A 54,520-nucleotide genomic window follows, 5' to 3' on the forward strand; every position below is an offset into this window, starting at 1 on the left:
ACCAGTCGAACGACTCGGTCTGCAGAGCGAGAAGGTCAGGAACTTCGAGGGGCTCCTGGATACGCGCGAAAGAAACGCGACGGGGACCAGCGGGTACGGCGGAGGCGTTGCGCGAGGCTGCCAACAGATGTCCTTCCGAGGGCTCGCGGCGGACTGACTACACGCACGCCAGACAACCTCGCAACGTGAGCAAGCATCACGGGTCGTCAAAGGGCAGCGCAAAGGGGCAGTGTAGCCGAACGGCACACGCCTGTCCACTTCACTCTCGCTGCATGCTCCACGTTGGTCGCAGCATCGCCCGTTCAGGCGCAAACGTCAAGCCCGCAAGCCCGACTTTTAGCCGACTAGGGGCCCGGACGCTGGGTTTTCTCCCCTGCGTGATCGGACGCCTACCGCCAGGCCCAAGACGATACCCGCGATCGTGGGCGGTTAACGCTCCGTCACCCCGGGGGTCGAACCCATGCCGACGACCGGTGTAGCTGTGACTGGAGTACCCCTATCAAGGGGTGCACCAAACCCGATTTTTGGTAACAATTGAAGGAAGCGGCGCGCCCGGCGGCTCAGGCCGTTCCCAGCAGCGTGGACAGCCCCGCCACCAGCCAGCGCCCGTCTTGCCGGACCATGACGAACCGGGCGCGGTTCTGGGTGACCTGTTGCTGGGGCCTGTCCTGGTTCGGCACTACTTTTACCGTAACCATGTTCACGAACAACAGGACCTCGACCTTGTCGGGCGTGGCGCGCTCGACGCCGGCGTCCACCACGGCCGCCGTACGGACGGTCTTCTCGGCCTTGGCCTTGGACACCAGCGACGTCGTGAGCTCCTTGTAGTGCCTGGTCAGCTCACCCGTCGTGTACGCCCCCGCCCTGGCCAGGTCGGCCTCGACCGAGCGGTAGTCGTAGGAGAACATGTCGGGGGCGACCTGCCTGGCCGTCGCCATGGCCTCGGCCGCGGCGCCGTCGGCCCCCTTGAGCTCGCGCAGGTCGAACCACATCGTGGGCACCAGCACGCCCGCGACGACCACGAGGACGCCGAGCAGGACGACCGTGACGGTTCTCACACCACCTGCACCACCTTCGACACCAGCCAGACGCCGCCGACCTTGGTCACGTCCATCGTCCAGCGGTAGAAGCGCTCCTGGGGCGGGCTCTTGGAGCCGTCCCAGCGGATCTCGGCGTCGGCCACCACCAGCACCTTCGCCGTGCCGCCGGACATCGACACCAGGCCGGTGGCGCGCAGCACGCCGTGCTGGACGACCTTGTTGGCGACCGTGGTGCTCTTGAGCTTGCCCGCGATGGCCTCGTAACCGGTCCTGGCCCCGGCCGTACAGGTGTCGAGGATGCGGCGCACGTCGGCGTCCACGGTCTTGTAGTCGAGCGAGACCAGGTTCTTGGCGTGGGTGCCGGCCGCGAGCAGCGCGGCCTGCCTGTCGTCGGCCGCGGCCTGCGCGTCACGGGCCTGGAACGAGATCCACACACCCGTGGCGACGAGCACCGCCAGCGCCACGCTGAGCGCGGCGACGAGGATGCGGGCCGGCCGCGCGGGAAGTCCCCCCACCTGTGCTCACCCCTTCCGGCCGGTCGCCGGATCATAACCCGCCAGCCACTTCCCGAGCCCCGGAATCGACGGAGGCGGTTGGGGAGCCGGTGCGTTGCGCGCGCCACGCACCCCGGTCGCGCTGCCGCGCGGTTCCTTGCAGAACGCCCCGGGATCGACCGGGCGCGGGCTGACGTCGTGGGGGTCGCGCCTGCGTACGCGCTCGTAGCCGCGGGTGCACGGCCTCGGCACGTTGAGGTCAAGGTCGAGGCCGAAGTGCACGCCGTCGCGGTCCACCACCGAGAACGCGCCCGCCACGGCGGCCGGGTAGCCGATCAGGAGCTGGCGCAGGGCGGTGACCCTGGAGCCGGCCGTCCGGCCGCCGATCACGAGGTGGGTCAGCAGCGGGCGCAGGTCGGGCGCGACGCCGTTCAGCAGGCGTTCGACGGACCCGGTCGCGCGGGGCGTACGGCCGCTGACGTGCGCGAGGTCGCCGCGCCCCTTCTTAAGCGAATCGGTCAGGCTCGCCAAATCTCCCGCGAATGCCCTCAGATGGCCCCCAGAAGCCCGCTGAGCGTCGAGCACGGTCTCACCGTCGCGCAACACCGCGACGGTCTCGGGAAGCACGCTCTCGGCCTGTCCGAGCAGCCGCTCGCCCGCGTCGGCCAGCCGCCGCAGGTACGGACCGTTGCCCCCGAGCCCCTTCCCCAGCTCGGTCACCACCGTCTCCAGGTCACGCGGGTCGACCGAGGACAGCAGCCGGTCGGTGTCACCGAGGAGCTGGGCCGTCGCGACCGGCAGCCGGGTCTGCCCGCGCCCGATCACGTCCCCCTCCCGCAGGTACGGCCGCGCGCCCCCGGCGGGCCGCAGGTCGAGGTACTGCTCCCCCACCCCCGACCGGTTGGCCACCACGGCCAGCAGCCCGCCGGCCTGGACCGGGGTGCCCGCCCCGAGCCTGAGCACCGCCCGCGCGCCGTCGCCCGCCACGGCCAGCGACTCCACCCGCCCGATCGGCACCCCCCGGTAGGTCACCTCGGAGCCGTCGAACAGCCCGCCCGCGTCGGCCAGCTCGACCGTGACCCGGTAGGCGGGGTCGAACAGGTCGGCGCCCACACGCGCGTACCTGACCAGCGTGTACGCCACCGCCACCACCCCGATCAGCACGAACGCCAGCAGCCGGGCGGTCATCGCGCACCGCCCAGCAGGTTGCGCAGCGCGGTGGAGGGCGAGGCGTCGACGGTCAGGTCGGTGTTGCCGTAGTCGCCGCGCAACATCGTCGAGGCCGACCCGGGGAACGGGAACGTGATCGCCGTCGCCAGGCCGTCCGCGACGCTGTCGCGTGCCCGGTCGAGGTTGAGCAGGAGTTCGCGCAGGTGGCGGAGGTTGGCGAGAGTGTCGGCGTGGGAGCGTTCGACGACCCGGGTGGCGGTGCGGCCGAGCCGGTCGAGCGCGGCGAGCATGGCGGTCAGGTCCGTGCGCTGGTCCTTGAGCAGGGTGACGGCCGGGCCGATCTCGGTGGCGGTGGTCCTGATCGTGGCGCGCTGGGCGGCGAGGGTGCCGGTGAGGTCGTCCAGTTCGTCGATCAGCCGGACGATCTGCCTCTTCGAGCCGTCGAGCCCGGCGGCGAACGCGCCGAGCCTGCGCAGCAGGTCCTTCAGCCGGGCCGAGCGGCCGTCCAGCACGTCGCCGAGCTCGTGGTTGAGCGTGGCGACCTGGTCGAGGCCGCCGCCGTCCACCAGCAGCGAGGCGGCCGACAACACCTCCTCGACCTCGGCGGTCGTGCTGGTACGGGCCACCGGGATCGGCCCGCTCAACCGCCCGCGCCCGGCGGGCACCAGCCTGACGAACTTCTCCCCCAGCAGGCTCGTCTGCGAGATCGCCGCCGTCGTACGGTCGGGCAGGGCGACGTCGCCGCGCACCTGGCAGACCACGTCGGCCCGCCAGTCGCGGCCCAGCTCCACGCCGGTGACCTCGCCCACGGTGACGTCGTCGACCTTGCACGCCGAGCGCGGCACGAGGTCGAGCGCGTCGGCGAACTGGATGGTCACCGGATAGGGCCGATCGCCCAGGTCGGCGGCGACGGGCAGCGGCAGCGAGGCCACCCCCTCGAAGCCGCAGCCGGCCGCGGTCAGCAGCACGAGCACCAGGACGAGCGGAGGTCTCATCGGGCGGGTCCTTCGGGCAGGGGGTCCGGCGGCCGGATCTCGACGGGCAGCGGGACCAGGTTCTGGATGATCGTGTCGAACCAGCGGCCGTTGCCGGTCACATCGGCGAGCTGCCGGGCGAACGGCCCGAGCAGGGCCAGCGACCGGTCGAGGCTCTCCTCTTGACGCCGCAGCACGGCCACGAAGGAGCGCAGCCGTTCGAGGGTGGGCATCAGCGTGGTCCGGTTGTCGGCGACCAGACCGTCGATCTCCCCGGCCAGCACGACCGTGTTGACCAGCAGGCCGTGGACGACCGCGCGGCGGGCGGAGACCTCGCGCAGCAGCAGGTCGCCGTCGGTGATCAGGCCGTGCAGGTCGGCGTTCCTGCGGGCGAGCAGGCCGGTGACGGTACGGGCGTGGCCGACCAGGTCGTGGAGGCGGTCGTCGCGGGCGGCGACGGTACGCGAGAGCCTGCCGAGGCCGCGCAGGGACGCCCTGATCTCCGCCGAGGAGCCCTCCATCGTCTGCGACAACACGGTCATGGCCTGGGCCAGGGCCCGCTCGTCGACGCTGCCCGCGGCCTTGCCCAGGTCGGCGACGGCGGGGGCGACCTCGTAGGGGACGCTCGTGCGCGACAGCGGGATCTGCCCCTGGAGCCGGCCCGGGCCGTCGGGGACGAGCATCACGACGTGGGCGCCGAGCAGGGTCTTGATCCGGATGTCCGCCCTGGTCAGCGAGCCGAGCCGGACGTCGTCGGCCACCCGCAGGCCGACCCGTACGTGATCGCCTTCGAGGTCGACGCCGACGACCTCCCCGACCTTGACCCCGGCGATCACCACGTCGTCGTGCTCGCGCAGGCCCGCCGAGTCGGCGAACGCGGCCGAGTACGTGCCCCCGCGCGGCAGGCCCGCGACGCCCAGGGCCGCCACGACGAGCGCCAGGGCCACGATGACGCCGCCGATGCCCAGCGGCACGGGGTCGCGTCTCCTGAAGGGGGTCAGTGGCATCGCGGGCTCCCGTTGACGATCTTCGGGGTGCGTACGCCGCCGCTCCTGACCGTGAGGGAGCAGAGGTAGAAGTTGAACCAGGACCCGTAGGAGGTGACCCGGACGAGCTGCCCGAGGCGGCCGGGGGCGCGCTTGAGGGTGTCCTCGACCAGGGCGCTCCTGGCGTCGAGCGCCTTGAGCAGGCCGCCGGCGTGCCGGACGCTCGCGCGCAGGTCGGGTCTGGCCTTGCCGAGGAGGTCGCCGGTGACGGCGGTGAGGCGGTCGAGCGTGGCCAGGGAGTCGCCGATGGCCTCGCGGTCGTCGGCCAGGCCGCCGATCAGGGCGCGCAGGTCGCTCAGCAGGCGGTCGTAGTCGTGCTCGCGGCCGGCGATCTCGCCGAGCACCGCGGCGAGGTTCGTGATCACCCGGCCGATCACGGCGTCGCGGTCGGCGAGCGTGCCGGTGAGCGAGGCGATGTGGCCGAGCAGGGCCTCGACCGTGCCGCCCTCGCCCTGGAGCACCTGGACGATCTGCCAGCTCAGCCTGTTGACGTCTTGGGGGCGGATGGCGTTGAGCAGCGGCCTGAAGCCGTTGAACAGGGCCGTGACGTCGAGCGCCGGGCGGGTGGCGGTGATGCGGGCGCCGGGCGGGAGCAGGCCGGGGCCGCCGGGGCCGGTGGAGAGGGTCAGGTAGCGGTCGCCCATGAGGTTGCGCCAGCGGATCGCGGCCACGACCGCGCGGGGCAGGGCGGTGGTCCGCCGTACGGAGAGGGCGACCTCCGCCTGCGTGCCCGCCAGCGTCACGGTCTCGACGCGGCCCACCTGCACCCCGGCGATGCGGACCTCGTCGCCCTCGCGCAGCCCCGAGGCGTCGGTGAACAGGGCGTGGTAGACGACGGCGGCGGTGAACCGGGCGCCCGAGATCGTGATCGCGAGGGTGGCCACGCACAGGGTGGTGACGAGGGCGAAGGCGGCCAGCTTGAGCGCCGGCCCGAGCGTGGTCATCGCAGCATCAGCCTCGCCAGGTCCGTGGTGCCGTCGTCGAAGCGCACCCCCGGGAAGGGCACGGGCGGGTGGTCGGGCAGGCCGTAGCAGGCCGGGCCTCTGCGGTCGGCGTACCGCGGGGTGTCCTTGCCCGGTTCGTACGGACGCGCCGGCCGGACGATCTCCAGCACCGCCTTCGCGCTCCCGTGGCCGAAGGTGTCGTCGAGGATCGGACGCAGGCGTACGAGCCCGCGCAGAACGCACGGGATGACCGGCGCGTGGTACGCGGTGATGTCGAGGACGGGCCGGATGACGTGCTGGAGGCCGACGAGGCCGGGCTCGTTCGCGGTGAGCAGACGGTCGGCGACGGTGGCGGCCACGGTGACGGCGTCGGCGGCCGGGGCCGGTGGGACGGCGGTGAGGGTGCGGCTGATCGCGGCGGTGTTCGCGAGGGTGCGCAGGAGGTCGGGGGCGGCCTGGCCGTACTGGTCGGCGACGTCGACAAGCTTGGCGATGTCCCGCTTTATCGTCGGAAGGTAGGGCTGGAGGCGTTTGAGGTAGGCGTCGGTTCTGTCCAGGGTTCTGCCGAGGCGGGCCCCACGGCCGTCCAGGGCGGTGGCCAGGGCGTTCAGGGCGGCGTTCAGGCGTTCGGGATGGACGGCGCGCAGGTGGGTCAGCAGGCGGTCGAGGATCTGGGTGATCTCGACGGCCGTGGCCGACGACCTGAGCACGTCGCCGTCGCGCAGCGGGCCGCGTGGTGATCTGGGCGGGATCAGGGCGACGTACTTCTCGCCGAACAACGTCTTGGCCCGCAGCTCGACGGTGGAGGCGCGGTCCACGTCCTGGTCGAGGGCCAGGGTGACGCGGGCGCCGCGCTCGGCGGGCGCCAGGTCGGCCGCCTCGCCGACCACGACGCCGTTGACCTTGACGTCGGCCCGGCGGTCGAGCTGGAGCCCGGCGGCCGGCAGCAGCAGCGTGACGTGCCGGGCGGTGGAGAACGCCTTCGTGTAGACGGCCAGCGTCAGGGCCGTGAACGCGGCGATGATCGCCAGCAGCGCGGCGCCGTGTCTCATCCGGCCAGCCTCACCGTCGTCGTGGTGCCCCAGATGGCCAGGCCGAGCAGCACGTTCGCGAGGTTGACCGTGACCAGCACCGCGCGTACGGCCCGCCCGACCGCCACCCCGACCCCGGCGGGCCCGCCGGTGGCGTGGAAGCCGTAGTAGCAGTGGATGAGGATCACCAGGACGGCGAAGACCATCGCCTTGCCGAACGACCACAACACGTCGTAGGGCGACAGGAACAGGTCGAAGTAGTGGTCGTAGGTGCCCGTGGACTGGTCGTGGAGCACGGTGACGATCAGGCGGGTGGCGACGTAGGAGGCGAGCAGGCCGAGCACGTAGAGGGGCATGACTGCGGCGAAGCCGGCGATCAGCCGCGTACCGACCAGGAACGGCACCGACGGGACCGCCATGACCTCCAGCGCGTCGACCTCCTCGCTGATCCGCATCGCGCCGAGCTGCGCGGTGAACCCGGCGCCGACGGTGGCCGACAGGCCGATCGCGGCCACCAGCGGCGCGATCTCGCGGGTGTTGACGTAGCTGGACAGGAAGCCGGTGAAGGCCGAGCCGCCGATCTGGTCGAGCCCGGTGTAACCCTGCAGGCCGACCTCGGTGCCGGTGAAGAAGGTCATGAAGGCGACGATCGTCATCGTGCCGCCGATCACCGCCAGGCCGCCGCTGCCCAGCCCGACCTCGGCCAGCAGCCTGAACACCTCCCGGCGGTAGCGCGCGGCGGCCGGTACGGCCCTGATCGCACGGGCGTAGAACTCGCCCTGCCGGTTGAACGTCCTCATGACAACACCAGCTCGTTGTAGACCGCACTGATCAGGAAGTTCTCGGCGAACAGCACCATGGACGCGAACACCACGGTCTGGTTGACCGCCTCCCCCACGCCCTTGGGCCCGCCCGCCGCGCTCAGCCCCTTGTACGCGGCGATCAACCCCGTCGTCGCCCCGAACACCAACGCCTTGCCCTCCGACACCCACAAATCGGAGACCTCGGCCAGGGCGTTGAACGACTGCAGGTACGCCCCGGGCGACCCGCCCTGGGCGACCACGTTGAACAGGTAGCCGGCGATCAGGCCGACCGTGGTGACCAGACCGTTGAGCAGCGGCGCGACCAGCGCGCACGCGGCGACCCTGGGCACGACGAGCCGGTGGAGGGGGTCGATCGCGAGCACCTCCATGGCGTCGATCTCGTCCCTGATCCGGCGGGCGCCGAGGTCGGCGCAGATCGCGCTGCCCGCCGCGCCCGCGATCATCAGCGCCGTCACCACCGGGCCCGCCTCGCGCACGATGCCGAGCACGGCGGTGGCCCCGGTGAAGGACTGGGCGCCGAACTGGCGGATGAGGTTGCCGGTCTGCATGGCGAGCACGGCGCCGAAGGGGATGGCGACCAGGGCGGTCGGCAGCGCGCTGACGCTGACGATGAACCACGCCTGCCGGACCAGCTCGCGCACCTGGAAGGGCCGCCGCCCGGCCGCTCTCGCGGTGTCGAGCGACATGGCGACGAACCGCCCGATCTCCGCGATCACCATGAGAGCACGCTCAAATGCGGAGAGTGACGGCCGATGGCCGCAAAGAAGGACTTCCCGGTGGGGTTCATGATCTATTTGGCGCCGTTCAGGTGGGCGTCGATCAGCCGGGGATACTCCTCCAGCCAGTCGCGGCCGAGTTCGTCCACGAACGAGCCCTGCGGCGGGATCACCCCGTTGGCGGCCAGCCACCGGCCGGGGGGCTGCTGGGACCGGCGGATCGTGTTGCCGCTCGGCATGAGCTGCGGCGGGATCGGCGGCAGCCCGCCGGGGTCGTGGCCCATCTGCGCCTCGGCCTCCAGCTCGGAGACGTCCTTCTCCTCCGACATGCCGATCGGGCCGTGCCGCCGGGCGTTGAGGAACTGCCGCACCACCGGCTCGTCGCTGGACAACAACATCTCGCGCGGCCCGAACATGACCAGCTCGCGGCGGAAGAGCAGCCCGATGTTGTCGGGGACCGTGCGGGCGGTGTTGATGTCGTGGGTGACGATCAGGAACGTGGCCTCGATGTCGGCGTTGATGTCGACGATCGTCTGGTTGAGGAAGGCGGTGCGGACCGGGTCGAGGCCGGAGTCGGGCTCGTCGAACAGGATGATCTCGGGATCGAGCACCAGCGCCCTGGCCAGGCCGGCACGCTTGCGCATGCCGCCGGAGATCTCGCCGGGCAGCTTGCCCTCGGCGCCGACCAGGCCGACCAGGTCGATCTTCGCCATCACGATCCGGCGGATCTCGGCCTCGGTCTTCTTGGTGTGCTCGCGCAGCGGGAAGGCGATGTTGTCGTAGAGGTTGAGCGAGCCGAACAGGGCGCCGTCCTGGAACAGCACGCCGAACAGCCGGCGCAGCTCGTAGAGCTTGCGCTCGCCGCAGTGGGCCAGGTCGTGGCCGTCGATCCAGATGTGGCCGCGGTCGGGCCGCAGCAGGCCGACCAGCGTCTTGAGGAAGACCGACTTGCCGGTGCCCGAGGGGCCGAGCATCACCGAGATCTCACCCGCGGGCAGCGTGAGCGAGACATCCTCCCAGATGACCTGCCGACCGAACGACTTGGTCAACCCGTCGACCACGACCTCGACGCCCACTGGCCACCTTCCCGATCACCTTCCCGATCACAGGGAGTACTCAGGGGATAACGTGCCGCACACTTTACTTCCAGAACGCCCTCACGGTAGCGGCGATCCGGGGAATTGGAACCCGTTCCAATAACTTGTTACCCGCCGGTTATGAGACTTCAGGTCCAGTAAGGGCGCGCAGGCTCGGGCGCAGCACCCGGGCGATCTCCTCCGGCGGCACGTCGCGCAGCTCGAGCAGGCCGAGCAGCTGGTGGCCGACCGTCACGCCGAGCATGATCGCGGTCATCAGGGCCGCGCGCAGGCGGGCGTCGTCGCCGGGGATCGACGCGGCGAGCCCGTCGATCTGGCGGCCCAACGCCTCGCGGGCCGACGCGCCCGCCTCGGGGTGGGTGAGCATCGAACGCATCATCGCCAGCGAGCCCTGGGGCAGCTCGCCCATCTTCACGTTGAGCGTGTCGAGCAGGTGCTCGACCAGCTCCTCGGCGCCCACGGCGGCGTCGAGGGCGGGGGCAGCGCGTACGGCGTGCCGGAAGAGCTCCTGCTTGCTGCCGAAGTACTGCATGACGAGGGCGGGATCGACCTCGGCGGCCCTGGCGACGGCCCTGATGGTCGCGCGCTCGTAGCCCACTTCCGCGAACAGGGCCCTGGCCGCGTCGAGGATCCTCCCCTCGGTCCTGCGCCGCCGCTCGGCACGGGGAAGCACTCGCTCGCTCACGCACCGACTCTACCCGTGTTGACCGTTCGCCCCCATTCGCTCTACGCTCGTTGAGTCAACAACCGTTGAGTGAATGCGAGGCCGTCATCATGACCGTCGAGGAGATCGTGGGTGCCTTCCAGGGCGCGATGTTGCACAAATCGGCCGACGAACTGGCCGACCTGTACGCCGAGGACGGGCTGCACGAGTTCCCGTTCGGCGGGCTGCCGCCGTACGAGGGGCGGGAGGCGGTCCGCGCGGGGTACCGGGCGGCCTGGGGCGCCTCCCCCGCCGTGCCGCGGGAGGTGGAACGGATCGCGCTGCACCGTACGGACGATCCCGAGGTCGTGGTCGTGGAGCAGAACGCGCACGTCCAGGTGGGCGATCGGCCGATCACCGTCCCCGGCCTGCTGATGTTGCGGATCAGGGACGGCAGGATCGTCCACTGCAAGGACTTCATGGACTCCAGCGCCATCGCCAAGGTCCGCGAGGCCGCACTCAGCTCCGGGCTCAGCTCCGGGCTCAGCTCCGGGTGAGGTCGAAGACGGTGACGCCGCCGACCGTCGTGGCGGTGAAGGTCTCCCGCACCCACGCCGCGATCCGAGCGGCCTCGCCGCTGCCGCCGCCCCGGCCGCCGAAGCCGTCCATGCCGGTGCCGATGAAGTAGTGGATGCTCTTCGCGGCCACGTACTGCTTGAACTGCTCCAGCGTGGGCGCGGGGTCCGTGCCGTTGAAGCCGCCGACGGCCATCACCGGCAGGCCGGTGGCGAGCTGATAGCCGGCCGCGTTGTTCGAGCCGACGGTCGCCGCGGCCCACGTGGAGGAGCCGTTCCTGAGCAGGGTGGTCAGCTCGGCGGGCGGCGTTCGCGCGTCGAGCAGGCCGCCCGCCCCGCCGCGACCGCCGGGTGGCCGGAAGGCGACCCGGCCGCCGTCGCCGCCGGGTCGCCCGGCTCGGCCCGGCCCGCCGCCGGGCGGTCCGCCGAAACCGCCGCCGGTGGTGGGACCCGCCGTCGGGATCGCCCCGGTGTGCGGGGTCGCGGCGGTCTCCACCGCGTACGCCGCCGGCCCCGCCAGGCACGCCGCCACGGCGACCACCCCCACGAGGACCCGGCGCGTGAACAACATCCCCAGCACCGCGCCCAGCCCCGCGACCAGGACGACCGTCCCCAGCCACCCGTTCCAGTCCGCGGTACGCGACAACAACACGTACGCCCACACCACCGTCACCGCCGCGACCATGGCGAGCAGCCGATGCGCCCCACGCTCCCAGGCCACGGCCGCCCCCATCCCCACCAGCACGGCGACGGCAGGAGCCAGGGCGACGGTGTAGTAGGCGTGGAAGATCCCCTGCATCAGGCTGAACACCAGTCCGGTCACGACCAGCCAGCTCCCCCACACCCACACCGCGGCCCGCACCGGATCGGTCCGCGGCGCCCGCCGGGTGAGCCAGGTGACGGCGACGAGCAGCGCCAGCGCCGCAGGCAGCAGCCAGGAGATCTGCCCGCCCGCCTCGGTGTCGAACAGGCGCAACCATCCGACCTGCTGGTTCAGGTTCCCGAGACCGCCGTAGTCGTCCCCGTTCAGCCGCCCGATGCCGTTGTAGCCGAGCGCCAGCTCCAGCACGCTGTCGGTCTGCGAGCCACCGATGTAGGGCCGTTCGGACGCGGGCACCAACGCCACCGCCAGCAACCACCACCCGGCGGCCACCACCATCGCCGCCCCCGCCAGTGCGAGCTGCCACACCCGACGCCACAAAGCGCCCGGCGCGGTCACCAGGTAGACCAGCACGAACCCCGGAACCACCAGGAACGCCTGCATCATCTTGACCAGGAACGCGAACCCGATCACCGCCCCCGCCCCCACGAGCCAGCGCGTCGAACCGCGTTCCCGGGCCCGCGTCACGCAGTACCCGGCGACGGTCAGCGACAACACCAGCAGGGCGTCGGGGTTGTTGAAGCGGAACATCAGCACCGCGACCGGCGTGACCGCCATCGCCGCCCCGGCCAGCAGCGCCGCCCAGACGGGGAACAGCCGGCGGACGGTCGCGTACACCATGGCCACCGCGCCGACGCCCATGAGCGCCTGGGGCACGAGGACGGCCCAGGAGTTCAGGCCGAAGATCCGTACGCTGAGTTCCATGGGCCAGAGCGAGGCGGGGGTCTTGTCGACGGTGATCGCGTCGGCGGCGTCGGACGACCCGAAGAAGAACGCCTTCCAGCTCTGGCTCCCGGCCTGTACGGCCGCCGAATAGAAGGAGTTGGCCCACCCGGACGCCCCGAGCCCCCACACGTAGAGGACTCCGGCGCCGACGAGCAACACGGCCAACGCCGCACGGGATTTCGTTTCGCTCACCACACCCGCACGCTAGGCACGCCTTTTGGCCGGGTGATGAGACGCGGATGAGAATCCGGTGAGGCGTCCCCGGACATGCGAAAAGAGGCGGTCACACCCGGCACCAGGGTGTGTCCGCCTCTTTCGAAGAGCTGTGTGTGAAGTGGGAAGTTACTTCACGGTCACGGTGGCGCCGGCGCCCTCGAGGGCAGCCTTGGCCTTCTCCGCCTGCTCCTTGTTGACCTTGCCGTCGAAGACCGGCTTGGGAGCGCCGTCCACCAGGTCCTTGGCCTCCTTGAGGCCCAGGGACGTGAGGGCGCGGATCTCCTTGATGACCTGGATCTTCTTGTCGCCGGCGGCCTCGAGGATGACGTCGAACTCGTCCTGCTCCTCAACGGCGGCGGCCTCGCCACCGCCACCGGCGGCGGGGGCGGCGGCAACCGCGACGGGGGCGGCGGCCTTGACGTCGAAGACCTCTTCGAAGTTCTTCACGAACGCGGACAGCTCGAGGAGGGTCATCTCCTTGAACGCGTCGAGCAGCTCGTCGGTGCTGAGCTTCGCCATGATGCTTTTCCTTACGTTTAGGACTTGCAGAAAACTAGGAACGGGACCGCGGAAGTTGCGGCAACCCCCGTGTTACTCGCCCGCTTCTTCGCGCTTGGCACGAAGGGCGTCGGCCAGCTGAGCCATCTGCGTGGGCAGCGCGGCGAAAACCGCGGCGGCAGCGCTCTGCTTCGCCTTGAGAGCACCGGCGAGCTTCGCGAGGAGGACCTCGCGGGACTCGAGGTCGGCGAGCTTGGTGATCTCGGTGGCGTCGAGCGTCTTACCGTCGAGCACACCACCCTTGATCACCAGAAGGGGATTGGCCTTGGCGAAGTCACGCAGACCCTTGGCCGCCTCGACAACGTCGCCGTTGACGAAGGCGATCGCGGTCGGGCCCGTGAGCAGGTCGTCGGGGAACGACAGACCGGCTTCGTTGGCCGCAATCTTGGTCAGGGTGTTCTTCGCCACGGCGAACTTCGCATTCTCACCAAGAGCAACGCGCAGCTGCTTGAGCTGAGCGACGGTGAGACCGCGGTACTCGGTCAGAACGGCGGCGCTGCTGCCTTCGAACTCGCTCTTGAGCTCGGCAACGGCTGTCGCCTTATCCGCCCTCGCCATGGGCCTCCTTCCAGGTGTGCCGCCGGCGAAGGCCCCTGGAAATGAGAACAGCCCCGGGCGCAGGGGCGCACGGGGCTCACATATGGAACTGCACCATATGGGAAACTCGCATCACACCTGCGCGGGCCGTCCACAGAACGTGGATCCTTCGGTCGCCAGGACTGATGCACCTGACGACGACCGGCGGTCTTCGGCAACGACCAGCCTACGTGCTGGCCGCCGAGTTTCCAAATCGGTTCTCAGTTGACGGTCGACTTGGGCAGCTCCCCGACCTGGTCGGCGGGCGGGACCTCGACGTTCACGGGCTCGTTGAAGTTCTTGAAGAGCAGCGTGGCGTCCAGCGTCGCGCCCTCCTTGGAGCCGTTCAGGGTGAGCTTGCGGGGCAGGCTGTCGCCGGCCACCCAGACGTCGAACTTGACGTCCTTGAGCTCGGCCAGGTTCGTACGGGCCTGCTCCTGCTTGTCGGCGGGGAGCTGGGTGACGGCCGCGTCCACGGGGAACGTGCCGCTGTAGTGGGTGGTGTCCTCGCCGTTGACGCTCTCGGTGCCGGCCTGCTTCACGTCCTTCGACGCGGTGACCAGCTTGGTCACGCTGGCCAGGTCGAACTGCTGGATCTGGCCGAGGTACTGGTTGACCTGACCCTGGTTGCCCACCTCGGCGAGCGGGACCTTGATCCACGGCTTGGTGGCGCCAAGGAGCTCCTTGAGCGCCTCGACCTTCACGTACACGGTGTCGTCCTGAAGGATGGCGCGCACGCCACCCGGCAGGTTACGGCCGCCCATGTCCACGGTGTCGAGGGTCAGGTCCACGGCGAGCTGGGGCTTGCTCTGGTAGAGCATGCGTCCCTGCACCTTGCCGTTGCCCTCTTGGGGGTGCGTCACGTTCGCGACTGCGTCCACTGTGTAGCTGGTGACCTCTGCGGTCTTCTGCGCGGCCTGCGCGAGCACCTCTGAGGCGGCCAGGTTGACCTGGATGGGCTGCGCGTTCGTACCACACCCGGCGACCGCGGCCGCGACGAGAGCAGCTCCGGCCGCGGCGGTGGCGAGACTTTTCCTGCGCTTCAGCATGTTATGACCCTACGTTTGGCTTGTCCCATCGTGGCGACTTCCCCGCACAATTAGGGGAAAACCCAGGGTTCTCCCCCACAGGGCGTGCACGATTTCTCCACAACCCCTGCCCCCTGGCCGAGTGGTCAGGCGGGCCGGAAAAGCACGAAGGCCCCGTCTGAGAACAGACGGGACCTTCGAAAACCCGGGAACCGCTACGCGTCGAGCTCGGCGGTCAGGCCACGGGTGAGGTTGGGGTCGACGGGGACGCCGGGGCCCATGGTGGTGGAGAAGGTGACCTTCTTCAGGTAACGGCCCTTGGCCGCCGACGGCTTGAGACGCAGCACCTCGTCAAGCGCGGCGGCGTAGTTCTCGATGAGCTGACGCTCGGGGAACGACGTCTTGCCGATGATGAAGTGCAGGTTGGCCTGCCGGTCGGTGCGGAACTCGATCTTGCCGCCCTTGATCTCGGTCACGGCCTTGGCGACGTCGGGCGTCACGGTGCCGGTCTTGGGGTTGGGCATGAGGCCACGCGGGCCGAGCACGCGGCCCAGGCGGCCGACCTTGCCCATGAGGTCAGGGGTGGCGACCACGGCGTCGAACTCGTTGAGCCGGTTGCCCTTGGCGATCTCGTCGACCAGCTCGTCGGCGCCGACGATGTCGGCGCCCGCCTCGCGGGCTGCCTCGGCACGGTCACCGGTCGCGAAGACCAGGACCCGGGCGGTCTTACCGGTGCCGTGCGGGAGGTTGACCGTGCCGCGCACGATCTGGTCGGCCTTGCGAGGGTCGACGCCCAGCCGCAGCGCCACTTCCACGGTGGCGTCGAACTTGGTGGTCGACGTCTCCTTGGCCAGCTTGGCGGCGTCGGCGGGCGTGTAGAGCTTGTCGCGGTCGACCTTGCCGGCCGCGTCCTTGTGCGCCTTGCTGCGCTTCATGTCTGTCTCCTTGTGGTAAGCGGGCCGGGACCCGGCCCTCCCACGGATCTGGGAAAAGTCTTAGTCGGCGATCGTGATGCCCATCGACCGGGCGGTGCCGGCGATGATCTTCTCTGCAGCCTCGACGTCGTTGGCGTTGAGGTCGGGCATCTTGGTCTCGGCGATGCTGCGCAGCTGCTCGCGCGTCAGCCTGCCGACCTTGTCCTTGTGGGGGACGGCGCTGCCCTTGTCGAGACCCAGGGCCTTCTTGATCAGCTCGGGCGCCGGGGGCGTCTTCGTGATGAAGGTGAAGCTGCGGTCTTCGAAAATGGTGATCTCAACGGGGATGATGTTGCCCCGCTGGGACTCCGTCGCAGCGTTGTACTGCTTGACGAAGTCCATGATGTTGACGCCGTGGGGACCGAGGGCGGTACCGACCGGCGGAGCGGGCGTGGCCTGGCCAGCGGGGAGCTGGACCTTGACGAGCGCCGCGATCTTCTTCTTCGGAGGCATGAGTCCTTCTCCGGGTCCTGATCGTGATGCCGTCCGGACGCGGATGCGCCCGGACATGTCGGAAGGCCACCCTTCGCGAAAGGCGGCCGACCGAACGTCTAAGTGTAGGTGATCGTCTTAGATCTTCGAGACCTGGTTGAACGAGAGCTCGACCGGGGTCTCACGACCGAAGATCGACACGAGCACCTTGAGCTTCTGCGACTCGGGGCTGATCTCGCTGACCGAGGCGGGCAGGGTGGCGAAGGGACCGTCCATGACCGTGACGGACTCGCCGATCTCGAACTCGACCGTGGGACCGCTGGCCGCCTTGGTGGTGGCCTTCTTGGCCTCCTCGGTCGGCTCGGGCGCCAGCAGCTTGGCGACCTCGTCGAGGCTGAGCGGGCTCGGCTTGTTGGACAGGCCGACGAAACCGGTCACGCCGGGCGTGTTACGCACGGCGGCCCAGGACTCGTCGGTCAGCTCCATGCGCACCAGGACGTAGCCGGGCAGCACGCGCTCCTTGACCGGGACCTTCTTGCCGCTCTTGAACTCCTGGACGGTGTGCGTGGGCACCTCGACCTGGTAGATGTAGTCCTCCATGTTGAGCGACACGTTGCGGCTCTCGATGTTGGACTTCACGCGGTTCTCGTAGCCGGCGTAGGAGTGGATCACATACCACTCGCCAGGGAGCCCGCGCAGCGAGCTCTTGAACTCCTCGACCGGGTCGACGTCGGGCAGGATCTCGGCCTCCGCCTCGGCGGGAGCCTCCTCACCTTCTTCGACTTCGTCGGTCTCGTCGGCCTCCTGGAGAGCCGCCTCGACGCCTTCGTCGCGAGCCTCACCCAGCTCGTCGCCCAATTCGTCGGTGGTCTCTCCCAGCTCGTCGTCGCCCCGCTCGTCGCGGTGCTCCTCAGCCGGAACAGAAGACTCGGACACGTGACCTTTCCTCTTTCCTCGAATCGAATGGCGTCGCCGTCAGCCGACACCACACGGCGTCGAGCTTGGCGGGCTCACTCCCCGCCGAAGACGCGGAGGACGGCCCAGCCGAGAGCGGCGTCGAGCCCATACACGATCGCCACCATGATCAGAACGAATACCAGAACGACCGTGGTGTAGGTGATGAGATCCTTGCGTGTCGGCCAGATGACCTTGCGAAGCTCGTTGACGACCTGCCGATAGAAAAGGGCAGGTGAAGTGCGCGTCTTCTTCTCGCCACTGGGCTTGCCTGCGGTCTCGCCGCGCGTGTCGATCGCCACAGTCCTCACCTGAATCTGTCGTATCCAACGCAGTTCTGCGGCGCGCTTACACGCCATTTGCGCGGACCGCACTCGCAGGGCACGAGGGACTCGAACCCCCAACCGCCGGTTTTGGAGACCGGTGCGCTACCAATTGCGCCAGTGCCCTATGTCGTCAACCACACTACCCTGATTGACTCACTGCCTGGACCGAACCGCTCGCCGACATGCGGCGGAAGGACCAGGCGAAAGCATACGGGGGATTGCCCGGTACGTCGAACCCAAACCTGATCGCCCAGGTCACGCCCGCGTGGGAGCATGGTGAGCATGTCCACGCGACCCCGTATCTCCGCAAGAATCTCCGCGATTTCCGAGTCCGCCACGCTCGCGGTGGACGCCAAGGCGAAGGCGATGAAGGCGGCCGGTCGGCCCGTCATCGGCTTCGGCGCGGGTGAGCCCGACTTCCCGACGCCCGGCTACATCGTCGAGGCCGCGGTCGAGGCGGCGCGCGACCCGCGCAACCACAAGTACACGCCGGCGGGCGGGCTCCCCGAGCTCAAGCAGGCCATCGCCGCCAAGACGCGGCGCGACTCCGGCTACTCGGTCGAGCCGTCCCAGGTGCTCGTCACCAACGGCGGCAAGCAGGCCGTCTACGAGGCGTTCGCGACGCTGCTCGACCCGGGCGACGAGGTGCTGGTCGTCGCCCCCTACTGGACGACGTACCCCGAGGCGATCAAGCTGGCCGGGGGTGTGCAGGTCGACGTCGTGACCGACGAGTCCACGGGCTACCTGGCGAGCGTCGAGCAGCTTGAGGCGGCCCGCACCGAGCGTACGAAGGTGCTGCTGTTCGTCTCGCCGTCCAACCCGACGGGCGCGGTCTACTCGCGCGAGGAGACCGTGGCGATCGGCCGGTGGGCGGCCGAGCACGGCCTGTGGGTCGTCACCGACGAGATCTACGAGCACCTGGTCTACGGCGGCACCGAGTTCACCAGCATCGCCACGGCCGTGCCCGAGCTCGGCGACCGGGTCGTGATCCTCAACGGCGTGGCCAAGACCTACGCGATGACGGGCTGGCGGGTGGGCTGGCTGATCGGTCCGTCCGACGTGGTCAAGGCGGCGACCAACCTGCAGTCGCACGCCACCTCCAACGTGGCCAACGTGTCCCAGATCGCCGCGCTGGCCGCCGTTTCCGGCGACCTGTCGGCCGTGGCCGAGATGCGTACGGCCTTCGACCGGCGCCGCCAGACCATGGTCCGGATGCTCAACGAGATCCCGGGCGTGTTCTGCCCGGAGCCGAAGGGGGCGTTCTACGCGTATCCGTCGGTCAAGGAGCTGGTGGGCAAGGAGCTGCGCGGGCGGCGTCCGGGGTCGTCGGCCGAGCTGGCCGAGCTGATCCTGGAGGAGGCCGAGGTGGCGGTCGTGCCGGGCGAGGCGTTCGGCACGCCGGGCTACTTCCGGCTGTCCTACGCCCTCGGGGACGACGACCTGGTCGAGGGCGTCAGCCGCTTGGCCAAGCTGCTGTCCGAGGCCCACTGAACGGCGGGCGGCCTGCCCTCAGGAAGCGCCCTGTCTGATCGCGGCGGCCGTCTGGCGGAGCTGGGCGGTCAGGCCGGGCGTGGCGGCGAGGTAGACGGCCGTGCCGGGGCTCTCCAGCCACATGAAGTTGCGCAGGCCGCCGCGGGTCGTCCAGCGCAGCGCGGGTTTGCCGCGGTAGGCGGTCAGGGTCGACCTGGCCACCAGCGTGGCGAACTGCTCGGCCGTCCGCACCCCGCACACCACGCCCGCCCGCAGTTGCTCGCCGTCGTCGTCGTGCCAGGTCACGCCCTTCACCGTGAGCCGTCTGGCGAGCGAGCCCAGGCGGCCGAAGGTGCCCGAGCGGGCCAGGGGCGGCGGCGGGGCGGGGATCTTCAGCCTGGACGATCCGCAGGCCAGGGTGACCGGCGCCGCCGTCACCCGCTCGCTCGGCGGGGGCGGGGTGACCGCGGGCGCAGGGGTGTCGTCGCCGCACCCGCCCACGGCCGCCGCCAGCGCGAACGTGAGGAACACCGCTGCCGGGCGCCGCATCGTCCCCCCATGACTCGTGGGATCAACCAGAGAAAAGGCTCTTAGTCTCCTACAGGAGCGCGGGCCGAGGCGGCAATAGCCAGCAGTTCGCCGCCGAGCGAATCGCTCACCCGGACCCACGCGCCCGTTCCCGGGCGTTCCAGCCAGGCGATCACCTTGCCGCCGCGCGGATGCCGGCCGACGACCGCGGGCCTGCCGCGCACGGTGGTCTCGCGGGCGTCCAGCACGGTGATCCGCGCGCGGTAGGCGTCCCAGTCCGCGGCCACCGTACCGTGTTCGACCTCTACCTCGACGTATCGGCCGGGGGTGCCGTACCTGGCCCAGCCGCCCTCGACGCCGGTTTCCGGCGCGACCGCTCCCCCGCCGCTGCGTTCGAGGCCGCGCGGCAGGTAGGTGAGCCAGAAGTCGTCGGAGACGACCGCGAGCAGGGGCTCGGGTGGCGCGGCGGCCGCCGCGGCCGGGCGGCTCGTACCGGGCGTCACCTTCAGGGGCGGCGCCGGCACGTACGACGAACCAGCCGAAGGCGGGTGCGGACGCCCGAAACCCGACTGGAACAGGGTGTAAATGGCGAGAGCGGTCACCGCGAACGCCAGCCCGGCGAGCAGCGCGCGCCAGCCCTGCCCTCCGGCGTGTCCCTCAGGGATCATGGACGGTTGATCCCCCGATCGGCCCGATCTCTACCGTGTCTTCGCCGCCTCGGCCCGCCTTCCTCCGACACGCGACCCCGGACCTGCGGCGAGTGGCAAAATATGGAAATGCACCGGCCCCTGCACACGCTTCCCAAGGCCCATCTCCACCTGCACTTCACCGGCTCCATGCGACACTCGACACTGATCGAGCTGGCCAGGGAGCAGGGGCTGCACCTGCCCGACGCGCTGGAGCAGGACTGGCCGCCGCGATTGCGGGCCACCGACGAGCGCGGGTGGTTTCGGTTCCAGCGGCTCTACGACATCGCCAGGTCCGTGCTGAGCCGTCCCGAGCACGTCTACCGGTTGTTGCGCGAGACGGCCGAGGACGAGGCGGCGGCCGGTTCCCGGTGGCTGGAGATCCAGGTGGACCCGTCGGGGTTCGCCTCCCGGTTCGGAGGGCTCACGGCCACGCTGGAGCTGATGCTCGACGCGGCGCGGCAGGCCGCCGAGCACGCCGGGGTGGAGATGCCGGTGATCGTGGCGGCCAACAGGACCCGGCATCCGCTCGACGCGAACACCCTGGCCAGGCTCGCCACCCAGTACGCCGGCAAGGGCGTGGTGGGCTTCGGCCTGTCCAACGACGAGCGGCGCGGCGAGGCGCGCGACTTCGAGCGGGCCTTCCGCATCGCCAAGCGCGGCGGGCTGCTGGCCGTCCCCCACGGCGGCGAGCTGCTCGGGCCGCGCAGCGTGGCGCAGTGCATCGACGACCTGGGCGCCGACCGGGTCGGCCACGGCGTACGCGCGGCCGAGGACCCGTGGCTGATGCAGCGGCTGGCCGACCGGCAGATCTGCTGCGAGGTGTGCCCGACGTCCAACGTGGGCCTGGGCGTGGCCGAGCGGGCGGCCGACGTGCCGCTGCGGCGGCTGTTCGACGCCGGGGTGCCGATCGCGCTGGGCGCCGACGACCCGCTGCTGTCCGGCACGCGGCTGCTGCGCCAGTACGAGCTGGCCAGGGAGGTCTACGGCTTCTCCGACGCCGAGATCGCCGAGCTGGCCCGGCAGTCGATCCGCTCCTCCACGGCGTCCGATCCGGCGCGCAAGGAGCTGCTCAAGGGTGTGGACGACTGGCTGACCGGCTCAGCGGAGTGACTCGGCGATCTGGATGGCGCGTTCCTTGGTGCCGGCGCCTTCGAGGCGGTAGGTGATCGTGTCGCGCTGCCAGATGAGGGTGGGGGCCGCCTGACGCAGGGGGATCGGGCTGCCGTCCGTGCGCTGGATGTAGCCGAGCGGATGCGCGCCGGGGATCCACCAGCCCTGGGCCTGGTTCACCTGGACGTACTCGGGCCAGGGCGGGCCGAGCTTCTTGAAGAAGAAGGGGTCGACGCCGCCCTGGAACTGGTCGAGCCGGACGCCGCCGGGCCAGAACAGCGACACGACGCGGCCCTGGTCGGAGACGGTGGCGTGGTCGGGGGCGCCCAGCTCGGTCGGCGTGCCGACCTTGAACCTCACCAGAGCGGGCAGGTCGCCGGGGGCGACGGTGTGCTCGCCCGGGAGGTTCGCGGTGGTCCGTACCGGGGTGGGGGGCCGATCGCCGAGTTCCAGTTCGATCCCGGCGAAGCGGAGTACGCGGGCGACGGCGGCGCGGCCCTGGGGGGTGGCGGCGGTGACGGCGCCGACCGCGATCACGACGGCCGCCACGATCTTCCACCTGGCCCGCCGGGTACGCCGCACGTCCTTGCGCCGGCCGGGCGCCGGGAGGCGGGTGACACTCTCGCCCTCCGGGGGCGACGTCTCCAGGCGGGCGCGTACGGCGGCGGCGACGTCGGCCGGGGGCGGTGACGGCAGGTCGAGCAGGCCGCCGAGGGCGGTCAGTTCGGTCTCCAGGTCGTCGAAGGGGTCATGCGAGCTCACCGCCCACCTCCTCCCTCAGCCGGGCCAGCCCCCGGTGGGTGCTGGACTTGACGGTACCGACCGGCCAGCCGAGCACCTCGGCCGTCTCCGCTTCCGACAGTTGCAGGAAGTACCGGCAGACGACCGCCTGGCGTTCCCGTTCGGGCAGGCCGCGTACGGCCTCCAGCAGGCGGGCGCGCCGGTCGGTGGCCACGGCCGCGCCCTCCGGGTCGTCGGGGGGCCTGGTGTCGGGGGCGGCGGTGAGGCGTACGGCGAGGTCGGACCTGCGCCCGCGGGCCCGGGTCAGGTTGTGTGTCTCGTTGGCCACGATCCGCAACAACCACGGACGGAAAGGCGCGCCCCTGCGGAACCCGGACAGATGGCGGAAAGCCTTGACGAACGCCTCCTGCACCACGTCCTCGGCCTCGTCGCCCGCGCCGAGCATGGCGGCGGTGCGGTGGGCGAGCACGCTGTACCTGGCGACCAGGGCCTCATAGGCACCCAGATCGCCGCCGAGCGAGCGGGCGATCGCCTCGTCGTCGTCCATGGTGTGACAGATTCCATCGCATCCGGGCGGGCACGGGGAAGGGCGTTTCACGCATCAGGTCATCCTGAGGGGCATTAGACTCGTGCAATCCGTCTGCCCCTCAAAGGAACGGGACTATGTCTTCTGGGTATGACCGTGTAGTGCAACCGGCGGCCGGTGACGAGGCCCTGGAGAACCACCTGGGTGGGGACGAGGCCAAGAACTATCGGCAGTACGAGTTCGACATGGTCGCCCCGCACGTCGGCCGTTCGATGCTGGAGATCGGCTCCGGGCTGGGCCACTTCGCCGAGCAGTTCCTGCCGCGGCTCGACCGCCTGGTCGTCAGCGACTTCGACCCCTACTGCGTCGAGCAGCTCGGCAAGCGCTTCGAGGGCCGCGACGACATCGACGTCCTGCAGTTCGGCCTGCCGACCGACATCCCGCTGAAGGACAAGGTCGACACCGTCGTCATGATGAACGTGCTGGAGCACATCGAGGACGACGCCGAGGCGCTGCGCTCACTGGCCCGCGTCACGCTGCCCGGCGGCCGGATCATCATCTGGGTGCCCGGCTACATGCAGCTTTATGGAGACTTCGACCGCAAGGTCGGCCACGTCCAGCGCTACACGCCCAAGACCCTGCGCGCCACGGTGGCCAAGGCGGGGCTCGACGTCGACGTGCTCAAGCCGATCAACTTCCTGGGCGGCATCGCCTGGTGGGCGGCGGTCCGGCGGGGCGGCGTGGGCTACCCCGACCCGCGCCTGGTCAAGATCTACGACCGCACGGTGGTGCCCGCCACGCGGCTGATCGAGCGGTTCATCCGTCCGCCGTTCGGCCAGACGGTGTTCTGCGTCGCCCGCGTGCCGCAGAAGTGAGCCCGCAGAAATGAGCCCGGCCGCCACCCGGTGGGTTGGTGGCGGCCGGACGTTTTCTACTTGATCGAGCCGGCGGTCAGTCCGCCGACGACCTTCCGCTCGATCAGCGCGAACAGGACGATCACCGGGATGGTGGCGATCACCGAGCCCGCGAAGAGGTTCTGCCAGTCCACCTGGTACTGGCCGATGAACGAGTTCAGCGCGACGGTGAGCGGCTGGTTGGCCGGGGTCGTGGTCAGCGTCAGGGCGACCACGAACTCGTTCCACGCCGCGATGAAGGTGAAGATCAGTGCGGTGATCACGCCCGGCATGGCCAGCGGCAGCGTGATCCGGAACAGCGCGCCGAAGCGGCCGTTGCCGTCGATGAAGGCGGCCTCCTCCAGCTCACGCGGGATCGAGGCGAAGTACGCGTTCAGGATCCACACCGCGAAGGCCAGGTTGAACCCGCCGTTGACCAGGATCAGCGACCAGATCGAGTCCACCAGGCCGAACTGGAAGAACTCGCGGTAGATGCCGACGAGCATGGCCGTGGGCTGGAACATCTGGGTGATCAGCACCAGGATCAGGAACGCCGTGCGCCCCCGGAAGTTGTGCCGGGCCGAGTAGTACGCGGCGGGCAGGGCCACGAGCAGCACCAGGATCGTCGAGCCGCCCGCGACCTTGAGCGTCACCCACAGGTTCCCGGCCAGTCCGCTGGTCCAGAAGTTGCCGAGGTTCGACCACACCCACTCGTCGGGCCAGAACGACACCTCGCGCAGCGACTCCTGCGACCGCAGCGAGGTCAGCAGCATGACCAGGTAGGGGAACAGGAAGACGAACGCGACGATGTACGCGGCGCCCGCCACGATCACGGTCTTGAGCTTGGGCATCCGGCGCGGCGGGCGCCCCCGGTGGCCGGCGTGGTGGCGCGGCCCTGCCTTGGACATGGTCTGCACGGCCATCACGCCACCTCCTTGTTCCAGCGCGACACCTTGAGGAAGATCGCGGTCAGCACGATCACCATGCCGAAGTTGACGACGGACATGGCGGCCGACTCACCGATGTTCGAGCCCTTGAGGATGAACATGAGGATGGTCGAGGTGGCCGTCGAGTAGCCCGGCTGGCCGTGGGTCATCGCCCAGATGATCGGGAAGCTGTTGAAGACGTTCATCACGTTGATCAGGGCGGCGACGGTGAGCGCGGGGCGCAGCAGCGGCAGCGTGATCGACCAGTACGTCCGGAACTTGGTGGCGCCGTCCATCTTGGCCGCCTCGTACACGTCGGCGGGGATGGTCGCGAGCCCGGCCAGCAGCGCGTACGTGGTGAACGGCACCGAGACGAAGACCGCCACGAACACCAGCCACGGCATCGCGCTGGAGGCGTCCCCGAGCTGGTCGGCCGAGGCGCCGCCCATCGCGTCGATGAGCCCCAGCTTCAGCCTGATCTGGTTGATCACGCCGACCTCGGGGTCGAGCATCCACTTGAAGATGATCGCCGTCATCAGGACCGAGGCCGCCCAAGGCGCGATCAGCGCCCAGCGAGCGATCTTGCGGCCGGGGAAGCGCTGGTTGAACAGCTGGGCGAGGGCCAGCGAGATCAGCACGGTGAGCGCGACGACCGCGACCACCCAGATCACGCTGCGGACCATGATGTCGGCGAAGTCCTTCTCGCCGAACAGCTTCGTGTAGTTGTCTGGGAAGTTGTTGCCCTGGACCACTCCGAACCGGCTGATCTTGAGGAACGACGACCGGATCATCTCGATCACGGGCCAGAGCACGACCAGCGCGATCAGCACCACGGCCGGCCCGATCCAGGCCAGGGGTTCGAAGACGCGCAACCTTCTCATGAGGAACCTTCCATGACGGTGGAGCCGGCGCTGAGACGCGACCCGCGCGCCGGCTCCACAGACACCCGCTGGATCAGCTGGCTTCGGCGGTCTTCTGCAGCTCGCCGAGGACCTTGGCCGGGTCGTCCTTGACGGCGCCGCCGATGGTCTGCTTGATCGCCGGGTTCACCTCGGCCCACTTCGGGTCCTGGAACGGGTAGAAGCTGGCGTTGGGCAGCCCGTCGAGGAACGGCTTGAGCTTCTCGTCACCGGACAGCTTCTGGATGCCGCCGTTGGTGACGGGCAGCAGCTTGTAGGTGTCGGAGATCTTCTGCGCGGCGTTGCCGGTGTAGAAGAAGTCGAAGAACTTCTTGATCTCGGCGGCGTGGCCGTTCTTGTTGAACGCCATGATCCAGTCCATGACGCCGAGCGTGGTGTCGAGCGGGGCGGCCTTGCCGGGGATCGCCGCGACGCCGTAGTTCTTCAGGCCGGCCGCGTCGAAGATCGGGATGGACATGGGTCCGCCGTTGACCATGCCGACCTTGCCCGCGCCGAAGTCCTCCCAGACCGTCTTGCGGTCCTTGGTGCCCGGGTTGGGGGTGGTGAGACCGGCGTCGACCAGGCCCTTCATGTACGTGAAGGTCTCGACGTTCTGCGGGGAGTTGATCGCCCACTTGCCGGAGGCGTCCTTGTAGCCGCCGCCGTTGCCCAGCATCCACAGGAACGACTCGCCCTGCGCCTCTTCCTGGCCCAGCGGCAGGCCGAACGGCTGGCTCACGCCGGCCTTCTTCAGCTTCTCGGCGTCGGCCTTGAGCTCGTCCCAGGTCTTGGGCGGCTCGGCGATGCCGGCCTTGGCGAACAGGTCCTTGTTGTAGAAGAGCGCGCGGGCGGAGGAGACGAACGGGATGCCGTACGCGGTGCCGTCCACCTTGCCGAAGTCGGCGAACTTCTGCAGCATGTCGCCGGACACGTTCGGGGACAGGACCTCGTCGGTCTTGTAGAGCAGGCCGTCCTTGACGAAGCCGGAGTAGTCACCGGTCTGCAGGATGTCGGGCACCTGGCCGTTCTGGACCATGGTGGCGACCTGCTTGTCGATGTCGTTCCAGTTGATGACCTGGACGTCGACCTTGATGTTGGGGTTGGCCGCCTGGAACTCGTCCACGACGCCCTTCCAGAACGTCTCGCCCGAGTTCGGCTTGCCGGGGCCGGCGCCGTAGTCGGCGGCGACCATCTTGAGGGTGACCTGGCCCCCGCCCGAGGCCTGGGTGTTGTTCCCACCGCCACCCGAGCCGCCGTCGGAGCCACAGCTGGACAGGACCAGCATCGTGGCAAGGCCGAGAGCGGCGCCGCCCGCAAGCTTCATGTTCACTGGTGATACCGCCTTCTCGTCGGACGGGCCGCTGGTCCGTACCAGCCACCTGACCCCGTCCAAGGGATGAGGGGTGCGAGAGCCGGAGCTCAACGCGTTTGCGCCAGAGTAAGCCTGTGTTCAGCAGCCGGTCTATACCGGTGGGTATCGGTTTGAAAACACTCAGGGCAGAAAAAGCTCACAACCGGTCTAGACCGGGCGTCACAGGATCTTTCTCCGCACGTTCTCGTCGCCGTCCGGTGTTCCGATCCACGGACCCTCGATGGACGGGTCGAGGATGCCCTCCTCCAGGAAGTCGTAACGGCCGTCGAGCACGTACCGGGCCAGGCGGACGTCCTCTTCGTCGCTGTTGTCCCAGAGCTCGTCGAACAACGTCCGGATGCGGCGGCGGGCCTGGTGGCAGAAGGTGTCGGCCAGCTCGTACGGCCTGCGCCCGAGGTCGTCGGCGTCCTCCTCGGCCTTCAGGCAGACGGCCGTCATGGCGAACAACTCGGCCCCGATGTCGACGACGCGGCCGAGGAAGGACTGCTTGTGCTCCAGCCTCCCCTGCCAGCGGGACATGCCGTAGAAGGTGGACCTGGCCAGCTTCCTGCTGGTCCGCTCCACGAAGCGCAGGTGCTGGGCCAGCGGGCCGAGGGCGGTGTAGCCGCCGGGCAGGTTGCCCGTACCGGCCACCAGGGTCGGCAGCCACTTGGCGTAGAAGCGGCTCGCCCGTCCGAGCGCGTGGGCGCGTTCCTGGCGGGAGGCCTCGGGGTTGATCAGCTCGCCGGCCGCGGCCAGGTGCGCGTCCACGGCCTCGCGGGTGATCATCAGGTGCATGATCTCCGAGGAGCCCTCGAAGATGCGGTTGATCCGGGAGTCGCGCAACATCTGCTCGGCGGGCACGCCGCGCTCGCCGCGGGCGGCCAGCGACTCCGCGGTCTCGTAGCCGCGGCCGCCCCTCATCTGGACCAGTTCGTCGAGCACTTTGTAGGACAGCTCGGTGGCGTACAGCTTGGCGAGCGCGGCCTCGATCCTGATGTCGTTGCGCTGGTCGTCGGCCAGGCGGGCGGTGAGCTCGCTGACCGCCTCCAGCGCGTACGCCGAGGCCGCGATGAAGGCGATCTTCGTGGCCACGGCCTCGTGCCGGCCCACCTTGCGCCCCCACTGCTCACGCGCGTTGCCCCACTCGCGGGCGATCTTCACGGCCCACTTGGCGTTGCCCGCGCAGGTGGCCGGGAGGGACAGGCGGCCGGTGTTGAGCGTGGTGAGCGCGATCCGCAGCCCTTGCCCCTCCTTGCCGATCAGGTTCCTGGCGGGCACTCTGACCTGGGAGAACTCGGTGACGCCGTTCTCGATGCCGCGCAGGCCCATGAAGCTGTTGCGCCGCCTGACCGTGATGCCCGGACTGTCCCCCTCGACCACGAACGCGCTGATCTTCTTGCCGGTCCTGGCCATGACCACGAGCAGGTCGGCGACGACGCCGTTCGTCGTCCACAGCTTGACGCCGTCCAGCACGTAGTCGTCGCCGTCGCGTACGGCGGTCGTGGACAGCCGCGCGGGGTCGGACCCGACGTCGGGCTCGGTGAGCAGGAAGGCCGAGATCTCGCCGGCCGCGCACCGGGGCAGGAACTCCCGTTTCTGCTCCTCGGTGCCGAACTGCTTGAGCGGCTGCGGCACGCCGATCGACTGGTGGGCCGACAGCAGCGTGGCCAGCGCCGGGCAGTAGGAGCCGACCAGGGTGAGGGTGCGGCAGTAGTACAGGTAGGGCAGGCCGAGGCCGCCGTACTCCGCGCCGATCGTGATGCCGAACGCCCCGAGGCCCGCCAGCCCCTTGACCACCTCGTCGGGCACCTGCGCGGTGCGCTCGATCAGGGCGGGGTCGACGTGGGACTCCAGGTAGTGCCGGACCGCGCGGACGAACTCCTCGCCCCGCTCGACGGCCTCGGCCGGCAGTGTGGGCGCGGGATGGACCAGGTCCAGGCGGAGATCGCCGAGGAACAACTGCTTGGCGAAGCTCGGGCGCGTCCATTCCCGCTCCCTGGCCTGCTCGCCTACCTGTCTGCTCTCCGCGTACTTGGTCTGCTCGGCGTACTTGGTCTGCTCGCTCATGGCACCTCCCGACGGTGCGCCGTCAATGTGTTGTGAGTACTGCCCGCCTGACGGCCTTCAGCACCCTGAGCGCGACACCCGGCGGCAACGCGGGGCCATCGTCGCGTGATTGTTCCGTCATGGCCGGCCAGACAGCCCGTTCGTTCGGCTCTAACCTGGTCCTCCCGAACAGTCGACCGGCCAAGAGCAGGAGGTCCGTACCATGGACGAGCTTGACGCGGCGATCGTCCGCCTTCTCCAGACGGACGCGCGGCAGTCCAACCGGGAGCTGGCCCGCCGGCTCGGCATCGCCCCCTCGACCTGCCTGGAACGGGTCAGGGCGCTCACCCGGCGCGGCGTCATCCGCGGCTACCACGCCGACATCGACCCCGCCGCGCTCAACCGCGGCACGCAGGCGATGGTCTCGGTCCAGGTCCGCCCGCTCAGCCGGGCCGTGATCAACGCCTTCAAGCAGTCGGCCGCCGAGCTGCCCGAGGTGCTGAGCGTGTTCGTACTGGCCGGTGGTGACGACTTCCCGCTGCACGTTGCCGTCCAGGACCTCGACCACCTCCACTCCTTCCTGCTCGACCGGCTCAGCAAGCGCAAGGAGATCGTCGGCTTCCGCACCTCGGTGATCTTCCAGCAGGTGCACGACGCCGTGCCGGAACGCCTGCCGTCCCCGTCGGACACCTGACTTTCGTCAGGGGCGGTTCTGGACGGTCGGCAGATCCGGCGGTGGGGCCGGTCTCCGTAGGTTTGCCGTCATGAGCTTGAAGATCGCCCTTGCGGGCCTGGCCACGGCACTGACCCTCACCCCGGCCCCGGCCCTCGCCACGACCCCGACCGGACCGACCCCCGCATCTGTCGACGCCTACCTGCGCGCGGCGCTGGAGGCGACCGGCGTGCCCGGTCTGTCCGTCGTGGTGACCAAGGGCGACAAGGTCGTGCACGCCGCCGGGTACGGCCACGACTCCGAAGGACGCGCGATCACCGCGACCACGCCGATGCGGGTGGCCTCGGTGAGCAAGTCGTTCACCGCGATGGCCGTCATGACCCTGGTCGAGCAGGGCAAGATCGCGCTGGACGAGCCGGTTGCCCGGCAGCTTCCCGGCTTCAGGATGGCCGACCCGCGCCACGCCGCGATCACCGTCCGCCAATTGCTGAACCAGACCTCCGGCCTGGCCGACTCCTCGCTCGACATGGGCGCGGTGCAGTCGGCCACCTCCCTCGCCGACTACACCGCCCGGCTGGCCACCGGCCGGCTGGCCGCCGACCCGGGCACCCGGTACGCGTACTGCAACGTCAACTACAACCTGGCCGCCAGGCTGGTCGAGACCGCGAGCGGCAAGCCCTTCGAGGTCTACATGAAGGAGCGCGTCTTCGGCCCGCTCGGCATGACGACCAGCGCCCTGAGCGCCCAGACCGTCAGGCCCGCGGACGGATACGTCTCGGTCTACGGCATGTGGCTGCCCCGGCCGGAGGCGTCCGGATTCCTGGACAGCAGCGGCTCGGGCGGGGTCATCACCTCGGCCGCCGACCTGGGCAAATGGCTGATCGCCCAGAACGGCGGCGGCCCTACCCTGGTCAAGCCGCGCAGCCTGGAGACCATGCACGCACCGGTCGGCTCCAACGACTACGGCATGGGCTGGGGCCTGGAACGCGAGTCCGGCCTGCTCGTGCACTCGGGCAACCTGTTCACCTACAACGCCGTCGAGGCCCTGTCCCCGAAGACCGGTTACGGCTTCGCCGTCGTCACGAACGGCGCCGCGCTCTACGAGCCCACCTACGACATCATGCGGGGCCTGGTCGCGATGAGCGAAGGCCGGACGCCGGAGGTCCCGGGCGGCGACCGGCAGCTCTACGAGCTGGTGCTGGGCCTGATCGCGCTGGCGGCGGCGGGCCTCGGAGTGATGGGCGTGCTGCGTGCCCGGCGGTGGGCATCCAGGCGTTCGGGACGGCCGTGGTGGCGGATCGCGTTGCGCGTGACGCCGGTGCTGCTGCCCGCCCTGCTGTTCGTGTTCTATCCGAATTGGGTCTCCTTCCTGATGAACGGCCGGGCCGTGACGTGGGACCAGCTCACCTACTTCGCCGCGCCACTGTCGATCACCCTGCTGGTCGCGGCGCTCGCCGGGCTCTTGACTGCAGTCACCCGAATTTGTGTACTGTGTAAGCTTACAAGGTACACAAATTCGAGGAGAGGCGCATGACCACCGTCGCGATCACCGTTCCGCTCGTCTGGCTCGCCTGGCTCGCCGTCGTCGACTGGGTGCCGCTGTTCCCGCTCAACGATCTCCACAGCGGGAACGCCAAGGGCCGCCTCCTGGCCGCCGCGATCAACTACCCGTTCCCGCTGCTGATCGCGGGCGGCGTCGCGGTGCACCGGACGTGGTCGCTCGTGGCCGCGACCGCCCTGTGCGTCCTGGTCGTCGCCGGGCACGTCCGGAGCTGGTGGCTGCCCTACTTCGGTCCCGCCACCCCCGAGCAGCGCGAGCTCTACCTGCGCGAGTACAGCCGTACCTGGAAGGTCCTGCCGACCGCGGGCCACGGCGTGGTCATCGACGTCCAGCACATGGTGGTGGGGGTGCTGTCCCTGCTCATGCTGGCGGCCACGATCGTCGTTACGCTGACCGCATGACTCAGGCACCCAGGCGGGCCGGGCGGCCTCCCGTGCTCACCGTCGAGCGCATCGTGGCCGCGGCCGTCGGCATCCTCGACGCCGAGGGGCCCGACGCGCTGACCATGCGCCGCCTGGGCGCCGACCTCGGGGTCGCGGCCATGTCGCTCTACCGCCACGTGCCCAACCGGGACGCGCTCGTGGCCAAGGTCGTCGACCACCTGTTCGCCGAGGCCATGGCCGGCTACACACCGCAGGCCGACTGGCCGCGCGCGCTGGCCGGGTTCGCCACGGCCTACCGCCGCTTCCTGCTCGCCCACCCGCTCGCCGTCCCGCTGCTGGCCACCCACCCCGTCGACGTACGACTGGGCACCGAACTGCTCACCGGCCTCCTCGCCCGCTTCGAGGCGGCCGGGGTGCCCGCCACAGACACCGTCAACGCGGTGCAGTCCGTGGCCGTCTACGTGCTCGGCCACACCCTGGCCCAGGTCGGCTCCACCGCCGAGACCCACGACCAGGACGCCCTGCGCTTCTACGACCAGTGGTTCGAGGCGGGCCTGGGGGCCATGGTGTCGGGGTTCGAACGGCAGCTCGCGACGGCGGATTAATTCGGTTGCCCAGCATCGAGGGCAGGCCGTAGCTTGATGCACATGCGCCTTTACCTGTGACAGCAGCCACTTCAGCCCATCGTCCGACAGACGCGGCAGCGCTGTGCTCGTCGACGCCCGGCCCTTCGGAAGCCGCGTCCTGAGCTTGTGTAAAGGAGCTTCGCATGCGAGTTCGCTCAGCCAAGAAGACCACGCCCGTACCACCCCGGCAACTGCCCAAGATGCCGCAGCGGCCGGTCGTGTCGCCCCGGCGGATCATCCCGCCCAAGGGCCGCTAGACAACTACCGGGATGGTAGTTAGTGAGCGCCGCCTCCCCTCTTACGCCCGGGAGGCGGCGCTCACCCTTTCCGGCTCCTAGAGGCTCCTAGAGCCGCTCGATGATGGTGACGTTGGCCTGGCCGCCGCCCTCGCACATCGTCTGGAGGCCGTAGCGGCCGCCGGTGCGCTCCAGCTCGTGCAGGAGCTTGGTCATCAGGATCGCTCCCGTGCCGCCCAGCGGGTGGCCGAGCGCGATGGCGCCGCCGTTGGGGTTGACCTTGGCCGGGTCGGCGTCCAGCTCCTTGATCCAGGCCAGCGGCACCGGGGCGAACGCCTCGTTGATCTCCACGACGTCGATCTCGTCGATCGACATCCCGGCCTTCTTCAGCGCCCGCCGCGTCGCCGGGATCGGCGCGGTCAGCATGTAGACCGGGTCGTCGCCCATGAGCGCGAGCTGGTGGATACGGGCCCGCGGGGTCAGCCCGTGGTCGCGTACGGCCTGCTCGGAGGCGATCAGCACGGCGCCGGAGCCGTCGGAGATCTGCGAGGAGGTGGCCGCGGTGATCCGGCCGCCCTCCTTCAGGGTCTTGAGGCCGGCCATCTTCTCCAGCGTCGTGTCGGGGCGCGGGCCCTCGTCGTCCTCGACGCCGTTGACCGGGGCGATCTGGTCCTTGAAGTAGCCGTTGGCGACGGCCTTGGCGGCCCGCTGGTGGGACTCGTAGGCGAACTGCTCCAGCACGTCACGCTGGAGATCCCACTTCTCGCACATCAGCTCCGCGCCGCGGAACTGCGAGATCTCCTGCTTGCCGTAGCGCTCGACCCACATGTCACCGAACGGGAACGGCATGCCCTTCTCCAGCGCGGCGGTGATCGACGCGCCCATCGGGACGATGCTCATCGACTCCACACCCGCGGCCACGACCAGGTCCTGGGTGCCCGACAACACGCCCTGGGCGGCGAAGTGGATGGACTGCTGGGACGAGCCGCACTGCCGGTCGATCGTGACACCGGCCGTCGTCTCGGGCAGGCCCGCCGACAGCCAGGCGTTCCGCGCGATGTCCATGCTCTGGGGGCCGAACTGCATGACGCAGCCCATGATGACGTCCTCGACCGCCACCGGGTCGACGCCGGTACGGCCGATGAGCGCCTTCAGCGTGTGGGCGGCCAGGTCGGTGGGATGGACGGTGGAAAGCCCGCCCTTCTTCTTGCCGACCGGGGTACGGACCGCTCCGACGATGTACGCCTCTGCCACAGTGCCTCCTGGAAACCGAGCATTATTCGGTTATTGGGAAGAGACTACAACAGAATGACGTTCTGCGGCTCGTCACTCGGGCGGCAGAAGCTCCTGCGCGGCGTCCACCCCGAACCGCCACCGGTCCACGACCAGGCCGTTCAGCGATTCTGCCAGCTCCAGCGCCAGCGTTCCCAGCTTGACGGGCTCGTCCCCGCGCAGTTCGATCGCGGTCAGCTCGGTGGCGAACGGCAGCAGCTCCCGCACCGCCGGCGGCTGCCCCTTCTGCGGGACCAGCGCGGCCCGGATGTCGCCCGACGTGTACGTGAACTCGTCCTCCCCCGGCTCCAGCAGGGGCGCCAGGTCCTCGGCGGACGGGCGTACCGGGAGGATGACGGCGGGACCGCCCTCCTCGTCGTCGGCGGGATCGCTCACCTCGCCCCGGCACACCGCGAGCCCCTTGAGCCGGAAGGCCAGCCCCTCGGCCAGGTAGCGGTCGAAGAAGTCGAACGGCAGCGGGCCCTCGGCGGTGACCCGGCAGGCCCACGCCTTCTCCAGCACCCCGCCGGTCAGCTCGGCCTCGGCCTCGACCGGCGCGTACACCCGCACGTCGGTCGCCACGATGTCGTCGCCCTCCCGCCGGGCGTCGGGATCGGCCAGCCGGACGATCCGCAACAGCTCGGCGGCCTCCGGTTTGGCGGGCAATGCCGCCGTCGGGCCAGTACGCAGTCTCCGCTTCGCCATCCAGCCCATGCCCGCCTCCGGAAAATCAGCTTCGATAGGAGCTCGTCATCGTCGCGTAGACGATGATGTTGTCGTTGTAGTGCCCGATGGTGCGGTCATAGGTCCCACCGCAGGTGATGAGGTGGAGCTGGGCGTTCTCCCGGCTTCCGTAGACGCGCTCGGTCGGGAACGTCTTTTTGCTGGCCTGCTCCACGCCGCCGACCGTGAACACGGCGGTCGTCTTGTCCTGGCGCCTGACCTCGATGGTGTCGCCGTTCTTGAGCTCGCCGAGGCGGCTGAACACGGCGCTGCGCGTCCGGGTGTCCTTGTGCCCGAGCAGCACCGCGGGGCCCGCCTCGCCCGGGGTGGACATGTTGCGGTACCACCCGGCCAGGTTGGGATTGTCGGACGGCGGCACCTCGATCGTCCCGTCCTTGGCCAGTCCCACGGACTTGATCGGCGCGTTGATCCCGAGCCGCTTGACCAGGATCCGCACAGGCGTCGAAGGCAACATCGCCGGCGCCGGCGTGATCTGCGGCAGCGGCGGCGGCTGGTCGGGCGGGGCCTGGAACAACGCCTGCTGCGGCTGCCCCGACGCCTGCGTCTGGACCGCCACGGGCAGGGCGTCCCTGTCCATGCCGTACTCCTCGGGCGACTGGAGCACGATCAGCATGCCTGCCACGACCGTCACGACCCCGGCGATGGCCGCGCCGATCAGGACGGTCCTGAGCGCGGTGCTCCCCTTGTCCGCCGGTGGCGGCCCGCCGTAGGGATACTGCCCGGCCACGCCGCTCAGCCCTTGGTCGCGGTACGCCGGCGCAGCACCAGCCCACCCGCCGCGGCGGCCGCGATCAGGGCCGTACCGGTGAGGATGAACAGCCGCCCGTCGGGCCCCGCGTCACCTCCCAGACCGGTGTCAGCGCCCGCCTTGGGAGTCTTGGACTTGTTGGGCGGGGTGACGGTCACGGTGGCGGTGCTGGTCTTGGTCGGCTTGGGGGTGGGCGTGGGAGTGGGGGTCGGCGTCGGCGTCGGCGTGGGCGACGGGCTCGTCCCCGTACCGGCCGCCACGGTGAAGCTGAAGGTCTTGAGCCCGGTCGTAGGCGCCTCGCACTTGATCGCAGGGGCACTCGAGGAGGTGCCTAGAGCCAGATCCCCCGCCGTCAGTTGCACATTGCCCGCGACCGTGGGCTTGATCTTGATGGTGACGCTGGGAAGCGTCGTGATGTCCTGACCGGCTACGGCGCCGGTGAGGGCCATCTCGCCGGTGGCAGTGGCGGGCGTGCCTCCGCCGGTCGCCTTGATGGTGACGAAGAGCTTGCTGCTCACGGGGAACCCAGTGGGCGCGGTGAGCGGGTCGTTCGTATTCTCGATGATGCCTGTCCAGGTGATGGAGGCATCCTCATTGGCCTTGGCATTGGTGGGCGTCGTCATCGCGACTTTGATGTCGACAGTGGCGGGGTACAGGGAGTCTGTCCCGCTGGGCAGCTTGCAGTTGTAGGAGACCACGTCGGTCCCGGTACCACCGCCTCCGCCGGTCTGGACCGGGATCGAGATGCTGGCGGGGGCGGTCGACCCGTAGGTGCAGGTCGTCGTGTCCTGCCCGATCTTGATGCTCAGCAGCGGCGTCGTCCCGGTCGCCGTCGCGAGCGGCGTCAGGACGAGGTTGCCGCCCGTCGTCGCGGTGACGCTGACGGACGCCGACATCTTCGGAGGCGTGTACGTCGTGTTGGCCGAGACCACCGTGGTGGTTCCCGTGCCGGTGCCCTTGAGCGGGGTGGGCGTCCCCCCGGTCACCGTGAGGTCGCCGCCGCTGGTGGTGACGGTCTCACCGGCGGTCAGAGCCCTGTTCACCTGGATCGCCGGGAACGTCCACTCGATCGTCGTCGACTTGGCCGGTTCCACCGACGCCGGAGGCGTGATCGTCACGATCACCGGGCCGTTCTGCAGAGCGCCGCCCGTGCAGTTGTAGGTGATCTTGAGGGGATCCACCATCGCCGCATGCGCGGGCGCGGCCAGACCGACCATCGAGCCGGCGAAGACGGCGAGCGTGCCTGTCAATCCCAAGGCGGATGTCTTCTGGGCGAGGCGGCGCCACGCCTGGGACGTAAGCACGGGTCCATCTCCGTTTCAGCGCAGTGTCAACAGTCGTGCCAGAATTCCAGCCAATGGTCACGGTTCGGTGTAGATCCTACGAACTGTCCCTGTCAACTTCCCGTAAAACGCAAAATCCGCCTCAGAAACCCCATCAGCCCTTCTTCTTCGACAACGTCGCGTACACCACGATGTTGTCGGTGTAACTGTGCGCCTCCTTGTTGAAGACGCCGCCACACGTGATGAGCCTGAGCTGGGAGTCCTTGGTGTTGCCGTACACCCGGGACGTCGGGAACGACGACTTGCTGACCTGCTCGATCCCGCTCACCGTGAACCGGGTGACCTTCCCGTCCGACCGGTAGACGTAGATCTGGTCGCCCTTCGCCAGCTCGCGCAGGCGGTCGAAGACGGCCGGGCCCTTGCGGGTGCTCACGTGGCCGTTGATGACCGCGGGCCCGAGCTCGCCCGGCACCGGCGAGAAGCGGTACCAGCCGGTCTGGTTCGGCCGGGTGAGCGGCGGGGTGCCCAGGTTGCCCTTGATGTCCACGGTGACCGCGCCGATGGGGGCGTTCACCTTGATCTTGGGGATCTTGATCCGGCTCGGCTTGGCCTTGGCCTTGGCGGCCTTGGTCTTGGCCTTGGGGATCGGCGGCACGGGCGGCGCGGCGGCCAGCGGCGCGGGCGCGTCCGGCCGGGCCGGGGTCAGCGTCGCGCCCTTGCCGCCCGGCCCGACGGTCGCGGGCAGCACGAACGCGCCGGCGTTCTCGATCTGCACGGTCGTCGGCTGGTCGGCGGCGGCCAGCGTGCCGGAGCCGTCGTCCACCTTGGGGGCCACGGAGAGCAGGCCCACCATGATCGCGCCGACGCCGGCCAGCGAGCCGGCGATCAGCAACCCGGGCGTCGCCCGCTGCATCGGAGTCTTCTGCTCGGCCATCACTTCGTTCCTCCCGCGTGCGCGGCCCTGCGCCGGCGCAGAGCGAGCCCGCCGCCCGCACTGCCCATGAGCAGCATCACCCCACTGGCCATCAGCCCGTACGGCCGGTCCGGCGCATCGGGCGCCTCACCGGTGTCTACCCCGCCCTTGGGCACCTTGGCCACCTGCGCCCTGGCGTACGTGGTCGCCGTCGGGCCGGTCGCGGTGGGCGTGCTCGTGCTGGTGCTCGTCCCGGTGACCGCCGGCACGACGATCACGTGCCCGAGCCCGCTGGACGGGGTGGGGCGGTTGTGGTTCCGCGTGGGGGTGCTGGTCGCCGTGGACGTGCCCGTGTTGGTGGGGGTGTTCGTCGGCGTGTTGGTCGGGGTGTTCGTCGGCGTATTGGTAGGCGTGTTGGTCGGGGTGTTCGTCGGTCCCGACTTGTCCCGTACGGTCACCGTCACCGAGACCGGCCCGCCGACCAGCTTGCACTTCGCGCCGTGGTACCCGGTCGGGATCTTGGAGGTGTTCGTGGACACCTTGAACGCGTCCAGCCAGGCCGGCTTGGACGTGGCGTTCACGATCCTGATCGTGTGCTTGCCGTACTTGAGCTCCGGCGACTTCCAGAGCGTGTAGCCGCCGTCGAGGTCGTCGTTGACGGGCAGGTCGTCGTCGGAGCGCGAGGGGTCCACCGTGGCCCGCTTGGTGCCGTCGATGTAGACGTCGACGGGACCGGCGTCCTTGTCGTGCGGCCCGATGTACTCCACGCCCGTGCCCGTGAAGCTCAGCTCGGCCCAGGCGCCGAGGTCGTTGGTCTCGTGCAGGTCGTTGTGCACGTGGTTCTCGGAGCTGGGACGGTCGTCGATCGAGGTCCAGCCCGGACCGTAGTTGATCTTCATGTCGGTCGGGTTGTCGGTCTCGTTGCCGTCGTTGGCCACGACCGTGCCGTCCGGCGGGGTGAAGTCGAGGTCGATGTCCTTCGGCCTGACCGTGATGGTCCCGACCTTGTCGATCAGGCCGGGGTCGTTCAGCGACTCGGGCAGCGACAGGTAGTCGTCCGGGCGCAGCTTGCCCGCCTGCTCGACGGAGCCCTTCGGCTGCAGGATGCCCTGCCAGCTGCTGGTCAGCTCGACGTTGCCGGTGGCGTGCACGTTGGCGCCCGGGGCGAAGTAGCCGGGCGACTGGAGCCGTCCGTCGTCGGCGTAGTCCAGCTTCCAGGTGAAGTTGAGCGGGTCGCCGACCACCAGGTCGGTGGCGAAGGTGAGATGGGTGCTCAGGCGTACCGGCCCGTGCCTGACGATGCTGTCCGTCCCGGACGGTACGCATTCGTACTGCACGTCCAGGTCGGCCGGCGCCGCCGAGGCCGGGACAGCAGGCAATGCCACCACCCCGATGGCCGCCACCGATGCGATCGACGCGGCGAGCAAGGACTTGCGCCACCGACTCACGGGACACTCCGATCATCACAAATAGACCGAGGGTAGATCTTAGAGTCGAAAACACCCGCAACGCAGGCGGAAACCCTCAACTTCCAGCACTTGTGATGAAGCCGTGTCCCCCGCCGCCTCCTCCACCGGGAATGCGGGTATACCTCCGGGTAACAGAATCGTATTCTGTCGTGCACGACACCTGCTTGGAGGCGAACGATGCAGCGAGACCTCTTCGACGAGGAGCACCTGCTCTTCCGGGAAACCGTGCGCGAGTTCATGGCCCGCGAGGTCGTGCCGCATCACGGCCAGTGGGAGAAGGACGGCATCGTCCCCCGCGAGGTCTGGAAGAAGGCCGGCGAGCTCGGCATGTTCGGCTTCGGCGTCCCCGAGGAGTACGGCGGCGCCGGCATCACCGACTTCCGCTACAACGCGGTGATCGTCGAGGAGATCACCAGGAGCGGCGCCTCCGGCCTGGGATTCTCCCTGCACAACGACGTCATGGCCCCGTACGTCGTGGAGCTCACCGACGAGGAGCAGAAGCAGCGCTGGCTGCCCGGCTTCGCGAGCGGCGAGATCATCACCGCCATCGCGATGACCGAGCCCGGCGCCGGCAGCGACCTCCAGGGCGTCCGGACCACCGCCGTACGCGAGGGCGACCACTACGTCGTCAACGGCCAGAAGACGTTCATCACCAACGGCATCAACGCCGATCTCGTGGTCGTGGTGGCCAAGACCGACCCCGACGCGGGCGCCAGAGGCACGACGCTCATCGTGGTCGAACGCGGCATGGAAGGCTTCAACCGCGGCCGGAACCTGGACAAGGTCGGCATGAAGGCCCAGGACACGGCCGAGCTGTTCTTCGAGAACGTCCGCGTGCCCGCGGCCAACCGCCTCGGCCCGAACGAGGGCGAGGGCTTCTACCAGCTCATGAACAACCTGCCCCAGGAACGCCTGTCGATCGCCGTGGCGGCCGTGGCCGCGGCGGAGACGGTGCTGGAGCAGACCATCGAGTACTGCAGGACCCGCCAGGCGTTCGGCCGCAACCTCGGTTCGTTCCAGAACACCCGGTTCGTCCTGGCGGAGCTGGCCACCGAGACCGAGATCGCCCGCCACTACGTGGACAAGTGCATCCTGGCACTCAACGCGCGGCAGCTCACCGTCGTGGACGCGGCCAAGGCCAAATGGTGGACCACCGAGCTGCAGAACAAGGTCATCGACCGCTGCCTCCAGCTCCACGGCGGCTACGGCTACATGATGGAGTACCCGGTCGCGAAGGCGTGGCTGGACGGCCGCGTACAGACGATCTACGGCGGCACCACCGAGATCATGAAGGAGATCATCGGCCGGTCCTTCGATTTCTGACGCGAGCCGCGCGCCCGGCCGGGCCGCGCCGCATACTGTCAGCATGGACGGCGGCCTGATCCTGCTCGTTTTCCTGGCGTTGTTGTTCGCCTGGTTGCTCAATCGCGTGCGCAGGGCGTTCCGGCTCGGCCCGGTCGGCTACGCGGGCGTGATGATCGTGTTCGTCATCGCCATGCTGCTCGTCTGGGGTCAGACGATGCGCTGACGCCCCAGCCACCGGCTCATCCCGGCATCTCCTGCACGAACCTGGTCAGCAGCCGCGCGAACTCGGCCCGCTCGGCCGCCGACCAGCCGGCCGTCGCTGTCGCGAAGGCCGCCTGCCTGGCCTGCCGGGCCTGCGCGAGCGCCGCGACGCCGTCTTCGGTCAGCACCAGCCACGCCCGCCGGCCGTCGGCCTGGTCGGCCTCGCGTCGCACCAGGCCCGCCGTCACTGCGGCCGCCACGAGCCGGCTGGCCCGCGGCTGGTCGACGCTCAACGCCTCGGCCACCGCCGACACGGTGACCTGCCCGCCGGCGCCCTCGATCACGTCGAGCACCTCGTACTCGGGGCCCGTCGCGCCCTGCTGCCGGGCCAGCGCCCGCCTGCTCTGCCTGCGCCTGATGGCGACCATCGCCCGCTCGATCGCGGCAATTTCCTTGTCTTCATACATATAGTTGTTATTATACATGCATGGACGGACCTATCGGATATTGGGTGAAGCATCTCGACAACCTGCTGGAGGACGCCATGGGCCAGGCCCTGGCCGCGTACGGCACCTCGCGGCGGGACTGGCAGTTGCTGAACGCCGCGGCCCACGACGGGAACGCCGCCATGCTTGCGCCCTTCGACGGCGTGGAGGAGGCCGTACGGAGCCTGACGTCGAAGGGGTGGCTCGCGGACGGGCGGCTGACCGACGAGGGCCGGGCCGCCCACGCCGCCGTCTCCGAGCACGTCATGCGCTTCAGACGGCGGATCACCGAGGGCGTGAGCCCGCACGAGTACCTGGCCACCGTCGACGTGCTGCGCCGCATGGCGGCCAACGCCGAACGCTAGGCCCGCCGGCTCGCCTCCAGGACGACCCGGGCCACCAGCTCGGGATCGTCGCTCATCGGCACGTGCCCGCACCCCTTGAGCAGTTTGACCCGCTGACCCGACCACCGCGCCGCGCGTACGGCCTGGCGGACCGGCAGCAGCCGGTCGCGCTCGCCCCACGCGATCGTGATCGGCGCCTTCGGCGGCGCGGGCGGCATCAGCCCGCCGAACGACTCCAGCGTCTCGTCGAAGCCGGCCGCCCCCGCCAGCGCCTGGGTGGCCGCGACGAGCCCCGCGGGGTCGAGCCGCCCCGGACGGGCGACCAGGATCCCGCTGGACACCGCGCGCATGAACGGGCTCTCGGCCGCCCAGGCCGCCTGCTCGGGCGACATCGCCCGCGCCGAGCCCCGCAGCGCCTTCAGCATCGACTGGCAGTAGAGCAGCTCGGAACGCGACCAGAAGCCGGCCGGCGACAACGCGGTGGCCGTACGGACCATGCCGCGCGAGGCGAGTTCGAGCGCGATGTAGCCGCCGAGCGAGTTGCCCGCGACGTGCGGCTCGCGGATGCCCAGCAGCGCGCAGAACGACTCGACCGCGTCCGCCAGCGACTCGGCCGTGTACGGGATGCCTGCGGGCAGCCTCGGCGACACGCCGAACCCGGGCAGGTCAACCGCGATCACCGTGTGCTCGGCGGCCAGGCGGTCCATCACCGGCAACCATGCCTGCCAGTGGTGTCCGATGCCGTGGATGAGGATCAGCGGCTCGCCGGTGCCCCGGCGTTCGAAGGCCAGCTCCATGCGGCCCAGTGAACCACTCACCTGCTCCGGGTGGGAATCTCGAACCAGACCGCTTTGCCTTCCCTGGTGGGACGCGATCCCCAGCGCTTGGCGAGCTGGTCGACCAGGTAGAGGCCGCGCCCGCCCTCGTCGTTCTCCCCCGCGCTGCGGATGCGGGGCAGGCGCAGGTCCTGGTCGAACACCTCGACCCAGACCGACTCCTCGCCCCGGCGCAGCCTCAGCGTGAACTCCTTGTCGCCGACCGGCTCCTCCTCGAAGCCCGGCATGTCCCAGGAGTCCTCGAACGGCAGCGGCGGCCCCTCGACGACCAGCTCCCTGCGCGGGGAGTTGGCGGTGGAGGCGTGGAGCACCACGTTGGTGACGACCTCGGAGACGAGCAGACAGGCCAGCTCGGCCCGCTCCTCAGGGACGTTCCAGCCGGAGAACGCCTCGGAGGCCATGCGGCGCGCCTCCCCCACCATGATCGGCTGGGCCGGGAAGGTGCGCTCCTCGACGTCGAGGTCGACGTCGCTGGAGCGGACGACCAGGATCGCCATGTCGTCGTCGATCTCGCCGGGCACCGCCACCGTGGCGGCGTCGGCTATGCGCTCGACGTCGGCGTCGGCCATCTTGGCGAGCTTCTCGCACAACACGCCGAGCGTCTCCTCCTCGCTCGGCATCCGCCCGTCGCGGCCCGGACGGCGGTCGACCAGGCCGTCGGTGTAGAGCAGCAGCGCCGCGCCCGGCGGGAGCGTGCGGGTCTCCTCCTTGTAGACCAGGTCGGCGTGCAGGCCCTTGGCCCGTACGCCGAGCGGCTGGCCGACCTCCTCGATGTCCATCTCCAGGCACTGGCCGTCGACCACCAGCAGCGGCGGCGCGTGCCCGGCGTTGGCGAAGGAGAGCTGGCGGGACCAGGCGTCGTAGACGAGGTACTGGCAGGTGACGATGGGCGGGATGCTGACGTCGGCGCCGTTGTCGTCCTGCTCGGGGGTGGCGATGATCCTGGTCCACTCGTCGAGCCTGGCCAGGATGTCGGCGGGCGACTTGTCGTCCTGCGCGAACGCGCGCAGCGCGGCCCTGAGCTGGCCCATGATGGCCGCGGCCTTGGCACCCCTGCCCTCGACGTCGCCGATCACGATGCCGACCCGGCCGGCCGACAGCGGGATCACGTCGTACCAGTCGCCGCCCACCTGGGTCTGGATGCCCTGGCCGTGGGAGGCGAGCGGGGCCGCCGGGTAGTAGCGCACCGCGATGTCGAGGCCGTCGAGCTGGGGCAGCGCCCTCGGCAGCAGGTGCTTCTGGAACGACTCGGCCGTGTGACGCTCCTCCTCGAACAGCAGCGCGTTGTCGATCGCGAGGGCCACGCGGGTGGCGATGGCGCCCACGAAGTCGCGGTCGAAGGCGTCGTAGTGGGGGCTGCGCCGGTCGGTCAGGTTGGACAGGCCGAGGTACATTAGGCCCAGCGTCTCGCCGCGTACCAGCAGGGGGGCGACGATGGCCGAGGTCATGCCGATCTCGCTGGCCAGGCGGGCGCTGCCCTCGTGGGGCATCGGGTAGCTGGTGGTGGAGAAGTCCTCGACGAGGATGGTCTCCTGGCGGCGCAGCGCGGTGTCGGCGTAGTGGCCGGAGGGGTAGCGGATCTCCGCGCCCACCGGCTTCCACGTGCCCGCCGGCGGGGTCCACCCCTGTACGTGCTCCGAGACCCGGCGGACCAGCCGGTCGCCCTCCATGAGCTCGATGAAGCAGTGGTCGGCGAACTGCGGCACGAGCATCTCGGCCACCCGCTTGAGCGTCTCCTCGACGTAGAGGGAGCCGGCCAGCCGCTCGCCGATGCGTTCGAGCAGGCCGAAGCGGTCCTTCTCGCGCTCGTTGCTGCGCAGGGCCTCGCGGGCCAGGATGACGATGCCGGTGACCGAGCCCGACGGGTGTCGCAGCGGCACGGCCTGGGCGCGGACGTAGACGATCGTGCCGTCGCCGCGCCTGACGTCGAACGTGCCCTCCCACACGCCGCCCTTGAGCACGTGTTTGGCCAGCTCGACCGCCTGCGGGTGATCCTTGTCCATGATCCCGAGGGACAGGACGGACGCCTCACGCGCCGGCGACTTGCCGGGACGGCCGAACAGCTGCTCGGCGAAGGGATTCCAGTAGAGGAGATTGCTGAAGCGGTCTGTCACGACCACTGCCATTTCGGCATGGTCCAAAACGGACCCGGCACCAAGGTGATCAGCCGTTTCTTGTGACAGATCCCCCCATCGCTTCATCCGGAGACCACTCCTTGGGGTGGCTTGTGCGCACAGCAGACCACGGGCGCTCCTGCAACAGTCTTGGCCAGGGGAGAGTGGAGGGCCTCCCAAGAGGGATTCAACCAAGTAGCTGCGCGCGCGTCAGCGCTTGGAGACAAATACGTGCGCGGCAACGTCACGCGGAAGCTCCGCGGGAGTGTCGTTCGCGTCACCGTCACCTGTCACCCGCACACCGTCGTCGCTCGCCGCGAGCGTCACCTCGCGTCCGGGTTGTATCCCAACTTGCTTGAGTTTAAGCATCACAGCAGGATCGCTTTGCACTTGTTCGCTGATCCGGCGCACGACGACCGGAATGTCCCGCGGCCCGGCGGCCTCCGACATCGAGGTCAGGACGTTGGACGCGCCCTCGGCCGCCTCCTGCGCCCCCAGCTCGGCCAGCCCGGGGATGGGGTTGCCGTGGGGGCAGACCGTGGGGTTGTCGAGCAGCGTCACCAGGCGCGACTCCACCGACTCGGACATGACGTGCTCCCACCGGCACGCCTCGATGTGCACCTCTTCCCAGGGAAGGCCGATGACCTGGGTGAGCAGGCATTCGGCCAGGCGGTGCTTGCGCATCACGCGCGTTGCCAGCGTACGGCCCAGGTCGGTCATCGACAGATGCCGGTCGCCCTCGACGCGGACGAGGCCGTCGCGTTCCATGCGGGCGACGGTCTGGCTCACGGTGGGGCCGCTCTGCTGGAGGCGCTCCGCGATGCGGGCGCGAAGGGGGACGATGCCCTCCTCTTCGAGCTCGTAAATCGTGCGGAGATACATCTCCGTCGTGTCGATCAGGCCGTGTGCGGTCAAGGCTCCTCCCAACTGAAATGCTACGCCGGTCGCGGCGGGGACTGTGCCCGTGTGCTCCGGGCACAGAAGTCACAGGAACCCTATTGGGAGAACGACCGACGATGGTTAAGGACGGCAACAACGGTGCGGCCGAGTTCCTTCCCGACCGGCGCGACCTCGGCTCGCTGCGGAGCGCGGCGGCCCGCTGCGAGGGCTGCGACCTCTACGCCGCCGCCACCCAGACGGTGTTCGGCGAGGGGCCGGAGCAGGCCCGATTCATGTTGGTGGGCGAGCAGCCCGGCGACCGGGAGGACCGCGAAGGGCATCCGTTCGTGGGACCGGCGGGGCGCGTACTGGATCGGGGGCTGGAGGAGGCGGGTATCGAGCGGGACGCGGTTTATTTGACAAACGCTGTCAAACACTTCTCGTTCATTCCGCGGGGGAAGAGGCGAATTCACCAGAAGCCGACGGTCGCCGAGATCGAGGCGTGCCGGCCGTGGCTCGGCGCCGAGCTGGCGCTGGTGCGGCCCGAGGTCGTCGTGGTGCTCGGCGCGACGGCGGCCAGGTCGCTGCTGGGGCGGGAGTTCCGGCTGACGCGGCACAGGGGCGAGCCGGTGCCGCTCGGCGACGCGCTCGCGGTGGCCACGATCCATCCCTCGGCCGTGCTGCGCGCGCCCGACAGGGACGCGGCCTACGCGGGGTTCGTCTCCGACCTCAAGGCGGCCGCGCGGGTGTCGGAGCGGTAGTTGCGGAAGCCGGCCACCGACAGGCCGACGATCAGCACGGTGACCGCGCACGCCAGGCCGCCGCCCACCCATGCGCCGGTCAGCCCGAACGCGGTCGCGGTCGCCCCGGCGCGCAGGTCGCCGAGCCGCGGCCCGCCCGCCACGACCACCATGAACACGCCCTGCATCCGCCCGCGCATCTCGTCGGGCGCGTAGAGCTGGAGGATCGACTGCCGCCACACCGAGGAGATCACGTCAGCCACGCCGCCGACCGCCATGAACACCACGACCAGCCACAACTCGTGCACGAGCCCCGCGGCCGCGACGGCCAGCCCCCACCCGGCGATGGCCAGTACGAGCGCCACGCCCTGCCGCGAGATCCGGCCCACCCAGCCGGAGAACAGGGCTCCGGCCACCGAGCCGATGGCCATGGCGGAGGTCGCCCAGCCGAGCGCGGTCATCGAGCCGCCGAACCGGTCGGCTGCCAGCTCGGGAAAGAGGGCGCGCGGCATGGCGAACACCATCGCGATGATGTCCACGACGAACGACATCAGCAGCACCGGGCTCCTGGCGATGAAGCTGAGGCCCTCCCAGACCATCCGGGCACCTGGACGGGCCACCTCGCCCAGCGGGGGCAGGGCGGGCAGTCTGAGCGCCGCGTAGAGGCCGCCCGTGAACAGCAGGGCGTCCACCGCGTACGCGGCGGCGTAGTTGGGGGCGTCCCCGCCGGAGGCCAGCAGGACGCCGCCGATCATCGGGCCGGCGACCGCGCCGAGGCTGTAGACCAGCGAGTTGAGCGCGTTGGCCGCGGGCACCAGCTCGGGGTCCAGGAGGCGAGGGATGATCGCGCCCCTGGTCGGGCCGGTGATCGCGAACCCGGTGGCGTTGACCGCGGTCGCCACGAAGATCAGGTACACGTTGTCCAGCCCGAGCAGGGCCTGCGCCAGGATGAACAGGGTGGCCGCCCAGGCGACGAGCGAGCCCGCGACGAGGAGCCGGCGCCGGTCGACGGCGTCGGCGACGGCCCCGCCCCAGAGCCCGAAGACCAGCAGCGGGATCAGGTTGGCCATGCCGAGCAGGCCGACCCAGAGCGAGGAGTGGGTCAGGTCGTAGACCTGCTGGCCGACCGCGACGACGGTGACGGCGACGCCGACGTTGGAGACGGCCTGGCCGGACCAGATCCGCCGGTACGCGGGCACGGCCAGCGGCCGGGTGTCCACAAGATGACGTTTGACCAGCTCCCCGAATGCCACCTAAGGCAATTTAAGGGGCAAGTCTCTCCAAGGCCCAACCGGGTCGGGTGCGCCGATAACGCAGCCTGTCGTGCATCCGGTCAAGTTGTCCCTGCCAGAACTCCACCTCGACCGGGGTGACCCGGAAGCCTCCCCAGAAGTCGGGCACCGGCGGATCTTCCGGCCAGCGGGCGGCCAGTTCCTCGTAGCGGTCGTCCAGTTCCTCCCGCGAGCGTACGACCGCCGACTGGCGCGAGGCCCAGGCGCCGATGCGGGAGCCGTACGGGCGGGATTCGTAGTACTCGGCCGACTCCTCGTGGGAGATGCGCGCGACCGTGCCCTCGATGCGGATCTGGCGGCGGATGGCGTGCCAGGGGAACAGCAGCGAGGCTCGGGCGTTCTCGGCCAGGTCGCGGCCCTTGCGGGACTCGTAGTTGGTGTAGAAGACGAAGCCGCGTTCGTCGTACCCCTTGAGCAGGACGGTCCTGGCGCTCGGGCGGCCTCCGGCGGAGGCCGTGGCGAGCACCATGGCGTTGGGTTCGGGCAGGCCGGATTCGAGCGCCTCCTGGAACCAGACGGTGAACTGCGCGATGGGGTCGGACGCGAGGTCGGTTTCGAGCAACGGCTCGCCCTCGTACGTTCGGCGTAGCCCCGCCAGCAGGGGCGGGCGCGGGGTGGCATCCACGAGACGGTATTCTTGCGCGCTCATGTGGCAGATCCCACAGAAGGCTCCCTACCAGCGGGTTTGGCGTTTCGGCGGGTCCCGAGACCGACCATGAGCTGGGAGGGGGTTAAATTGACCCGCCGGTATCTCGACATCAAGGCATTGCCGTTACATGGCAAGAAAGGGAGGCGGCCGAGCATGTCCGACTTCAAACCCGGCCTCGAAGGCGTCGTAGCTTTCGAGACCGAGATCGCGGAACCGGACAAAGAAGGGGGCGCCCTTCGATACCGGGGCGTCGACATCGAGGAGCTGGTCGGCCGTGTCCCGTTCGGGCACGTTTGGGGCCTGCTGGTCGACAACAAGTTCCAGCCGGGCCTGCCCCCGGCGGAGCCGTACCCCATCCCTGTCCACTCCGGTGACATCCGTGTAGACGTGCAGAGCGCGCTGGCCATGCTGGCTCCGGCCTATGGCTTCAAGCCCCTGCTCGACATCAGTGACGAGGAGGCTCGCGACCAGCTCGCGCGCGCCTCAGTGATGGCCCTCTCCTTCGTCGCGCAGTCCGCGCGCGGCCTCGGCCTGCCTATGGTGCCGCAGAGCCGGGTCGACGAGGCGAAGACCATCGTCGAACGCTTCATGGTCCGCTGGCGCGGTGAGCCTGATCCCAAGCACGTCAAGGCCATCGACGCTTACTGGACCTCCGCCGCCGAGCACGGCATGAACGCGTCCACGTTCACCGCCCGCGTCATCGCCTCCACCGGCGCCGACGTGGCCGCGGCGCTCTCCGGCGCCGTCGGCGCGATGTCGGGTCCGCTGCACGGCGGCGCCCCCGCCCGGGTGCTCCACATGATCGAAGGCGTGGAGCAGCTCGGCGACGCGAAGAAGTACGTGCAGAGCGAGCTCGACAAGGGCAACAGGCTCATGGGCTTCGGTCACCGCGTCTACCGCGCGGAGGACCCGCGTGCCCGGGTGCTGCGCCGTACCGCCAAGGAGCTCGACGCGCCTCGCTACGAGGTCGCGGCGGCGCTGGAGCAGGCCGCCCTTGAGGAACTGCACGCCCGCAAGCCCGACCGGGTGCTCGCCACGAACGTCGAGTACTGGGCGGCCGTGGTGCTGGACTTCGCCGAGGTGCCCTCGCACATGTTCACCTCGATGTTCACCTGCGCCCGTACGGCCGGCTGGGCCGCGCACATCCTGGAGCAGAAGCTCACGGGAAGGCTGGTGCGGCCGAGCGCCAACTACATCGGCCCGACGTCGCGCCCACTCAGCGACGTCCCCGGCGCCTCCGAGGTTGTCGGCACCATCTGACACGTTTTGACCGTGTTACGCACGGCCCGCCCGTCCACGGGCGGGCCGTTCTGCGTCTCATTCGGCGGACCCGTGCGACGTCACCCGGACGGCCTCAGTACGCTGGGCACGTGGCTGACATCGTGATTCCCGCTGACATCAAGCCCGCCGACGGCCGCTTCGGCTGCGGGCCCTCGAAGGTGCGCACCGAGCAACTGGCCGCGCTGGCCGCCTCCGGAGCGAGCCTCATGGGCACCTCCCACCGCCAGAAGCCGGTCAAGAACCTCGTCGGCCGCGTGCGTTCCGGGCTCGCCGACCTGTTCTCGCTGCCCGAGGGCTACCAGGTCGTGCTGGGCAACGGGGGCACCACCGCGTTCTGGGACATCGCCGCCTTCGGGCTGATCAGGGAGAAGTCCCAGCACCTGTCGTTCGGCGAGTTCTCCTCGAAGTTCGCCGCCGTCGCCAAGAAGGCGCCCTGGCTGGGTGACCCGAGCGTGATCAAGTCCGACGTCGGCACCCACCCCGTCGCGGTCGCCGAGGACGGCGTCGACGTCTACGCGCTCACCCACAACGAGACCTCGACCGGTGTCGCCATGCCGATCTCCCGCGTGGGCGGCGACGACGCGCTGGTGCTGGTCGACGCCACCTCCGGCGCGGGCGGCCTGCCGGTCGACATCGCCGAGACCGACGTCTACTACTTCGCCCCGCAGAAGAGCTTCGCCTCCGACGGCGGCCTGTGGATCGCGATCATGTCGCCGCGCGCCCTGGCCAGGGTCGAGGAGATCGCCGCCTCCGGCCGGTACGTGCCCGAGTTCTTCAGCCTGCCGATCGCGGTCGACAACTCCGCCAAGGACCAGACCTACAACACGCCGGCCGTGGCCACGCTGTTCCTGCTGGCCGACCAGCTCGACTGGATGAACGGCAACGGCGGCCTGGCCTGGACCACCGCCCGCACGGCCGAGTCCAGCCAGCGCCTGTACACCTGGGCCGAGAAGTCCTCCTACGCCACGCCGTTCGCCGCCCCGCAGTTCCGTTCGCAGGTGGTCGGCACGATCGACTTCAACGACGACGTCGACGCCGCCGAGGTGGCCAAGGTGCTGCGCGCCAACGGCATCGTCGACACCGAGCCCTACCGCAAGCTGGGCCGCAACCAGCTCCGCGTCGCGATGTTCCCGGCCATCGAGCCGTCCGACGTCGAGGCGCTGACCGTCTGCATCGACCACGTGGTCGAGCGCCTCTAGCGCCCTCCGCGCCGGCCCGTCCGGCGCGTCAGCTCGTCCAGGAGGGCCAGCGCGTCCTCCTCCTCGACGCTCTGCGCGAACCTCGTCAGCACCGGCAGCCTGTCGGTGCTGACGGCGAGCGCCTCCAGCATGAGGTGGGTGACGTGCTCCGCCCGGGAGCGGGCGGCGGCGTAGCGGAAGGCGTTGCGCGAGGGCGTACGCACGAGCAGGCCCTTCTTGACCAGCCGCTCGGCGACGGTCTGCACGGTCGTGTAGGCGAGGTCGCGCTCCTCGTTGAGCCTTTCCAGAAGCTCCCTGACGCGCATGGCCCTGCCGGCATCCCACAACACGTTCATGATCGCGCGTTCCAGGGATCCCAGGTTCGCCAACTCACCAGTCCTTCGGCTCGAACAGTAGGAAACATTCTTGCCTGAACAGCCCCAGATCGGCCAGGGGCGGACGCTGCCCCGGAGCCTCGGCTACCTCATGTTCGCCAGCCGCTGGCTGCAGGTCCCGCTCTATCTGGGCCTCATCGTGGCCCAGGCGGTGTACGTCTGGCAGTTCATGACCGAGTTGTGGCACCTGATCGACAGCGCCGTCCTCAACCCGTCGGCGAGCAGCGGGACGTCGGCCGAGGTCGTGGTCATGCTCACGGTCCTGGCGCTGATCGACGTCGTGATGATCTCCAACCTGCTGATCATGGTGATCATCGGCGGCTACGAGACGTTCGTCTCGCGCATCAACCTCAACGGCCATCCGGACGAGCCGGAGTGGCTCTCGCACGTCAACGCGAACGTGCTGAAGGTCAAGCTGGCCACGGCCATCGTGGGCATCTCGTCGGTGCACCTGCTGCAGACGTTCATCCGGGCCCGTGACGTGCCCAATGACAAGATCATGTGGCAGACGATCATCCATCTGGCGTTCGTGGCCTCGGCGATCGGCCTGGCGCTCATCGACCGCATGCTCGCCAGCTCGCCAGCCGAGCACACCAAACCGCACCTGTAGGGCTCAGAACCGTACGGGCAGCTCTTTCCTGCGCCGCAGCACCCACGCGGCCAGCACGCCGCCCAGGAGCCCGAACAGGTGGCCCTGCCAGGAGATGCCCTGCTGGTTGGGCAGCAGGCCCCACAGGATCGAGTAGTAGGCCACGCCGACGCCGATGCCGATCAGGATGTCCACCAGACGGCGGTCGAACAGCCCCCGGGCCAGTACGAAGCCGAAGTAGCCGAAGACCAGGCCGCTCGCGCCGATCGTGATGACGCCGGGGCTGGACACCCACGTGCCCACGCCCCCGATCACGACGATCAGCAGGGTGGCCCAGAGGAACTTGCGGATGTCGCGCACCGCCGCCAGGAAGCCGAGCACCAGCAGCGGCAGCGAGTTGGCCATGAGGTGGCCGAAGCCGCCGTGCAGGAACGGCGCGAAGAAGATGCCCACCAGGCCGTCGGGGTCCCAGCCCGCGATGCCGTACGAGTCGAGCGCGCCGTCCATCACGTAGTCGACGCCTTCCAGCACCCACATCAGGGCGAGCATGGATCCCAGGATGACGATCGCCTTGATCGCGCTCGACAGGAAGGTGCCGGCGCCGCGCTTGGCTGACTCGTACCTGGAACCGGACTGGTCGCTCATGCGCTCTCCTGGTGGTCGTCTCCTCTTTTTACCGTACGCAGGAAAGGTCGCGCACGCGCGTTGACGGGGCCCCTCCCGGACGTCCGGAAGGGGCCGGAGCGTGGGAGGGTGCTACTCGCCCTTCCACTGGGGGGCGCGCTTCTCGGCGAAGGCCGCCGCGCCCTCCATCGCGTCCTTGGAGCCGAACACCGGGTTGATGATCGCGCCCTGCCGCTTGAACATCTCCTCCAGGGGCCAGTCCTGCGACTCGATGATCACCTTCTTCGTCGCGGCGAGCGCCAGGGGGGCGTTGGAGGCGATCTTGCGGGCCAGCTCCAGCGCGCCCTCCAGGGCGGCCCCCGGCTCGGTGATCCGGTTGACCAGGCCCAGCTCGTACAGGCGGGCGGCCGGGTAGTGGTCGCCGGTCAGGGCGATCTCCATGGCCACGTGGTACGGGATCCGCCGCGGCAGCCGCATGATCCCGCCCGCGCCCGCCACCAGCCCGCGCTTGGGCTCGGGCAGCCCGAACGTGGACTCCGACGAGGCCACGATGACGTCGCAGGACAGGGCCAGCTCGAAGCCGCCCGCCAGCGCGTACCCCTCGACGGCGGCCACCAGCGGCTTCTTGGGCGGCGCCTCGGCGATGCCGCCGAAACCGCGCCCCTCGACCACGGGGAAGTCGCCGGTCAGGAACCCCTTGAGGTCCATGCCCGCGCAGAACGTGCCACCGGCGCCGGTCAGCACGTACGCCGAGATCTCGGCGCGGGCGTCGAAGGTGTCCAGCGCCTCCGCGATCCCCCGGGCCACCGCCCCGTTGATCGCGTTACGCGCCTTCGGCCGGTTGATCGTGATGATCGCGACGTTCCCGGACTCCTCGACGAGCACTTCGTCAGACACGAGACCTCACTTGGGCTGGAAGCGGATGCCGCCGTCGAAGCGCACGACCTCGGCGTTCATGTAGTCGTTCTGGACGAGCGAGTGGACCAGGTGGGCGAACTCGTCGGCCCGGCCCATGCGCTTGGGGAAGACCACCGGGGCCACGAGCTTGGCCTTGAACTCCTCGGCGTTGCCGGAGAAGCCGTAGATGGGGGTGTCGATGATGCCGGGGCAGATCGTGTTCACGCGTACGCCGATCGCGGCCAGGTCGCGGGCCGCGGGCACCGTCATGCCCACGATGCCGCCCTTGGAGGCCGAGTAGGCGAGCTGGCCGGTCTGTCCCTCCAGGGCGGCCACGGAGGCGGTGTTGATCACGACGCCGCGCTGGCCGTCGGCGTCGACCGGCTCGGTCGCGGCGATGGCGGCGGCGGCGATGCGCATGAGGTTGAACGTGCCGATCAGGTTGACCTCGATCACCTTGCGGTACGTGGCCGAGTTGTGCGGCTTGCCCTCCCGGTTGACCGTACGCTCGGCCCAGCCGATGCCCGCGCTGTTGACCACGACGCGCAGCGGCTTGCCCGTGGCCACGGCCGCGTCGACGGCCGCCTGCACCTGGTCGTCGTCCGACACGTCCGTCTTGACGAACACGCCGCCGAGCTCGTCGGCGACGGCCTTGCCGCGCTCCTCGTTGAGGTCGGCGATGACCACGGTGGCGCCCGCTCGGGCGAGCTCACGGGCCGTGGCCTCACCGAGGCCGCTGGCACCGCCGGAGATGATTGCTGCAGATCCGTTGACGTCCATATCCCGGACCCTAACGCGCCAACCGAATGAAGTTCTACTCGGGGCGGGTTAAATCTCCCCCACAGCGCTGTCGACGTCGGAGTACACCTTGATCCGCCGGTCGAGCCCCGTGGTCCGCAGGATGCGCGCCACGGGCGCCTGGGGCGCGGCCAGGGACACCCCGCCGCCCTCTCCGGTGGCCAGCCGCCAGGCCTCGATCAGCACCGAAAGACCGCTGGAGTCCATGAAAGACAGCTGCTGCAGGTCGAGCACGAGCCTGGCGCTGTCCTGTTTGATGGCGTCGCGTACCTCGTCGCGGAGGAACGGTGCGGTGAACAGATCGAGCTCCCCCTCAACGGCCACCACCACGGCGTCACCCAGGGCGTGTCGCGCAAGCCGCAGCTTCATTTGGCCCCTCCTCGATGAGCCACTGTACTTCGACATCCCCGGATAGCGGGCATGCACAAACTACGAAGAGCCGGATGCATGTGGACCAGACCGGACTAATCGCATCACCCGGTGGGGACGGCGAAGCCGTACGGGAGTTCCAGGCGGTGTCTGGCCAGCAGGTCCGTGTCGGTCAGCAGGTCTCGTGTGGGGCCGTCGGCGGCGATCACGCCTCCCGAAAGGATCAGCGAACGCTCGCACAACTCCAGCGCGTACGGCAGGTCGTGGGTGACCATGAGCACTGTCACGTCCAGCGAACGCAGGATCTCGGCCAGCTCCCTGCGGGCGGCCGGGTCGAGGTTGGAGGAGGGCTCGTCGAGCACCAGGATCTCCGGCTCCATCGCCAGCACCGTGGCCACCGCCACCCTGCGCCGCTGCCCGAACGACAAATGGTGCGGCGGCCGGTCGGCGGCCTCCAGCATGCCGACCCGGTCGAGCGCGGTGCGGACCACGCGGTCCAGCTCCTCGCCCCCGAGCCCCGCGTTGGCCGGGCCGAAGGCCACGTCGTCCCTGACCGTGGGCATGAAGAGCTGGTCGTCGGGGTCCTGGAAGACCAGGCCGACGCGCTGCCTGACCTCCTTGAGGGTGTCCTTGCGCACCGGGACGCCGCCCACGGCCACGCTGCCGTGCCCGGCGGTCAGGATGCCGTTGAGGTGCATGACGAGGGTGGTCTTGCCGGCGCCGTTGGGGCCGAGCAGGGCCACCCGCTCGCCGCGGCCGATCGACAGGTTCACGCCGAACAGGGCCTGCGTGCCGTCGGGGTAGGCGTAGGCCAGCTCGCTGACCTCCAGAGAGTTCACCATGAGAGTCCCAATACCGCGAGTGCCACGACGGGCAGGGCGAGCGCGGCCCCCCACTGCCCGACAGATGCCGAAATATCTTGAATCATCGGCATCCGTCCGGAGTATCCGCGGCTCAACATCGCCAGATGCACCCGCTCACCCCGCTCGTACGAACGGATGAACAACGCCCCGGCCGAACGCGCGATCACCGGGATCTGCCGGAAGTTGCGCGCCTCGAACCCGCGCGACTCCCGCGCCACCCGCATCCGCCGCATCTCCCCCACGATCACGTCCATGTACCGGAGCATGAACATGGCGATCTGCACCAGCAGGCTCGGCAGCCGCAGCCGCTGCGCCCCGGCGAGAATGACCCGCGGCTCTGTGGTGGCCGCGAGCAGGATCGAGGCGA

General features: G+C 69.7%; 61 protein-coding genes and 1 tRNA gene (1 of these 62 cut by a window edge). 15 read left to right on the forward strand and 47 right to left on the reverse strand.

Annotated features, from left to right (window positions below; all coding sequences use genetic code 11):
• Positions 1-560 precede the first annotated feature (560 nt).
• The 11 genes from DMB42_RS36975 to DMB42_RS37025 all read right to left on the reverse strand — a co-directional run bounded on the left by DMB42_RS36975 (position 561) and on the right by DMB42_RS37025 (position 10,021).
• Positions 561-1,058: a hypothetical protein gene (locus DMB42_RS36975; protein ID WP_229824921.1), complete on the reverse strand. Its 498-nt coding sequence runs from the start codon at positions 1,056-1,058 to the stop codon at positions 561-563.
• The gene (locus DMB42_RS36980) at positions 1,055-1,555 is read right to left on the reverse strand and encodes a hypothetical protein (RefSeq protein WP_125642907.1); all 501 of its coding nucleotides are present in this window, start codon (positions 1,553-1,555) and stop codon (positions 1,055-1,057) included. The genes DMB42_RS36975 and DMB42_RS36980 overlap by 4 nt, the downstream gene beginning before the upstream one ends.
• Positions 1,556-1,561: 6 nt before the next feature.
• Positions 1,562-2,722 (reverse strand): MCE family protein, encoded by a 1,161-nt coding sequence (locus DMB42_RS36985; protein ID WP_125642910.1) that lies wholly within the window; start codon positions 2,720-2,722, stop codon positions 1,562-1,564.
• Positions 2,719-3,699, reverse strand: coding sequence for an MCE family protein (locus DMB42_RS36990; RefSeq protein WP_125642913.1), 981 nt, complete (start codon positions 3,697-3,699; stop codon positions 2,719-2,721). The genes DMB42_RS36985 and DMB42_RS36990 overlap by 4 nt, the downstream gene beginning before the upstream one ends.
• Positions 3,696-4,685 carry an MCE family protein gene (locus tag DMB42_RS36995; protein WP_221762522.1) on the reverse strand — a complete coding sequence of 330 codons (990 nt, stop codon included), beginning with the start codon at positions 4,683-4,685 and terminating at the stop codon, positions 3,696-3,698. Before DMB42_RS36995 ends, DMB42_RS36990 begins: the two co-directional genes overlap by 4 nt.
• Positions 4,676-5,668, reverse strand: a complete 993-nt coding sequence (locus DMB42_RS37000; protein ID WP_125642916.1) for an MCE family protein — start codon at positions 5,666-5,668, stop codon at positions 4,676-4,678. The genes DMB42_RS36995 and DMB42_RS37000 overlap by 10 nt, the downstream gene beginning before the upstream one ends.
• On the reverse strand, positions 5,665-6,720 hold the full coding sequence (locus tag DMB42_RS37005) for an MCE family protein (protein ID WP_125642919.1): 1,056 nt from the start codon (positions 6,718-6,720) through the stop codon (positions 5,665-5,667). The genes DMB42_RS37000 and DMB42_RS37005 overlap by 4 nt, the downstream gene beginning before the upstream one ends.
• Positions 6,717-7,499 (reverse strand): ABC transporter permease, encoded by a 783-nt coding sequence (locus tag DMB42_RS37010; protein WP_125642922.1) that lies wholly within the window; start codon positions 7,497-7,499, stop codon positions 6,717-6,719. Before DMB42_RS37010 ends, DMB42_RS37005 begins: the two co-directional genes overlap by 4 nt.
• The gene (locus DMB42_RS37015) at positions 7,496-8,242 is read right to left on the reverse strand and encodes an ABC transporter permease (protein ID WP_125642925.1); all 747 of its coding nucleotides are present in this window, start codon (positions 8,240-8,242) and stop codon (positions 7,496-7,498) included. The genes DMB42_RS37010 and DMB42_RS37015 overlap by 4 nt, the downstream gene beginning before the upstream one ends.
• 71 nt (positions 8,243-8,313) lie before the next feature.
• Positions 8,314-9,315: an ABC transporter ATP-binding protein gene (locus DMB42_RS37020; RefSeq protein WP_125642928.1), complete on the reverse strand. Its 1,002-nt coding sequence runs from the start codon at positions 9,313-9,315 to the stop codon at positions 8,314-8,316.
• 139 nt (positions 9,316-9,454) lie between these two features.
• A complete protein-coding gene (locus DMB42_RS37025; protein WP_125642932.1) occupies positions 9,455-10,021 on the reverse strand; it encodes a TetR/AcrR family transcriptional regulator in 567 nt (188 codons plus the stop codon).
• A 65-nt stretch (positions 10,022-10,086) separates the two neighbouring features.
• Between DMB42_RS37025 and DMB42_RS37030 the strand changes: the two genes are divergently transcribed.
• A complete protein-coding gene (locus tag DMB42_RS37030; RefSeq protein WP_221762523.1) occupies positions 10,087-10,536 on the forward strand; it encodes a nuclear transport factor 2 family protein in 450 nt (149 codons plus the stop codon).
• On the opposite strand, the gene DMB42_RS37035 is transcribed toward DMB42_RS37030, so the two are convergent.
• The 9 genes from DMB42_RS37035 to DMB42_RS37075 all read right to left on the reverse strand — a co-directional run bounded on the left by DMB42_RS37035 (position 10,523) and on the right by DMB42_RS37075 (position 17,348).
• Positions 10,523-12,352, reverse strand: coding sequence for a glycosyltransferase family 39 protein (locus DMB42_RS37035; RefSeq protein ID WP_260478168.1), 1,830 nt, complete (start codon positions 12,350-12,352; stop codon positions 10,523-10,525). The genes DMB42_RS37030 and DMB42_RS37035 overlap by 14 nt on opposite strands.
• 150 nt (positions 12,353-12,502) lie before the next feature.
• On the reverse strand, positions 12,503-12,895 hold the full coding sequence (gene rplL / locus DMB42_RS37040) for a 50S ribosomal protein L7/L12 (protein WP_125642938.1): 393 nt from the start codon (positions 12,893-12,895) through the stop codon (positions 12,503-12,505).
• A 72-nt stretch (positions 12,896-12,967) separates the two neighbouring features.
• On the reverse strand, positions 12,968-13,492 hold the full coding sequence (rplJ, locus tag DMB42_RS37045) for a 50S ribosomal protein L10 (protein WP_125642941.1): 525 nt from the start codon (positions 13,490-13,492) through the stop codon (positions 12,968-12,970).
• Positions 13,493-13,731: 239 nt separating this feature from the next.
• Positions 13,732-14,559: an LppX_LprAFG lipoprotein gene (locus tag DMB42_RS37050; RefSeq protein WP_260478169.1), complete on the reverse strand. Its 828-nt coding sequence runs from the start codon at positions 14,557-14,559 to the stop codon at positions 13,732-13,734.
• A 194-nt stretch (positions 14,560-14,753) separates the two neighbouring features.
• Positions 14,754-15,473, reverse strand: coding sequence for a 50S ribosomal protein L1 (gene rplA, locus DMB42_RS37055; protein WP_125642944.1), 720 nt, complete (start codon positions 15,471-15,473; stop codon positions 14,754-14,756).
• 60 nt (positions 15,474-15,533) lie between these two features.
• Complete coding sequence (gene rplK, locus DMB42_RS37060) at positions 15,534-15,965, reverse strand: 50S ribosomal protein L11 (RefSeq protein WP_125642947.1); 432 nt, start codon at positions 15,963-15,965, stop codon at positions 15,534-15,536.
• 117 nt (positions 15,966-16,082) lie between these two features.
• Complete coding sequence (gene nusG, locus DMB42_RS37065) at positions 16,083-16,880, reverse strand: transcription termination/antitermination protein NusG (protein ID WP_229824925.1); 798 nt, start codon at positions 16,878-16,880, stop codon at positions 16,083-16,085.
• 74 nt (positions 16,881-16,954) lie between these two features.
• Positions 16,955-17,200, reverse strand: coding sequence for a preprotein translocase subunit SecE (gene secE, locus DMB42_RS37070; RefSeq protein ID WP_125642950.1), 246 nt, complete (start codon positions 17,198-17,200; stop codon positions 16,955-16,957).
• Between the two features lie 75 nt (positions 17,201-17,275).
• A tRNA-Trp gene (locus tag DMB42_RS37075) sits at positions 17,276-17,348 on the reverse strand.
• A gap of 158 nt (positions 17,349-17,506) precedes the next feature.
• On the opposite strand from DMB42_RS37075, the gene DMB42_RS37080 reads away from it, so the two are divergent.
• Positions 17,507-18,715: a pyridoxal phosphate-dependent aminotransferase gene (locus DMB42_RS37080; RefSeq protein WP_125642953.1), complete on the forward strand. Its 1,209-nt coding sequence runs from the start codon at positions 17,507-17,509 to the stop codon at positions 18,713-18,715.
• Positions 18,716-18,733: 18 nt separating this feature from the next.
• Here the strand turns inward: DMB42_RS37080 and DMB42_RS37085 are convergent, their stop codons facing one another.
• Both DMB42_RS37085 and DMB42_RS37090 read right to left on the reverse strand, forming a co-directional pair.
• The gene (locus tag DMB42_RS37085) at positions 18,734-19,243 is read right to left on the reverse strand and encodes a hypothetical protein (protein ID WP_125642955.1); all 510 of its coding nucleotides are present in this window, start codon (positions 19,241-19,243) and stop codon (positions 18,734-18,736) included.
• A gap of 41 nt (positions 19,244-19,284) precedes the next feature.
• Complete coding sequence (locus DMB42_RS37090) at positions 19,285-19,890, reverse strand: hypothetical protein (RefSeq protein WP_125642958.1); 606 nt, start codon at positions 19,888-19,890, stop codon at positions 19,285-19,287.
• A gap of 108 nt (positions 19,891-19,998) precedes the next feature.
• On the opposite strand from DMB42_RS37090, the gene DMB42_RS37095 reads away from it, so the two are divergent.
• A complete protein-coding gene (locus tag DMB42_RS37095; RefSeq protein WP_125642961.1) occupies positions 19,999-21,021 on the forward strand; it encodes an adenosine deaminase in 1,023 nt (340 codons plus the stop codon).
• On the opposite strand, the gene DMB42_RS37100 is transcribed toward DMB42_RS37095, so the two are convergent.
• Positions 21,010-21,783, reverse strand: coding sequence for a hypothetical protein (locus DMB42_RS37100; RefSeq protein ID WP_125642964.1), 774 nt, complete (start codon positions 21,781-21,783; stop codon positions 21,010-21,012). The genes DMB42_RS37095 and DMB42_RS37100 overlap by 12 nt on opposite strands.
• Entirely contained in the window at positions 21,770-22,309 is a 540-nt protein-coding gene (locus DMB42_RS37105) for an RNA polymerase sigma factor (protein ID WP_125642966.1), read from the reverse strand. Before DMB42_RS37105 ends, DMB42_RS37100 begins: the two co-directional genes overlap by 14 nt.
• A 116-nt stretch (positions 22,310-22,425) precedes the next feature.
• Between DMB42_RS37105 and DMB42_RS37110 the strand changes: the two genes are divergently transcribed.
• Positions 22,426-23,163: a methyltransferase domain-containing protein gene (locus DMB42_RS37110; RefSeq protein WP_125642969.1), complete on the forward strand. Its 738-nt coding sequence runs from the start codon at positions 22,426-22,428 to the stop codon at positions 23,161-23,163.
• 56 nt (positions 23,164-23,219) lie between these two features.
• Here the strand turns inward: DMB42_RS37110 and DMB42_RS37115 are convergent, their stop codons facing one another.
• The 4 genes from DMB42_RS37115 to DMB42_RS37130 form a co-directional block, all read right to left on the reverse strand.
• Entirely contained in the window at positions 23,220-24,104 is an 885-nt protein-coding gene (locus DMB42_RS37115) for a carbohydrate ABC transporter permease (RefSeq protein ID WP_260478170.1), read from the reverse strand.
• On the reverse strand, positions 24,104-24,988 hold the full coding sequence (locus DMB42_RS37120) for a carbohydrate ABC transporter permease (RefSeq protein WP_260478171.1): 885 nt from the start codon (positions 24,986-24,988) through the stop codon (positions 24,104-24,106). The genes DMB42_RS37115 and DMB42_RS37120 overlap by 1 nt, the downstream gene beginning before the upstream one ends.
• Positions 24,989-25,061: 73 nt before the next feature.
• Positions 25,062-26,330 (reverse strand): extracellular solute-binding protein, encoded by a 1,269-nt coding sequence (locus tag DMB42_RS37125; RefSeq protein WP_125642972.1) that lies wholly within the window; start codon positions 26,328-26,330, stop codon positions 25,062-25,064.
• A gap of 207 nt (positions 26,331-26,537) precedes the next feature.
• Positions 26,538-28,427, reverse strand: a complete 1,890-nt coding sequence (locus DMB42_RS37130) for an acyl-CoA dehydrogenase family protein (RefSeq protein WP_125642975.1) — start codon at positions 28,425-28,427, stop codon at positions 26,538-26,540.
• A 202-nt stretch (positions 28,428-28,629) separates the two neighbouring features.
• Between DMB42_RS37130 and DMB42_RS37135 the strand changes: the two genes are divergently transcribed.
• The 4 genes from DMB42_RS37135 to DMB42_RS56125 all read left to right on the forward strand — a co-directional run bounded on the left by DMB42_RS37135 (position 28,630) and on the right by DMB42_RS56125 (position 31,628).
• Entirely contained in the window at positions 28,630-29,100 is a 471-nt protein-coding gene (locus tag DMB42_RS37135) for an Lrp/AsnC family transcriptional regulator (RefSeq protein ID WP_125642978.1), read from the forward strand.
• Positions 29,101-29,170: 70 nt separating this feature from the next.
• Positions 29,171-30,613, forward strand: coding sequence for a serine hydrolase (locus tag DMB42_RS37140; RefSeq protein WP_125642980.1), 1,443 nt, complete (start codon positions 29,171-29,173; stop codon positions 30,611-30,613).
• On the forward strand, positions 30,610-31,041 hold the full coding sequence (locus tag DMB42_RS37145) for a hypothetical protein (RefSeq protein ID WP_125642982.1): 432 nt from the start codon (positions 30,610-30,612) through the stop codon (positions 31,039-31,041). Before DMB42_RS37140 ends, DMB42_RS37145 begins: the two co-directional genes overlap by 4 nt.
• Entirely contained in the window at positions 31,038-31,628 is a 591-nt protein-coding gene (locus tag DMB42_RS56125; protein WP_125642985.1) for a TetR/AcrR family transcriptional regulator, read from the forward strand. The genes DMB42_RS37145 and DMB42_RS56125 overlap by 4 nt, the downstream gene beginning before the upstream one ends.
• A gap of 365 nt (positions 31,629-31,993) precedes the next feature.
• Here the strand turns inward: DMB42_RS56125 and DMB42_RS37155 are convergent, their stop codons facing one another.
• The 6 genes from DMB42_RS37155 to DMB42_RS37175 all read right to left on the reverse strand — a co-directional run bounded on the left by DMB42_RS37155 (position 31,994) and on the right by DMB42_RS37175 (position 38,293).
• Positions 31,994-33,139 carry an acetyl-CoA C-acetyltransferase gene (locus DMB42_RS37155; protein ID WP_125642988.1) on the reverse strand — a complete coding sequence of 382 codons (1,146 nt, stop codon included), beginning with the start codon at positions 33,137-33,139 and terminating at the stop codon, positions 31,994-31,996.
• A gap of 72 nt (positions 33,140-33,211) precedes the next feature.
• Positions 33,212-33,862: a hypothetical protein gene (locus DMB42_RS37160; protein ID WP_125642991.1), complete on the reverse strand. Its 651-nt coding sequence runs from the start codon at positions 33,860-33,862 to the stop codon at positions 33,212-33,214.
• Positions 33,863-33,887: 25 nt separating this feature from the next.
• Positions 33,888-34,628: a class F sortase gene (locus DMB42_RS37165; protein WP_125642994.1), complete on the reverse strand. Its 741-nt coding sequence runs from the start codon at positions 34,626-34,628 to the stop codon at positions 33,888-33,890.
• A 5-nt stretch (positions 34,629-34,633) separates the two neighbouring features.
• Positions 34,634-35,905, reverse strand: coding sequence for a hypothetical protein (locus tag DMB42_RS53645; RefSeq protein WP_185845057.1), 1,272 nt, complete (start codon positions 35,903-35,905; stop codon positions 34,634-34,636).
• Between the two features lie 181 nt (positions 35,906-36,086).
• Entirely contained in the window at positions 36,087-36,866 is a 780-nt protein-coding gene (locus DMB42_RS37170) for a class F sortase (RefSeq protein WP_125642997.1), read from the reverse strand.
• Positions 36,866-38,293, reverse strand: coding sequence for a hypothetical protein (locus DMB42_RS37175; protein ID WP_125643000.1), 1,428 nt, complete (start codon positions 38,291-38,293; stop codon positions 36,866-36,868). The genes DMB42_RS37170 and DMB42_RS37175 overlap by 1 nt, the downstream gene beginning before the upstream one ends.
• Before the next feature lie 198 nt (positions 38,294-38,491).
• Here DMB42_RS37175 and DMB42_RS37180 point away from each other — a divergent pair, with 198 nt between their 5' ends.
• Entirely contained in the window at positions 38,492-39,637 is a 1,146-nt protein-coding gene (locus tag DMB42_RS37180; RefSeq protein ID WP_125643003.1) for an acyl-CoA dehydrogenase family protein, read from the forward strand.
• Positions 39,638-39,680: 43 nt separating this feature from the next.
• The gene (locus tag DMB42_RS53650; protein WP_185845058.1) at positions 39,681-39,842 is read left to right on the forward strand and encodes a hypothetical protein; all 162 of its coding nucleotides are present in this window, start codon (positions 39,681-39,683) and stop codon (positions 39,840-39,842) included.
• Positions 39,843-39,858: 16 nt separating this feature from the next.
• Here the strand turns inward: DMB42_RS53650 and DMB42_RS37185 are convergent, their stop codons facing one another.
• Positions 39,859-40,287 (reverse strand): MarR family winged helix-turn-helix transcriptional regulator, encoded by a 429-nt coding sequence (locus DMB42_RS37185; protein WP_125643006.1) that lies wholly within the window; start codon positions 40,285-40,287, stop codon positions 39,859-39,861.
• A 20-nt stretch (positions 40,288-40,307) separates the two neighbouring features.
• On the opposite strand from DMB42_RS37185, the gene DMB42_RS37190 reads away from it, so the two are divergent.
• Complete coding sequence (locus tag DMB42_RS37190; protein ID WP_125643009.1) at positions 40,308-40,670, forward strand: MarR family winged helix-turn-helix transcriptional regulator; 363 nt, start codon at positions 40,308-40,310, stop codon at positions 40,668-40,670.
• On the opposite strand, the gene DMB42_RS37195 is transcribed toward DMB42_RS37190, so the two are convergent.
• From DMB42_RS37195 to DMB42_RS37205, 3 genes are all read right to left on the reverse strand, one after another.
• On the reverse strand, positions 40,667-41,467 hold the full coding sequence (locus DMB42_RS37195) for an alpha/beta fold hydrolase (protein WP_308427354.1): 801 nt from the start codon (positions 41,465-41,467) through the stop codon (positions 40,667-40,669). The two genes, DMB42_RS37190 and DMB42_RS37195, sit on opposite strands and share 4 nt — an antisense overlap.
• Entirely contained in the window at positions 41,464-43,686 is a 2,223-nt protein-coding gene (locus DMB42_RS37200) for a SpoIIE family protein phosphatase (protein ID WP_125643012.1), read from the reverse strand. The genes DMB42_RS37195 and DMB42_RS37200 overlap by 4 nt, the downstream gene beginning before the upstream one ends.
• A 123-nt stretch (positions 43,687-43,809) precedes the next feature.
• Positions 43,810-44,514 (reverse strand): metal-dependent transcriptional regulator, encoded by a 705-nt coding sequence (locus DMB42_RS37205; protein ID WP_125643015.1) that lies wholly within the window; start codon positions 44,512-44,514, stop codon positions 43,810-43,812.
• 101 nt (positions 44,515-44,615) lie between these two features.
• Here DMB42_RS37205 and DMB42_RS37210 point away from each other — a divergent pair, with 101 nt between their 5' ends.
• Positions 44,616-45,239 carry a UdgX family uracil-DNA binding protein gene (locus DMB42_RS37210; protein WP_125643018.1) on the forward strand — a complete coding sequence of 208 codons (624 nt, stop codon included), beginning with the start codon at positions 44,616-44,618 and terminating at the stop codon, positions 45,237-45,239.
• Here DMB42_RS37210 and DMB42_RS37215 read toward each other — a convergent pair.
• Positions 45,185-46,471: an MFS transporter gene (locus DMB42_RS37215; RefSeq protein ID WP_260478172.1), complete on the reverse strand. Its 1,287-nt coding sequence runs from the start codon at positions 46,469-46,471 to the stop codon at positions 45,185-45,187. The two genes, DMB42_RS37210 and DMB42_RS37215, sit on opposite strands and share 55 nt — an antisense overlap.
• A gap of 10 nt (positions 46,472-46,481) precedes the next feature.
• A complete protein-coding gene (pdxH, locus tag DMB42_RS37220; protein ID WP_125643020.1) occupies positions 46,482-47,159 on the reverse strand; it encodes a pyridoxamine 5'-phosphate oxidase in 678 nt (225 codons plus the stop codon).
• A 153-nt stretch (positions 47,160-47,312) separates the two neighbouring features.
• On the opposite strand from pdxH, the gene DMB42_RS37225 reads away from it, so the two are divergent.
• Positions 47,313-48,419, forward strand: a complete 1,107-nt coding sequence (locus DMB42_RS37225) for a citrate synthase 2 (protein WP_125643023.1) — start codon at positions 47,313-47,315, stop codon at positions 48,417-48,419.
• A 110-nt stretch (positions 48,420-48,529) separates the two neighbouring features.
• Positions 48,530-49,639 carry a phosphoserine transaminase gene (gene serC / locus DMB42_RS37230; protein ID WP_125643026.1) on the forward strand — a complete coding sequence of 370 codons (1,110 nt, stop codon included), beginning with the start codon at positions 48,530-48,532 and terminating at the stop codon, positions 49,637-49,639.
• On the opposite strand, the gene DMB42_RS37235 is transcribed toward serC, so the two are convergent.
• Positions 49,636-50,007 carry a BlaI/MecI/CopY family transcriptional regulator gene (locus tag DMB42_RS37235; RefSeq protein ID WP_125643028.1) on the reverse strand — a complete coding sequence of 124 codons (372 nt, stop codon included), beginning with the start codon at positions 50,005-50,007 and terminating at the stop codon, positions 49,636-49,638. The two genes, serC and DMB42_RS37235, sit on opposite strands and share 4 nt — an antisense overlap.
• Positions 50,008-50,044: 37 nt before the next feature.
• On the opposite strand from DMB42_RS37235, the gene DMB42_RS37240 reads away from it, so the two are divergent.
• Positions 50,045-50,623: a TIGR00645 family protein gene (locus tag DMB42_RS37240; protein ID WP_260478173.1), complete on the forward strand. Its 579-nt coding sequence runs from the start codon at positions 50,045-50,047 to the stop codon at positions 50,621-50,623.
• Positions 50,624-50,626: 3 nt separating this feature from the next.
• On the opposite strand, the gene DMB42_RS37245 is transcribed toward DMB42_RS37240, so the two are convergent.
• The 6 genes from DMB42_RS37245 to cbiQ all read right to left on the reverse strand — a co-directional run.
• Entirely contained in the window at positions 50,627-51,247 is a 621-nt protein-coding gene (locus DMB42_RS37245; RefSeq protein ID WP_125643031.1) for a rhomboid family intramembrane serine protease, read from the reverse strand.
• Positions 51,248-51,358: 111 nt separating this feature from the next.
• Positions 51,359-52,123 (reverse strand): crotonase/enoyl-CoA hydratase family protein, encoded by a 765-nt coding sequence (locus tag DMB42_RS37250; RefSeq protein WP_125643034.1) that lies wholly within the window; start codon positions 52,121-52,123, stop codon positions 51,359-51,361.
• 6 nt (positions 52,124-52,129) lie between these two features.
• Complete coding sequence (locus DMB42_RS37255) at positions 52,130-52,903, reverse strand: SDR family NAD(P)-dependent oxidoreductase (RefSeq protein ID WP_125643037.1); 774 nt, start codon at positions 52,901-52,903, stop codon at positions 52,130-52,132.
• A gap of 48 nt (positions 52,904-52,951) precedes the next feature.
• A complete protein-coding gene (locus DMB42_RS37260) occupies positions 52,952-53,290 on the reverse strand; it encodes an STAS domain-containing protein (RefSeq protein ID WP_101785558.1) in 339 nt (112 codons plus the stop codon).
• Between the two features lie 104 nt (positions 53,291-53,394).
• Complete coding sequence (locus DMB42_RS37265) at positions 53,395-54,132, reverse strand: energy-coupling factor ABC transporter ATP-binding protein (protein WP_125643040.1); 738 nt, start codon at positions 54,130-54,132, stop codon at positions 53,395-53,397.
• Positions 54,126-54,520: the 3' portion of a cobalt ECF transporter T component CbiQ gene (cbiQ, locus tag DMB42_RS37270; RefSeq protein WP_312024785.1), read on the reverse strand. The gene runs 367 nt beyond the window's last position; the window shows 395 of its 762 coding nt (coding positions 368-762); its start codon lies beyond the right edge, outside the window; it ends in the stop codon at positions 54,126-54,128. The genes DMB42_RS37265 and cbiQ overlap by 7 nt, the downstream gene beginning before the upstream one ends.

The sequence above is a fragment of the Nonomuraea sp. WAC 01424 genome, assembly GCF_003947315.1.
GTDB lineage: Bacteria > Actinomycetota > Actinomycetes > Streptosporangiales > Streptosporangiaceae > Nonomuraea > Nonomuraea spiralis.

Bases quoted from the DNA above. Each gene is read 5' to 3' on its own strand.
- DMB42_RS36985 (WP_125642910.1), bottom strand. From the start codon at position 2,722: ATGACCGCCCGGCTGCTGGCGTTCGTGCTGATCGGGGTGGTGGCGGTG.
- DMB42_RS36990 (WP_125642913.1), bottom strand. From the start codon at position 3,699: ATGAGACCTCCGCTCGTCCTGGTGCTCGTGCTGCTGACCGCGGCCGGC.
- DMB42_RS36995 (WP_221762522.1), bottom strand. From the start codon at position 4,685: ATGCCACTGACCCCCTTCAGGAGACGCGACCCCGTGCCGCTGGGCATC.
- DMB42_RS37000 (WP_125642916.1), bottom strand. From the start codon at position 5,668: ATGACCACGCTCGGGCCGGCGCTCAAGCTGGCCGCCTTCGCCCTCGTC.
- DMB42_RS37005 (WP_125642919.1), bottom strand. From the start codon at position 6,720: ATGAGACACGGCGCCGCGCTGCTGGCGATCATCGCCGCGTTCACGGCC.
- DMB42_RS37010 (WP_125642922.1), bottom strand. From the start codon at position 7,499: ATGAGGACGTTCAACCGGCAGGGCGAGTTCTACGCCCGTGCGATCAGG.
- DMB42_RS37015 (WP_125642925.1), bottom strand. From the start codon at position 8,242: ATGGTGATCGCGGAGATCGGGCGGTTCGTCGCCATGTCGCTCGACACC.
- rplL (WP_125642938.1), bottom strand. From the start codon at position 12,895: ATGGCGAAGCTCAGCACCGACGAGCTGCTCGACGCGTTCAAGGAGATG.
- rplJ (WP_125642941.1), bottom strand. From the start codon at position 13,492: ATGGCGAGGGCGGATAAGGCGACAGCCGTTGCCGAGCTCAAGAGCGAG.
- DMB42_RS37050 (WP_260478169.1), bottom strand. From the start codon at position 14,559: ATGCTGAAGCGCAGGAAAAGTCTCGCCACCGCCGCGGCCGGAGCTGCT.
- rplA (WP_125642944.1), bottom strand. From the start codon at position 15,473: ATGAAGCGCAGCAAGGCGCACAAGGACGCGGCCGGCAAGGTCGACCGC.
- rplK (WP_125642947.1), bottom strand. From the start codon at position 15,965: ATGCCTCCGAAGAAGAAGATCGCGGCGCTCGTCAAGGTCCAGCTCCCC.
- DMB42_RS37080 (WP_125642953.1), top strand. From the start codon at position 17,507: ATGTCCACGCGACCCCGTATCTCCGCAAGAATCTCCGCGATTTCCGAG.
- DMB42_RS37085 (WP_125642955.1), bottom strand. From the start codon at position 19,243: ATGCGGCGCCCGGCAGCGGTGTTCCTCACGTTCGCGCTGGCGGCGGCC.
- DMB42_RS37090 (WP_125642958.1), bottom strand. From the start codon at position 19,890: ATGATCCCTGAGGGACACGCCGGAGGGCAGGGCTGGCGCGCGCTGCTC.
- DMB42_RS37095 (WP_125642961.1), top strand. From the start codon at position 19,999: ATGCACCGGCCCCTGCACACGCTTCCCAAGGCCCATCTCCACCTGCAC.
- DMB42_RS37105 (WP_125642966.1), bottom strand. From the start codon at position 22,309: ATGGACGACGACGAGGCGATCGCCCGCTCGCTCGGCGGCGATCTGGGT.
- DMB42_RS37110 (WP_125642969.1), top strand. From the start codon at position 22,426: ATGTCTTCTGGGTATGACCGTGTAGTGCAACCGGCGGCCGGTGACGAG.
- DMB42_RS37115 (WP_260478170.1), bottom strand. From the start codon at position 24,104: ATGGCCGTGCAGACCATGTCCAAGGCAGGGCCGCGCCACCACGCCGGC.
- DMB42_RS37120 (WP_260478171.1), bottom strand. From the start codon at position 24,988: ATGAGAAGGTTGCGCGTCTTCGAACCCCTGGCCTGGATCGGGCCGGCC.
- DMB42_RS37125 (WP_125642972.1), bottom strand. From the start codon at position 26,330: ATGAAGCTTGCGGGCGGCGCCGCTCTCGGCCTTGCCACGATGCTGGTC.
- DMB42_RS37130 (WP_125642975.1), bottom strand. From the start codon at position 28,427: ATGAGCGAGCAGACCAAGTACGCCGAGCAGACCAAGTACGCGGAGAGC.
- DMB42_RS37135 (WP_125642978.1), top strand. From the start codon at position 28,630: ATGGACGAGCTTGACGCGGCGATCGTCCGCCTTCTCCAGACGGACGCG.
- DMB42_RS37140 (WP_125642980.1), top strand. From the start codon at position 29,171: ATGAGCTTGAAGATCGCCCTTGCGGGCCTGGCCACGGCACTGACCCTC.
- DMB42_RS37145 (WP_125642982.1), top strand. From the start codon at position 30,610: ATGACCACCGTCGCGATCACCGTTCCGCTCGTCTGGCTCGCCTGGCTC.
- DMB42_RS56125 (WP_125642985.1), top strand. From the start codon at position 31,038: ATGACTCAGGCACCCAGGCGGGCCGGGCGGCCTCCCGTGCTCACCGTC.
- DMB42_RS37160 (WP_125642991.1), bottom strand. From the start codon at position 33,862: ATGGCGAAGCGGAGACTGCGTACTGGCCCGACGGCGGCATTGCCCGCC.
- DMB42_RS37170 (WP_125642997.1), bottom strand. From the start codon at position 36,866: ATGGCCGAGCAGAAGACTCCGATGCAGCGGGCGACGCCCGGGTTGCTG.
- DMB42_RS37180 (WP_125643003.1), top strand. From the start codon at position 38,492: ATGCAGCGAGACCTCTTCGACGAGGAGCACCTGCTCTTCCGGGAAACC.
- DMB42_RS53650 (WP_185845058.1), top strand. From the start codon at position 39,681: ATGGACGGCGGCCTGATCCTGCTCGTTTTCCTGGCGTTGTTGTTCGCC.
- DMB42_RS37185 (WP_125643006.1), bottom strand. From the start codon at position 40,287: ATGTATGAAGACAAGGAAATTGCCGCGATCGAGCGGGCGATGGTCGCC.
- DMB42_RS37190 (WP_125643009.1), top strand. From the start codon at position 40,308: ATGGACGGACCTATCGGATATTGGGTGAAGCATCTCGACAACCTGCTG.
- DMB42_RS37200 (WP_125643012.1), bottom strand. From the start codon at position 43,686: ATGAAGCGATGGGGGGATCTGTCACAAGAAACGGCTGATCACCTTGGT.
- DMB42_RS37210 (WP_125643018.1), top strand. From the start codon at position 44,616: ATGGTTAAGGACGGCAACAACGGTGCGGCCGAGTTCCTTCCCGACCGG.
- pdxH (WP_125643020.1), bottom strand. From the start codon at position 47,159: ATGAGCGCGCAAGAATACCGTCTCGTGGATGCCACCCCGCGCCCGCCC.
- DMB42_RS37225 (WP_125643023.1), top strand. From the start codon at position 47,313: ATGTCCGACTTCAAACCCGGCCTCGAAGGCGTCGTAGCTTTCGAGACC.
- DMB42_RS37245 (WP_125643031.1), bottom strand. From the start codon at position 51,247: ATGAGCGACCAGTCCGGTTCCAGGTACGAGTCAGCCAAGCGCGGCGCC.
- DMB42_RS37255 (WP_125643037.1), bottom strand. From the start codon at position 52,903: ATGGACGTCAACGGATCTGCAGCAATCATCTCCGGCGGTGCCAGCGGC.
- DMB42_RS37260 (WP_101785558.1), bottom strand. From the start codon at position 53,290: ATGAAGCTGCGGCTTGCGCGACACGCCCTGGGTGACGCCGTGGTGGTG.
- DMB42_RS37265 (WP_125643040.1), bottom strand. From the start codon at position 54,132: ATGGTGAACTCTCTGGAGGTCAGCGAGCTGGCCTACGCCTACCCCGAC.